Source organism: Streptosporangium sp. NPDC020145, from assembly GCF_040631275.1.
Taxonomy (GTDB): Bacteria; Actinomycetota; Actinomycetes; order Streptosporangiales; family Streptosporangiaceae; genus Streptosporangium.
The window spans coordinates 111,585-167,801 of sequence record NZ_JBEXZT010000010.1 but is presented as its reverse complement, the minus strand read 5'-3'; the positions used below and the strand labels follow the sequence as shown (position 1 = coordinate 167,801).

56 protein-coding genes and 1 tRNA gene (2 of these 57 running past the window's edge) are annotated in these 56,217 nt (G+C 70.6%); 21 read left to right on the top strand and 36 right to left on the bottom strand.

The features are described 5' to 3' along the window. Positions 1-263: the beginning of an ABC transporter ATP-binding protein gene (locus ABZ463_RS20575; protein ID WP_352010974.1), read on the bottom strand. Its footprint begins 532 nt before the window's first position; only the first 263 of its 795 coding nucleotides appear in the window; it begins with the start codon at positions 261-263; the stop codon falls past the left edge of the window. A 66-nt stretch (positions 264-329) separates the two neighbouring features. On the opposite strand from ABZ463_RS20575, the gene ABZ463_RS20570 reads away from it, so the two are divergent. After that, positions 330-1,049, top strand: coding sequence for a hypothetical protein (locus tag ABZ463_RS20570; protein ID WP_352010975.1), 720 nt, complete (start codon positions 330-332; stop codon positions 1,047-1,049). 20 nt (positions 1,050-1,069) lie between these two features. On the opposite strand, the gene ABZ463_RS20565 is transcribed toward ABZ463_RS20570, so the two are convergent. Next, the gene (locus tag ABZ463_RS20565; RefSeq protein ID WP_352010976.1) at positions 1,070-1,708 is read right to left on the bottom strand and encodes a response regulator transcription factor; all 639 of its coding nucleotides are present in this window, start codon (positions 1,706-1,708) and stop codon (positions 1,070-1,072) included. Continuing rightward, positions 1,705-2,835: a GAF domain-containing sensor histidine kinase gene (locus tag ABZ463_RS20560; protein WP_352010977.1), complete on the bottom strand. Its 1,131-nt coding sequence runs from the start codon at positions 2,833-2,835 to the stop codon at positions 1,705-1,707. The genes ABZ463_RS20565 and ABZ463_RS20560 overlap by 4 nt, the downstream gene beginning before the upstream one ends. A 112-nt stretch (positions 2,836-2,947) precedes the next feature. Here ABZ463_RS20560 and ABZ463_RS20555 point away from each other — a divergent pair, with 112 nt between their 5' ends. From ABZ463_RS20555 to ABZ463_RS20540, 4 genes are all read left to right on the top strand, one after another. Further along, positions 2,948-3,613: an SDR family oxidoreductase gene (locus ABZ463_RS20555; protein ID WP_362777979.1), complete on the top strand. Its 666-nt coding sequence runs from the start codon at positions 2,948-2,950 to the stop codon at positions 3,611-3,613. After that, complete coding sequence (locus tag ABZ463_RS20550) at positions 3,610-4,779, top strand: S-adenosylmethionine:tRNA ribosyltransferase-isomerase (protein WP_362777977.1); 1,170 nt, start codon at positions 3,610-3,612, stop codon at positions 4,777-4,779. The genes ABZ463_RS20555 and ABZ463_RS20550 overlap by 4 nt, the downstream gene beginning before the upstream one ends. A 91-nt stretch (positions 4,780-4,870) precedes the next feature. Beyond that, the gene (locus ABZ463_RS20545; RefSeq protein WP_352010980.1) at positions 4,871-5,425 is read left to right on the top strand and encodes a hypothetical protein; all 555 of its coding nucleotides are present in this window, start codon (positions 4,871-4,873) and stop codon (positions 5,423-5,425) included. 406 nt (positions 5,426-5,831) lie between these two features. Next, positions 5,832-6,512 carry a response regulator transcription factor gene (locus tag ABZ463_RS20540; RefSeq protein WP_352010981.1) on the top strand — a complete coding sequence of 227 codons (681 nt, stop codon included), beginning with the start codon at positions 5,832-5,834 and terminating at the stop codon, positions 6,510-6,512. Between the two features lie 85 nt (positions 6,513-6,597). Here ABZ463_RS20540 and ABZ463_RS20535 read toward each other — a convergent pair whose 3' ends face one another. The 3 genes from ABZ463_RS20535 to ABZ463_RS20525 form a co-directional block, all read right to left on the bottom strand. Continuing rightward, on the bottom strand, positions 6,598-7,224 hold the full coding sequence (locus tag ABZ463_RS20535; RefSeq protein ID WP_362777973.1) for a TetR/AcrR family transcriptional regulator C-terminal domain-containing protein: 627 nt from the start codon (positions 7,222-7,224) through the stop codon (positions 6,598-6,600). Next, complete coding sequence (locus ABZ463_RS20530) at positions 7,221-7,652, bottom strand: hypothetical protein (protein ID WP_352010983.1); 432 nt, start codon at positions 7,650-7,652, stop codon at positions 7,221-7,223. The genes ABZ463_RS20535 and ABZ463_RS20530 overlap by 4 nt, the downstream gene beginning before the upstream one ends. An 86-nt stretch (positions 7,653-7,738) precedes the next feature. Then, a complete protein-coding gene (locus ABZ463_RS20525; RefSeq protein ID WP_362777970.1) occupies positions 7,739-8,278 on the bottom strand; it encodes a hypothetical protein in 540 nt (179 codons plus the stop codon). 386 nt (positions 8,279-8,664) lie between these two features. Here ABZ463_RS20525 and ABZ463_RS20520 point away from each other — a divergent pair, with 386 nt between their 5' ends. Further along, on the top strand, positions 8,665-8,976 hold the full coding sequence (locus tag ABZ463_RS20520; RefSeq protein ID WP_362777968.1) for a PASTA domain-containing protein: 312 nt from the start codon (positions 8,665-8,667) through the stop codon (positions 8,974-8,976). On the opposite strand, the gene ABZ463_RS20515 is transcribed toward ABZ463_RS20520, so the two are convergent. Then, positions 8,952-9,815 carry a lysophospholipid acyltransferase family protein gene (locus ABZ463_RS20515; protein ID WP_362777966.1) on the bottom strand — a complete coding sequence of 288 codons (864 nt, stop codon included), beginning with the start codon at positions 9,813-9,815 and terminating at the stop codon, positions 8,952-8,954. The genes ABZ463_RS20520 and ABZ463_RS20515 overlap by 25 nt on opposite strands. After that, on the bottom strand, positions 9,812-10,552 hold the full coding sequence (locus ABZ463_RS20510) for a GNAT family N-acyltransferase (protein ID WP_362777964.1): 741 nt from the start codon (positions 10,550-10,552) through the stop codon (positions 9,812-9,814). The genes ABZ463_RS20515 and ABZ463_RS20510 overlap by 4 nt, the downstream gene beginning before the upstream one ends. A gap of 115 nt (positions 10,553-10,667) precedes the next feature. Here ABZ463_RS20510 and serB point away from each other — a divergent pair, with 115 nt between their 5' ends. Beyond that, a complete protein-coding gene (gene serB, locus ABZ463_RS20505) occupies positions 10,668-11,885 on the top strand; it encodes a phosphoserine phosphatase SerB (protein WP_352010988.1) in 1,218 nt (405 codons plus the stop codon). A 9-nt stretch (positions 11,886-11,894) separates the two neighbouring features. Here the strand turns inward: serB and ABZ463_RS20500 are convergent, their stop codons facing one another. The 5 genes from ABZ463_RS20500 to ABZ463_RS20480 all read right to left on the bottom strand — a co-directional run bounded on the left by ABZ463_RS20500 (position 11,895) and on the right by ABZ463_RS20480 (position 18,347). Then, a complete protein-coding gene (locus tag ABZ463_RS20500) occupies positions 11,895-13,982 on the bottom strand; it encodes an FUSC family protein (protein ID WP_362777961.1) in 2,088 nt (695 codons plus the stop codon). Positions 13,983-13,998: 16 nt separating this feature from the next. Further along, positions 13,999-14,493, bottom strand: coding sequence for a histidine phosphatase family protein (locus ABZ463_RS20495; protein WP_362777959.1), 495 nt, complete (start codon positions 14,491-14,493; stop codon positions 13,999-14,001). A gap of 206 nt (positions 14,494-14,699) precedes the next feature. After that, positions 14,700-17,033 (bottom strand): sodium-translocating pyrophosphatase, encoded by a 2,334-nt coding sequence (locus tag ABZ463_RS20490; RefSeq protein WP_362777956.1) that lies wholly within the window; start codon positions 17,031-17,033, stop codon positions 14,700-14,702. A 514-nt stretch (positions 17,034-17,547) separates the two neighbouring features. Beyond that, entirely contained in the window at positions 17,548-17,994 is a 447-nt protein-coding gene (locus tag ABZ463_RS20485) for an ATP-binding protein (protein WP_352010992.1), read from the bottom strand. Between the two features lie 2 nt (positions 17,995-17,996). Beyond that, positions 17,997-18,347, bottom strand: coding sequence for an STAS domain-containing protein (locus tag ABZ463_RS20480; RefSeq protein WP_184711921.1), 351 nt, complete (start codon positions 18,345-18,347; stop codon positions 17,997-17,999). Positions 18,348-18,501: 154 nt separating this feature from the next. Between ABZ463_RS20480 and ABZ463_RS20475 the strand changes: the two genes are divergently transcribed. Next, positions 18,502-20,844: a DEAD/DEAH box helicase gene (locus ABZ463_RS20475; protein ID WP_362777952.1), complete on the top strand. Its 2,343-nt coding sequence runs from the start codon at positions 18,502-18,504 to the stop codon at positions 20,842-20,844. 894 nt (positions 20,845-21,738) lie between these two features. On the opposite strand, the gene ABZ463_RS20470 is transcribed toward ABZ463_RS20475, so the two are convergent. From ABZ463_RS20470 to ABZ463_RS20430, 9 genes are all read right to left on the bottom strand, one after another. Beyond that, a complete protein-coding gene (locus ABZ463_RS20470) occupies positions 21,739-22,395 on the bottom strand; it encodes a 3'-5' exonuclease (RefSeq protein ID WP_362777949.1) in 657 nt (218 codons plus the stop codon). A gap of 703 nt (positions 22,396-23,098) precedes the next feature. Then, positions 23,099-23,674, bottom strand: a complete 576-nt coding sequence (locus ABZ463_RS20465) for an Rv3654c family TadE-like protein (protein WP_362777947.1) — start codon at positions 23,672-23,674, stop codon at positions 23,099-23,101. A gap of 126 nt (positions 23,675-23,800) precedes the next feature. Then, positions 23,801-24,151, bottom strand: a complete 351-nt coding sequence (locus tag ABZ463_RS20460) for a TadE family type IV pilus minor pilin (protein WP_352010996.1) — start codon at positions 24,149-24,151, stop codon at positions 23,801-23,803. Between the two features lie 44 nt (positions 24,152-24,195). Further along, positions 24,196-24,444 (bottom strand): DUF4244 domain-containing protein, encoded by a 249-nt coding sequence (locus tag ABZ463_RS20455; RefSeq protein ID WP_352010997.1) that lies wholly within the window; start codon positions 24,442-24,444, stop codon positions 24,196-24,198. Between the two features lie 158 nt (positions 24,445-24,602). Further along, entirely contained in the window at positions 24,603-25,187 is a 585-nt protein-coding gene (locus tag ABZ463_RS20450; protein WP_362777944.1) for a type II secretion system F family protein, read from the bottom strand. Positions 25,188-25,555: 368 nt separating this feature from the next. Continuing rightward, positions 25,556-26,275 carry a type II secretion system F family protein gene (locus ABZ463_RS20445; RefSeq protein WP_362777941.1) on the bottom strand — a complete coding sequence of 240 codons (720 nt, stop codon included), beginning with the start codon at positions 26,273-26,275 and terminating at the stop codon, positions 25,556-25,558. Then, entirely contained in the window at positions 26,272-27,600 is a 1,329-nt protein-coding gene (locus tag ABZ463_RS20440; RefSeq protein ID WP_362777938.1) for a TadA family conjugal transfer-associated ATPase, read from the bottom strand. Before ABZ463_RS20440 ends, ABZ463_RS20445 begins: the two co-directional genes overlap by 4 nt. Beyond that, complete coding sequence (ssd, locus tag ABZ463_RS20435; RefSeq protein WP_352011001.1) at positions 27,597-28,643, bottom strand: septum site-determining protein Ssd; 1,047 nt, start codon at positions 28,641-28,643, stop codon at positions 27,597-27,599. Before ssd ends, ABZ463_RS20440 begins: the two co-directional genes overlap by 4 nt. A gap of 1,013 nt (positions 28,644-29,656) precedes the next feature. Further along, complete coding sequence (locus ABZ463_RS20430; protein ID WP_352011002.1) at positions 29,657-30,430, bottom strand: oxidoreductase; 774 nt, start codon at positions 30,428-30,430, stop codon at positions 29,657-29,659. Between the two features lie 324 nt (positions 30,431-30,754). Between ABZ463_RS20430 and acs the strand changes: the two genes are divergently transcribed. The 5 genes from acs to ABZ463_RS20405 all read left to right on the top strand — a co-directional run bounded on the left by acs (position 30,755) and on the right by ABZ463_RS20405 (position 36,131). Further along, on the top strand, positions 30,755-32,740 hold the full coding sequence (gene acs, locus ABZ463_RS20425) for an acetate--CoA ligase (protein WP_352011003.1): 1,986 nt from the start codon (positions 30,755-30,757) through the stop codon (positions 32,738-32,740). Between the two features lie 274 nt (positions 32,741-33,014). Further along, complete coding sequence (gene nhaA, locus ABZ463_RS20420) at positions 33,015-34,271, top strand: Na+/H+ antiporter NhaA (protein ID WP_362777933.1); 1,257 nt, start codon at positions 33,015-33,017, stop codon at positions 34,269-34,271. Then, the gene (locus ABZ463_RS20415; protein WP_362777930.1) at positions 34,268-34,756 is read left to right on the top strand and encodes a phage holin family protein; all 489 of its coding nucleotides are present in this window, start codon (positions 34,268-34,270) and stop codon (positions 34,754-34,756) included. Before nhaA ends, ABZ463_RS20415 begins: the two co-directional genes overlap by 4 nt. After that, on the top strand, positions 34,753-35,676 hold the full coding sequence (locus ABZ463_RS20410) for an alpha/beta hydrolase (RefSeq protein ID WP_362777928.1): 924 nt from the start codon (positions 34,753-34,755) through the stop codon (positions 35,674-35,676). Before ABZ463_RS20415 ends, ABZ463_RS20410 begins: the two co-directional genes overlap by 4 nt. Beyond that, on the top strand, positions 35,673-36,131 hold the full coding sequence (locus ABZ463_RS20405; RefSeq protein ID WP_362777925.1) for a DUF309 domain-containing protein: 459 nt from the start codon (positions 35,673-35,675) through the stop codon (positions 36,129-36,131). Before ABZ463_RS20410 ends, ABZ463_RS20405 begins: the two co-directional genes overlap by 4 nt. 331 nt (positions 36,132-36,462) lie before the next feature. Here the strand turns inward: ABZ463_RS20405 and ABZ463_RS20400 are convergent, their stop codons facing one another. Beyond that, positions 36,463-37,662, bottom strand: coding sequence for a MarP family serine protease (locus ABZ463_RS20400; RefSeq protein WP_352011008.1), 1,200 nt, complete (start codon positions 37,660-37,662; stop codon positions 36,463-36,465). Positions 37,663-37,735: 73 nt separating this feature from the next. Between ABZ463_RS20400 and ABZ463_RS20395 the strand changes: the two genes are divergently transcribed. Beyond that, positions 37,736-38,326 (top strand): HEAT repeat domain-containing protein, encoded by a 591-nt coding sequence (locus ABZ463_RS20395; RefSeq protein WP_362777922.1) that lies wholly within the window; start codon positions 37,736-37,738, stop codon positions 38,324-38,326. Here the strand turns inward: ABZ463_RS20395 and ABZ463_RS20390 are convergent. The 6 genes from ABZ463_RS20390 to ABZ463_RS20365 all read right to left on the bottom strand — a co-directional run bounded on the left by ABZ463_RS20390 (position 38,276) and on the right by ABZ463_RS20365 (position 43,239). After that, positions 38,276-38,917 (bottom strand): CoA pyrophosphatase, encoded by a 642-nt coding sequence (locus ABZ463_RS20390; protein WP_352011010.1) that lies wholly within the window; start codon positions 38,915-38,917, stop codon positions 38,276-38,278. The two genes, ABZ463_RS20395 and ABZ463_RS20390, sit on opposite strands and share 51 nt — an antisense overlap. Before the next feature lie 73 nt (positions 38,918-38,990). Beyond that, the gene (gene nth / locus ABZ463_RS20385) at positions 38,991-39,755 is read right to left on the bottom strand and encodes an endonuclease III (protein WP_352011011.1); all 765 of its coding nucleotides are present in this window, start codon (positions 39,753-39,755) and stop codon (positions 38,991-38,993) included. A 48-nt stretch (positions 39,756-39,803) separates the two neighbouring features. Continuing rightward, on the bottom strand, positions 39,804-40,544 hold the full coding sequence (locus ABZ463_RS20380; protein ID WP_352011012.1) for an rRNA methyltransferase: 741 nt from the start codon (positions 40,542-40,544) through the stop codon (positions 39,804-39,806). A 51-nt stretch (positions 40,545-40,595) separates the two neighbouring features. Further along, positions 40,596-41,498, bottom strand: coding sequence for a TrmH family RNA methyltransferase (locus tag ABZ463_RS20375; protein ID WP_362777918.1), 903 nt, complete (start codon positions 41,496-41,498; stop codon positions 40,596-40,598). Between the two features lie 20 nt (positions 41,499-41,518). Next, positions 41,519-42,616 carry a P1 family peptidase gene (locus tag ABZ463_RS20370; protein WP_352011014.1) on the bottom strand — a complete coding sequence of 366 codons (1,098 nt, stop codon included), beginning with the start codon at positions 42,614-42,616 and terminating at the stop codon, positions 41,519-41,521. Next, positions 42,613-43,239, bottom strand: coding sequence for a TetR family transcriptional regulator C-terminal domain-containing protein (locus ABZ463_RS20365; protein ID WP_352011015.1), 627 nt, complete (start codon positions 43,237-43,239; stop codon positions 42,613-42,615). Before ABZ463_RS20365 ends, ABZ463_RS20370 begins: the two co-directional genes overlap by 4 nt. A 136-nt stretch (positions 43,240-43,375) precedes the next feature. On the opposite strand from ABZ463_RS20365, the gene ABZ463_RS20360 reads away from it, so the two are divergent. Further along, positions 43,376-44,800, top strand: a complete 1,425-nt coding sequence (locus tag ABZ463_RS20360) for an APC family permease (RefSeq protein WP_352011016.1) — start codon at positions 43,376-43,378, stop codon at positions 44,798-44,800. 276 nt (positions 44,801-45,076) lie between these two features. Further along, complete coding sequence (locus tag ABZ463_RS20355) at positions 45,077-45,757, top strand: Crp/Fnr family transcriptional regulator (RefSeq protein ID WP_086567499.1); 681 nt, start codon at positions 45,077-45,079, stop codon at positions 45,755-45,757. Positions 45,758-45,760: 3 nt separating this feature from the next. Here ABZ463_RS20355 and ABZ463_RS20350 read toward each other — a convergent pair whose 3' ends face one another. Genes ABZ463_RS20350 through ABZ463_RS20335 form a run of 4 tightly spaced genes read right to left on the bottom strand, consistent with a single transcriptional unit; the run spans position 45,761 to position 48,061 of the window. Then, entirely contained in the window at positions 45,761-46,558 is a 798-nt protein-coding gene (locus ABZ463_RS20350) for an MBL fold metallo-hydrolase (RefSeq protein ID WP_352011017.1), read from the bottom strand. Further along, positions 46,555-47,394, bottom strand: a complete 840-nt coding sequence (locus ABZ463_RS20345) for an NUDIX hydrolase (protein ID WP_362777912.1) — start codon at positions 47,392-47,394, stop codon at positions 46,555-46,557. The genes ABZ463_RS20350 and ABZ463_RS20345 overlap by 4 nt, the downstream gene beginning before the upstream one ends. A 56-nt stretch (positions 47,395-47,450) precedes the next feature. Beyond that, entirely contained in the window at positions 47,451-47,909 is a 459-nt protein-coding gene (locus tag ABZ463_RS20340) for a RidA family protein (protein ID WP_362777909.1), read from the bottom strand. Continuing rightward, complete coding sequence (locus ABZ463_RS20335; protein ID WP_221460272.1) at positions 47,906-48,061, bottom strand: DUF4177 domain-containing protein; 156 nt, start codon at positions 48,059-48,061, stop codon at positions 47,906-47,908. Before ABZ463_RS20335 ends, ABZ463_RS20340 begins: the two co-directional genes overlap by 4 nt. A gap of 158 nt (positions 48,062-48,219) precedes the next feature. Between ABZ463_RS20335 and ABZ463_RS20330 the strand changes: the two genes are divergently transcribed. After that, positions 48,220-49,224: an ArsA-related P-loop ATPase gene (locus ABZ463_RS20330; protein WP_362777905.1), complete on the top strand. Its 1,005-nt coding sequence runs from the start codon at positions 48,220-48,222 to the stop codon at positions 49,222-49,224. After that, positions 49,221-50,369, top strand: coding sequence for an ArsA family ATPase (locus tag ABZ463_RS20325; RefSeq protein WP_352011021.1), 1,149 nt, complete (start codon positions 49,221-49,223; stop codon positions 50,367-50,369). Before ABZ463_RS20330 ends, ABZ463_RS20325 begins: the two co-directional genes overlap by 4 nt. 158 nt (positions 50,370-50,527) lie before the next feature. Here ABZ463_RS20325 and ABZ463_RS20320 read toward each other — a convergent pair whose 3' ends face one another. Continuing rightward, positions 50,528-50,824, bottom strand: a complete 297-nt coding sequence (locus ABZ463_RS20320; RefSeq protein WP_012887233.1) for a WhiB family transcriptional regulator — start codon at positions 50,822-50,824, stop codon at positions 50,528-50,530. Between the two features lie 308 nt (positions 50,825-51,132). Here ABZ463_RS20320 and ABZ463_RS20315 point away from each other — a divergent pair, with 308 nt between their 5' ends. Then, positions 51,133-53,358 (top strand): transglycosylase domain-containing protein, encoded by a 2,226-nt coding sequence (locus ABZ463_RS20315; RefSeq protein WP_362777903.1) that lies wholly within the window; start codon positions 51,133-51,135, stop codon positions 53,356-53,358. A 263-nt stretch (positions 53,359-53,621) separates the two neighbouring features. Here the strand turns inward: ABZ463_RS20315 and ABZ463_RS20310 are convergent, their stop codons facing one another. Further along, a complete protein-coding gene (locus ABZ463_RS20310; RefSeq protein WP_352011023.1) occupies positions 53,622-54,077 on the bottom strand; it encodes a GatB/YqeY domain-containing protein in 456 nt (151 codons plus the stop codon). Positions 54,078-54,157: 80 nt separating this feature from the next. On the opposite strand from ABZ463_RS20310, the gene ABZ463_RS20305 reads away from it, so the two are divergent. Then, positions 54,158-55,081: a metallophosphoesterase gene (locus ABZ463_RS20305; RefSeq protein WP_362777900.1), complete on the top strand. Its 924-nt coding sequence runs from the start codon at positions 54,158-54,160 to the stop codon at positions 55,079-55,081. 32 nt (positions 55,082-55,113) lie between these two features. Then, positions 55,114-55,187: transfer RNA gene (locus tag ABZ463_RS20300), tRNA-Pro, on the top strand. 614 nt (positions 55,188-55,801) lie between these two features. Here the strand turns inward: ABZ463_RS20300 and ABZ463_RS20295 are convergent. Continuing rightward, a protein-coding gene (locus ABZ463_RS20295; RefSeq protein WP_362777898.1) for an SDR family NAD(P)-dependent oxidoreductase crosses the window boundary here: on the bottom strand, positions 55,802-56,217 show its 3' portion. 409 nt of this gene lie beyond the right edge of the window; only the last 416 of its 825 coding nucleotides appear in the window; the start codon falls outside the window, past its right edge — the gene reads right to left on this strand; its stop codon occupies positions 55,802-55,804.

The window sequence follows — 56,217 nt, the reverse complement described above, 5'->3', positions numbered from 1 at the left end:
AGCGCCGCGCTCGCCAGGCCGATCCGGGGCCGCAGGTCGAACACGTCCGTCTGGCCGAGCCGTTCTCCAAGGATCTCGACGACGCCCTCGGCCGGGAACAGCATCGTCCCGGCGACCTGCAACAGCGTCGTCTTCCCGGCGCCGTTGGGACCGATGACGACCCACCGCTCGTCCTCGTGAACGGTCCAGTCGATGTCCCGCAGCAGGGCCGCCCCGTCCCTGCGGACGGTGACGTCCTGTAGCCGAAGCACCTGACCGCCCATCCCTCACGCCTCCTTGAGTATCGCTCGAACAAAACCTATTGCAGGGCAAGCGCATATCGTGGATCGGTGCACCCTGATTCACAGATCTCGGCCACCTTGGTCTGCTGGGGCAACGCCTGGCTCACCGGACAGGTCGGCCTCGACGAGGCCGCCGACCGGGTGGAGCGACAGGCCGGCCCCCAACTCGTCGCCGGGGAGACGGGCGACGTCTCCCTGCGCGGATTCCTCGCCGACCTGCGGGTCGAGGGCATGCGTTCGCTGCGCCTGGCGCTTCCCGTCGCGGGCGACCCGCTCGGTCTCACCGGACCGCCCTCCTTCAACTCCGCGGCGATCGAGGCCGGGCAGGCGGCGACAGCCGTTTTCCCCGGTAGATGCCTGGGCCTGGTCCCCGCAAGGGACCGCCGCGGCTCATCGTACGCCGGGGTGCGCTGGAGCGTGCTTGAGGCCAGCATTAACATTCCGGACATTCCCTCCCTGGCGGAGGCCGAGCACGCCCTGACCATGGCGATGCGCGAGGCCACGGACGCCCTGACGGGGGTCGGCGGGCCCGCCCAGGGGCACCGGAACACCCAGCCCCTCGACGACGGCCTGGCGCCGGGCTACCCCGCCCGTGCCCACCGCGTCGCCGCCCTGGCCGCCCGGCTCACCGCGGTGCTCAGGATCGCCGACGAGCGGGGCCTCACCTCCGGCCAGGTCGCGGTCAGGGCCCAGGCGCTGCGCGCCCTCGACCGTGCCGTACGGCGGGCCCGCGTGGCCGCCCACCACGCCATCTCCGAACTGGTCTGATCCCCCGGCCCCAGGGCCTCTCAGGCCAGGCCGTGCCGTACCGCGTAGAGGGCGGCCTGGGTGCGGTCCTGGACGCCGAGCTTCATCAGCACGTTGGAGACGTGGGTCTTGACGGTCTTCTCGGCCACGGTCAGCTCACGGGCGATCTCGCGGTTGGAGCGGCCCGAGGCGATCAGCGCCAAGACCTCACGCTCACGTTCGGTGAGCGAGGGCGTCGGGGCCGGGACCGTGCGCGGGGGCACGGCACCGGGGGTCGTCAGCATCGCCTCGGCCGCCTCGGCCGCCAGCAGCACCTGCCCGCCGCTGACCGCGCGGATGGCCTGGACGAGCGCGGCGGGATCGACGTCCTTGTAGAGGAACCCGGTCGCGCCCGCCCTGATGGCCGGGGCGACGTCCTGGCGGTCGCCGACCGAGGTCAGCACCAGCACCCGGGGGGACAGGCCAAGCTCCCTGAGCCGCAGCAGCGTGCCGTGGCCGTCCAGGACCGGCATCTTCAGGTCGAGCAGCAGCACGTCCGGGTTGAGCGACTCCGTCAACGCGACGGCCTCGGCGCCGTCCGCGGCCTCCCCCACCACGTCGAGGTCGTCCTGCAGCGCGAGGAAGGTCCGCAGACCCTGCCTGACCACGGGGTGGTCGTCCGCGATGAGCACCCGGATCACACCGGCACCTCCATTCGCACCAGCGTCCCCTCTCCCGGGGCCGACCTGACGAGCACGTCCCCGCCCAGGGCGTGCGCCCTGTCCTCCATCGAGGCGATGCCCAGGCCGCGGCCCGTCGCGGCGGCCACGTCGAAGCCCGTCCCGTCGTCGCGCACCTCAAGGACCACCCTGCCCGCCTCACAGCCGAGCCGTACGGCGACGGCGACGGCCCCGGCGTGCCGGGAGGCGTTGTGCAGGGCCTCCTGGGCCACCCGCAGCACGGCGGCCTCGGTCGCCGGGTCCAGCTCGCACACCGGCCTCTCCTCGAACGTGAACGACGCCGGGTGCAGCCGGTCGAGCAGGCGGACGTGCTTGCGGAGCGTCTCGGCCAGGCCGTGCCGGTCGAGTTCGGCGGGACGCAGCTCGACGATCACCGCGCGCAGCTCGGCGAGCGCCTCCCCGGCGAGCCGTTCGACCCGCTCCAGCTCGCCGAGTGCCCGGTCGGGGTCGCGGCGCACCAGCGAGGAGGCCGCCTGGGCGGTGAGCCTGAGGGAGAAGAGCTTCTGGGTCACGGCGTCGTGCAGTTCCCTGGCCATCCGGGTGCGCTCCTCGACCAGCGCGAGCTCCCTGCCGCGTTCGTAGAGGCGCGCGTTGGTGAGGGCGATCGCGGCGTGCGCGGCGAACATGGTGAGCAGGTCCTGGTCCGCCTCGGTGAAGCCGCCCGGCGAACGTTTGTTGGACAGGAAGATGATGCCCAGCACCGCCTCGCCGTCGCGGATCGGCACCCCGAGGAAGTCCTTGAGCACCGGATGCGCCCTCGGCCAGTACTCGAAGCGGTGGTCCCTGCGGATGTCGGCCAGCCTGACCGGCGCGCCCTCGCGCAACATCGCGCCGAGCATGCCGTGCTGACGGGGCATCGGCCCGATCGCGTCCCACTCCTCGTCCGAGATGCCCTCGGCGACGAACTCGGCGAAGGCGCCCTCGTCGTCGGGTACGCCGAGCGCGGCGTAACGGGCGTCCAGCAGCCGCCTCGCCGAACGCACGATGACCTGGAGCACCTCCCTGACGGACAGGTGCCTGGTCACCGCAAGGACGGCGGAACTGACCGCGTGCAGCACCGCGTCCCGGTCGTCTCCCACACTCTCCACGGTGAAACTCTAGGTGCTCACCGGGCGGAGCCTCTGGGCCGCAGGTCCTAGGACCTTCAGCCCGGTCCCTCGGCCGATGCGGACGGCGCCTTCCGGTTCCTACCGTCGAGGCATGACGAAGACGGCACTCATCACCGGCGCCTCCCGTGGTCTCGGCCTGGAGCTGGCCCGTTCGCTGGCCGCCGACGGCTGGCGGCTCGTCCTCACCGCGCGGGGCGCGGACGCGCTCGAATCCGCCGCCGCCGAACTCGGCGAGGGCGCCCTCGCCGTCGCCGGGGACGTCGCCGACCCGGCCCACCGGGAACGGCTGGCGCTGGCCGTACGGGACGGACTCGACCTGTTGGTCAACAGCGCCTCGGGGCTCGGGGCGCTCCCGCTGCCCTCGCTGGCCGACTACCCCCTCGACGAGCTCAGGGAGCTGTTCCTGGTCAACACGCTGGCGCCGCTCGCGCTGATCCAGGCGACGCTGCCCTCGTTGAGGCGCAGCGGCGGCGCGGTCGTCAACATCTCCTCCGACGCCGCGGTCGAGGCGTACGCGGGCTGGGGCGGTTACGGGGCGACGAAGGCCGCGCTCGAACAGCTGTCCAACGTGCTGGCCGTGGAGGAGCCGGACGTCACGGTCTGGTGGGTCGATCCGGGGGAGATGAACACGGCCATGCTCGCGGCGGCGGTCGGCGCCGAGGAGGCGGGGACGGCCCCCGGGCCGGACAGGAGCGCGGCGGCCCTGCGGCGGCTGATCGAGGAGCGCCCGGCGAGCGGACGGATCGGGGTCCGGTGAACGCCCTGGCCGCGGACTTCACGCTTCCTCCCGAACTTGAGGCGCACGAGCCACCGGAGGCACGGGGGCTGGCTCGTGACGAGGTGCGGCTGCTGGTCTCGCGGGGCCGTACGGGGGAGATCGGCCACCACAGGTTCACCGACCTGCCCGGTCTGCTGCGCCCCGGGGACCTGCTGGTGGTCAACGACTCGGCCACGCTGCCCGCCGCGGTACGGCTCGACCGGCTCGCGGTGCACTTCTCGACGGAGCACGAGGACGGGACGTGGCTGGTCGAACTACGCCGCCGTGGCGTGCCCCGCGACCCGAAGATCCCAGGGGTCCTGGGGACTTCGGGGGGCTCGGGGGCTGGGGGCTCGGGGGCTGGGGGCTCGGGGGCTTCGGGGGACGAGCCCGCGGGCGAGCCGTACCGGGGTGGGGCCGCCGGGGAGTGGCTGCCGCTGCCGGGGGGCGCGACGCTGCGGCTGCTGGAACGGCACACGCCCCGGCTGTGGCGCGCCGTGCTGGACCGTGACGTCCCCGCCTACCTGCACCGGTACGGCGTGCCGATCCGCTACTCCTACGTGGGCAGGGACTGGCCGCTGTCGCACTACCAGACCGTCTTCGGGGTACGGCCAGGCAGCGCGGAGATGCCCAGCGCGGGACGGCCGTTCACCACCGAACTGGTGACCCGCCTGGTGACGCACGGGATCGGGGTGGCGCCGATCACCCTGCACACCGGTGTGGCCTCCCCGGAACGGGACGAACCGCCCTATCCCGAGCGCTTCGAGGTGCCGGAGGCCACGGCACGCCAGGTGGAGTTCACCAGGGCCTCGGGCAGACGGGTGATCGCGGTCGGCACCACCGTGGTCAGGGCGCTGGAGACGGCGGGCCTGGCGGACGGCCCCATGGAAGGCGCCGGGGAGGGCCCTCTAGAGGGCTCTCTAGAGGGCCCTGTAAAGGGCGGGGTGCGGGCGGCACGCGGCTGGACCTCGCACCTGGTCACCCCCTCCTCGGGGACGCGGGTGGTGAACGGGCTGATCACCGGCCTGCACGAACCGCGCTCCAGCCATCTGCTGATGCTGTCGGCGATCGCCGGGGAGGATTTGCTCGTACGGTCGTACGCGGAGGCGCTCAAAGAGGGTTATCTCTGGCACGAGTTCGGCGACATTCACCTCATTCTCGGGTGAGTCAGTCATCCGCAAGAGGTTCTCAAGTGGGACACCGCATGCTTGCTCCAGCGAACAAAACGGGAAACCAAATTTCCGACTGGAGTATGAAATGCGCCGGCACCTTATCGCCTTCGCCGCCACAGCCATGGCCGGGGGCCTGCTGTTCGTCCCGCAGAGCGCGAACGCCGCCGTGACGCCACCCACCGTGGCCTCCGTGGGAGCCTCCGCGGGAGCCCTCGCCTCTCCCCCGCTCTCCCCGCTGAAGCTGACCGCCTACTACCCGCGCAGGGCGTGGGCGGGTGACACGATCGTCTACACGCTCAAGACCAGGAACGTGGGCAGCTGGCCGACCGACATCGCCTACGTCGGGGGCTACGTCCCCAAGCAGGCGCGTCGCGTCCAGATCACCGGCCCCTCCGGTTCCTACTGCGAGGCCGACGGGCGCGAGGTCGGCTGCCTGCTCGACAGACTGCGGCCCGGCAGGACCGCGACCATCAAGGTGAAGGTGTGGCTCAGGGGAAGCGCCCGGGGCACCGCGACGGCCGAGTTCGCCACGGCCTCCATCGACGTCCCCGCGGGCGGCATCGACACCCTGAACATCCACGGCATCGACGCCGGCGTCGACCTGAAGTACGTCAAGGTCAGGACCCGCATCCTGCGCTAGCCGCGATCAGGCACTCCCGGACCCCCGTCCACCGGACGGGGGTCCGTCGCGTTCCGGGCCCCCGTCCACACGGCTGTGTGGACATCCCCATGTACGACGTGCCCGCCCACCAGGCAGGATCTCCTTTTGACCTCCTCCCCTCCCTGAAGGGAGGGATTCCCACGGTCGCCCGCAGGGTTTCCTGTTTCACCGCCGGTCGCCCGCCCGAAAAGGATCTTTCGTTGGGGTCTTACACCAGCTCCGCAGGCGTTTCACCTCTCCACCGGCCCGGCGGCGAGGATGGAGCCGATCGTGCAGGTAGCGGCTTGGTTATCGCCGCCACCGAACACATCATCGAGCCCTGCGGCGCCGCGCCGCGTTTCCTCCCGACCCTGAAGGACCGGGTTTCCACGCTTAAGGAGTTTCGATGACCGAGCTGAGGGTCGTCCTGGCCGAGGACCACTACCTGGTGCGCGAGGGCACCCGCAGACTGCTTGAGGCCTCGGGTGAGATCGGCGTGGTCGCGGCCGTGGGCACCGCCGACGACCTGCTGGACGCCGCCAGGCGGCTGCGCCCCGACGTGGTGGTGACCGACATCCGGATGCCCGGCTCCCCCGACCTCGTACGGCCCGGCATGGAGGGCATCGACGCCGCCCACCGGATCAGGGCGGCCTCGCGGGACATCGGGGTCGTGGTGCTCTCCCAGTTCTCCGACGCGCTGTTCGCGCTCGACCTGTTCAGGGACGGCACCGAGGGCCGCGCCTACCTGCTCAAGGACCGGGTCGGCGACATCGACGAGCTGCTCGGCGCGATCCGCTCGGTGGCCGCGGGCGGTTCGGTGATCGACCCCAAGGTGGTCGAGGGCCTGCTGGCCAAACGCGGCGTCAGGGACAGCCCGCCACCCGCCGAGCTGACCCCCCGCGAGCTGGACGTGCTCAGGGAGATGGCGCACGGCCTGTCGAACGGCGGCATCGCCCGCGCCCTGCACCTGTCGGTCTCCGCCATCGAGAAGCACGTGAACTCGATCTTCATGAAGCTGGCCCTGGAGAACAGCCCCGACACCCACCGCAGGGTCGCGGCCGTCATCGCCTATCTCGGACCCCGGTAGCCGGAACACGTCCACACGGATCTGCGCGGACCGCTCTCCTGCCGCCGCGCCGTGCCTTCCGCACCCCAGAGCCGGGCCGGTCGTCTCACCGGTCTCCGGCGAACCGCCTCTCGAACCCGGAGACCATGGCCGCCAGCCCCGCCTCGAACCACCGGTCGTAGAACACGGCCGCGGCGGGGTCGGTGGCTGTGGTCGAGGCCGTACCGGACGGGGTGCCGACCTGGGCCAGGGCGTGACCCAGGACGTAGACCGCGACGGACTGCACGGCGGTCAGGGCGTCCTGCTCGCCGATCCCCGAGTCCTCGAAGCGCCCCAGCAGCCCGGCCAGCAGCACCAGCCCCCTGTCGGTGTCGACGGGGTGGGTGGCCAGCAGGGGTACGGCGTGCGGGTGGGCCAGCAGCGTCCCGCGATAGGCCACGGCCAAACGGGTCAGCGCCTCGTGCCAGGGCTCCTCGGGGCCGAGTTCGATCACGGCCTCGGAGAACAGGTGGGTGACGACCTCGGCGAGCAGGGCGTCGCGGTTGGGGACGTGGCGGTACAGGGACATCGCGGCCACGCCCAGGTGCGCGCCGAGACGGCGCATGGTCAGGGCCTCAAGACCCTCGGCGTCCAGGATCTCGACCGCCGCGGCGACGACGCGCTCGGGAGTGAGCGTGGCGGGCCTGCCTCCACGGCCGCCTCCCTGGCTTCGGCGACGGGCTGTCTGGGTCACCCGGTCAGGGTAGCGGTGAGCGTGGTGGCCAGCATCACCACGGAGAGCGCGCCGACCACCATGTGCTGGACGTCGATGACGACGTCACGCCCCTCGGTCGGCAGGACCTTCAGGGTGCGGGCGTAGTCGGTCCGGTAGAGCTCCCGCTGGGCGGCGGAGCTGACGCCGAAGTAGGGCAGCCACCAGCTCTGGACGTGGCCGACGATGATCAGGCAGCACAGGACGGTGGCCGCGACCAGTGACCAGGTCCGGTGCAGGGCGACTCCCCCGGCGATCAGCAGGGGGATCGGGTAGTTCACCGACGCCGCGATCAGCCGGTTCCTGAGATTGCCCGGGGCCAGGTCGTTGAGCGGGAACATCGGCACCCACTCGGTCAGGATCAGCCAGGCGAGCCAGACGAACGGAACGACGATCGCGGCGGCGGTCATGGTGCGGCACTCCTCGGTTCACACGCACAGGTTTGCGTACGTCGTAAGCTTACGGTGTACGCAAACCTGTGCGCAACGCGGGAACCTCAGGAACAGCCGTCCTCCCGCACCGGAGCCCGGCGCTCGACCTTCAGCTGCCGGTTGCGCAGCTCGAACCTGGCCTCCGCCGAACTCCTGGCCAGGACCCTTACTCCGAGGTCACGGAGAGACTCCTGGTAGGGGACACAGACGGTACGGCTGAGCACGCGCTTCCCCCACCCGCTCTTCCGCCAGACGGTGTCGGGCGCGCCCTTCACGGTGCGCGGACGGGTTCGCTGCCCGCCGACCTCGATCGCGACCTCACAGGCCCCCGCACCGGAGGACGCGACACAACGGCCCTCCGCCGCGAAGGTGACCAGGACCACCGAGGGGCCGCCCGAGACGAGGTCGGGGACGACCCCACTCGGCGGAACGGCCCACTCGGTCGAGTCGGTCGCCCAGGGCGAGGAGGAGAACTGCGAACTGGTCCGGGAACCGACGTAGGAGACCGGAGGGTCGGCGCAGGCGGCGGGAGCCAGCGCGGCCACGGCGGGCAGCGCGATGGGCAGCGCGGCGGCCAGGGCGCCGATCCGGCGTATGGATCGCACGGATGCATCACCTTTCCCGGCCGGCGACCGATCGGACCGCCTCCCAGCCGCCGGAAACGGCACCGGTCACACCGGCCGAACATTAACGGAGTGTAACGAGTCACTTCCTATGCGTGACGGAACGAGTGTCCCCTGAGCCACCTCAGCCCCACACCTCCCAATCAGCCAGGGTGCTCTTACCTTTCGGATACCCCACGCTCGCCGCCTCCGCATGGATCACCGGCCCCGGAAAACCTCGAAGTCATGAATCTCCGGAAGTCCGCCGGGCATGCCCGCCCTTCGCCACCGCGAAAACCCCGGGTTACGGCCGTAGGCCGGCCGGCCGAAACCCTGTGGGGGCTGCGCATCCGATTTCCTCGGCGTACTCTCGGCACGGGTGAGAAGACTTGGCTGACTTCGTGGTGGTTCCTGACTTCTGCGGAAGTCAGGCGTTGAACGCCTGGCTGGCCGGGCACGACGCCGGGGTGCTTCTGCAGGGGCCGGACCCCGACAGCCCTCAACCGGTCATGGACGGCGTCGTGGTGGCCCAGAAGCCCCCGCCAGGCAGCCGGATCGAGCGCTGGGGCGCGGTGACCGTGTGGACGCGCCACGATCCCGGTGAGGGCGGGGTCCGTGAACCACGGCGCCCGTCCGCGCCCCTGGGCACGCCGGCGGCCGAACCTCCCGGGGAGGATCAGGCGGCCACCCGGGCTCCGTGAGCGGTCGGCGCGATCACCACCGAGGCGATCGACGACTCCGCGGCCCACGCCAGCGACCTGCGGTCGCGGGCCTGGACCGGCGGCAGCAACGTCACCTCGACGGTCAGCCCGCGCAGCCCGGCGACCCGCAGGACCGAGGCGGCGAGCGAGTCGTCGCCCAGGTAGGCGGCCTCCACGGCCGGGGTCCCGCCGGGTCCCAGATACCTCATCGCGACCGGCCTGACCGGCGCCCCCGCGTCCAGTGCCGCCTGGAACACCGCGCGCCTGAACACCCCCATCTCCCTGCCGCACCACCTGGTCCCCTCGGGGAAGGCCGCGACCGGGTCCCCCTCCCCCAGTGCCCTGGCCACCCCGGCGACCGCCTCGGGCAGCCTGGACGGCCTCTCCCCGTCCATGAGCACCGCCCCCGCGCCGACGGCCATCTCCCCGACCAGCGGCCAGCCACGGACCTCCCGTCTGGCGAGCACACGGCACGGCACGACGGCCATCATGACGAGCGGGTCGAGCCACGACACGTGGTTGGACACGATCAGCGGCGCGACCCCGGAGACGGGCAGGGCGCGCGGCCCTGCCGCGGAACCCGCGAGGAAGGCGAAGCCCGGCCTGGCCGCGACCCGGACGCCGAGGGCCCACAGCGCGAGCCTGGACCACACGCTCGCCAGCCGGGCGCGGCCCGCCGTACCGAGGAGCCTGACCGGCAGGGCGAGCAGCGCGCCCGTGAGGACGACCAGCGAGACCGCGACCAGGCGCAGCGCCCGCAGTGGCGGACCGACCTTCGGGCCCTGGGGCGTCAGGCAGGTGCCCGACCGGCACGGCGCCTCGGGGGACCACACGATCATGCCGGGGCTCCCAGGAAGTGCCGCCGGTAACGCGGGTTCAGGTTCGCCATCGACAGCAGCACGAAGAAGTCCGCGGTGCCGAGGTCGGGGTTGTGCGCGGGCGGCCCGCAGACCCAGGCACCCAGCCTCGCGTAGCCCCTGAGCGGAGCGGGGACCGTCGCCGTCCCCGTGCCCCGCCTCCTGGTGCCGCGCCAGGGCAGGCGCGGGGTGACGCGGTACTCGGGAGGGCACAGCGGAAGCCTCCGCATGACCTCGGCGACCCCGGTGACCCCGGAGACCGGGACCGAGCAGCACCCCGCGACCCACCGGTGGCCCCCGGCTACCACGTAACGCGCGATGGCCGCCCACATCAGCCCGATCACGGCCCCGCAGCGGTGGTCGGGCCGCACGCAGGCCCTGGCGGCCTCGACCATGTCCGGCCTGACCCCGGCCAGCGGGCGCAGGTCGAAGGTCGAGTCCGCGTACAGCCGGTCGGCCCTGCGCGGGGACAGCAGCCGGTGGGTCCCCACGACCTCGCCGCCCTCGCCGTGCCGTACGAGGAGGTGGTCGCCGTAGGCGTCGAGGGGGTCGACGTCGAGACCGGTTATGGGGGTGTCCAGCCGAGCGCCCATCTCCTCGGCGAACACCTGGTGACGCAGGCGTTGCGCCTCCCGCATGTCGGCGGCGGTCTCGGCCAGCCCGACGGTGTATCCGACGGCGTAACGGGTGGCCCGCTGCCGGGCGGGGATGGTCGTCATGACCATATGAAGGCAGGGCCAGATGACGTGTGACGGGAGGTCGCCGAGAACGTCAGGCGTCCGGATGATGAACCGCATTCACGATCGTTTTGGGGGCCAAGTAGCGTAGATACCGATGAACCAGCGCACGCTTCTGATCACGTTGTCCGGACCGGACCGCCCAGGGGTAACCTCGCGGCTCTTCTCCGTCCTGTCCGGCTTTCCCATAGTCGTCGCCGACGTCGAACAGGTCGTCATCCGCGGCAGGCTCACCCTCGGCGTCCTCGTCGCCTACTCGGGCGACACCCCCACCGGGACCGGCGGAACGCTCGGTGCCCTGTGGACCGCCGTCGAGCGGACCGCCGGGGACCTGGGCCTTGAGGTCGAGCTGTCCACCGGCTCGGACCTGCAGGAGAAGCGCAGGCGCGGACGGTTGCACGTGACCGTTCTCGGCTCACCCCTGCAGCCGGCCGCGATGGCGGGCATCTCAGGCCGGATCGCGGCCGCGGGCGCCAACATCGACCGGATCGAGCGGTTGTCGAACTACCCGGTGACCTGCTTCGAGCTGGCCGTCTCCGGGGCCGACCCCGACACCCTCCGCGCCGAACTGGCCGTCGAGGCCGCCGCCCAGCAGGTCGACGTGGCCGTACAGCGCAGCGGCCTGCACCGCAGGGCCAAGCGGCTGATCGTGATGGACGTCGACTCCACGCTCATCCAGGCCGAGGTGATCGAGCTGCTGGCCGCGCACGCGGGCTGCCTTGAGGAGGTCGCCAGGGTCACCGAGGAGGCGATGCGCGGGGAGCTCGACTTCGCCGAGTCGCTGCGCCGCCGGGTCGCCCTGCTGGCCGGTCTGCGCGAGGAGACCTTCGAGAAGGTCCGCAAGGAGCTCGTGCTGACCCCCGGCGCCCGCACGCTGGTGCGTACGCTCAAGCGGCTCGACTACCGCTTCGCGATCGTCAGCGGCGGCTTCACCCAGCTCACCGACGCCCTCGTCGAGGACCTCGGCATCGACTACTCGGCGGCCAACACCCTTGAGGTCGTGGACGGCGTGCTGACCGGCCGGGTCGTCGGCGAGATCGTCGACCGTCCCGGCAAGGCGCGGGCTCTCGAACGCTTCGCGCGTGAGGCGGGCATCCCGATCAGTCAGACCGTGGCCATCGGCGACGGCGCCAACGACCTGGACATGATCGCGGCCGCCGGACTCGGCATCGCGTTCAACGCCAAGCCGGTGGTCCGCCAGGCCGCCGACACCGCGGTCAACGTGCCCTACCTCGACGCGATCCTCTACCTGCTGGGCATCCCCCGCGCCGAGGTCGAGGCCGCCGACGCCGAGGACGGCGTCGTGACCGCCTGAGCCGGCCGTTCAGGTGCGCGGGGCGGTGAACGAGGCCAGTCCGAGCGCCTCGGCGCCGAGCCCCCTCAGGGCGGGCCGCGCGGCGACGGCGTGCATGACGCCTCGCCGCACACCGGTCATCCGGTCCGCCGCCCCCTCGTCCACCTCGCCGAGACGGCGCTCGGTCAGCCGGTCGACCTGGGCGCCCAGCTCGTCGAGCACCCGGTCGAGATCGTCCGCCCTGGTCAGCGGCCGACCCGTCCTGACCGCCTCCGCGACGTCCTCAAGCCGGTCGGCGACCATGTCCAGGAGGGTGACCGTCGGCCCCGACTCCTCGACCGGCGCCGGTACGGCCAGCAGCGCCAGCGCGTTGTCCCGCAGCCGTCTGGCGGCCGTCACGGCGTCCCTGAGCCGTTGCGGGGCGCTTCCGCCCGGCTCCTTGTCCAGCCGGTCGAGGGAGTCGCCGAGCAGCCGGGCAGCCTCCGAGGCGTCGGAGATCCGCTCCAGAACCGCCTTCGGGTCCCGGTCGACCAGCGAGCGCACCAGCGTCGCGTGCCGTTCGAGGGTGTCCACGATCCTGCCGGTCAGGCTGGCCCGGTGCCCCCTCGGCCACAGCAGCCGCGCGACGACCAGTGCCAGCGCCCCGCCCGCGACCGTGAGCGTCACCCTGGCCGCCGCCGCTCCCCAGTCCAGCGGCAGCGTGAAGTCCGACAGCATCAGCGACAGGGGTGTGGCGAACATCGTCCAGTAGCCGTAGCTGACCCCCCTGAACGCGAACCCCAGCAGGGCGCACACCCCGATGAACACGATCAGGTACGTGTGGCCCGGCGCGACCGCGAGCACGACGGCCGCCCCGGCCGCCCCGACCGCGGTGCCGACCACCCGCAGCGTCACCCGGTCGACCGTGTCCCGGTAGGCGGGACGGAGGCTGACCAGCACGGTCACCACGAACCACTTGGCGTAGTGCTCGTGGGCCAGCAGCATCAACGCCATCGCCAGGGTCACCGCCAGGCCGAGCCGTACGGGGTGGTGACCGGTCGACAGGACGGGCAGGCGGGGCCGGGTGAACCTGGGCAGGCGCGGGCCGACCTCGACCGCCTCCTCCGCCTGCTGGGAGATCGACCGCACCGCCGTACCGACGCGGTCAAGGCAGCGGCGGATCTGCCCGAGCAGCACGGCCGCGGGCAGCGGTGTCCTCCTGGCGTGGGCGGCCCTGCGGACCTCCTCGTTCAGGTCGGCGAAGCGCCCGACCGCGTCCATGGCCTCCGGGGCCGCGGCCTGGCCACCGAGGGTGACCGCCTCCCGCAGCGCGTGGGCCAGCGCCTCGGTCGTCTCGTCCAGCTCCTCGGCCCACCGGCCGTCCGGATCCTCCTGTACGGCGGCCGCCCGCAGCACCCGCAGCGCGATGGTCTCGCGGAAGATCCGGTCCAGGGTCGTCAGCAGCCGTTCGAGGGCCCGGTCGTCCTCCTGCGACACCCGGTAGAGGGAGAAGGCCCTGGCCGCGGCGTCGTGGGTCGTGACGGCCCGCCGCCGCAGCGACTCCCAGCTCTCGTCGGACAGGGGGGCGCGTCCCGCCGCGACCAGAAGGTCGGCCAGCGCCGTACCGGCCTCCTCGAAGGCCGTGCGGAGCGGTTGGAGACGGCGCACCGGCCACAGCACCAGGACCAGCGCCGTGATCAGCAGACCGCCCGCCGCGGTGATCGCCATACGGGCAGGCAGACCGGCCCCGGAGGGCGCGAAGTAGGTCAGGGCCACCGCCAGCACGGCCGGGACGCTGATCACCGGCCAGACCGCCCCCGCCGCGGCGACCAGGCCGATCACGACGGCCGCGAGCCACGGCCACGGCTGGATCAGCTGCCCGAGTCCCACCCCGAGCGTGGCCATGAACGCGGTCCGCAACAGCTTGCGCGCCCTCTCCCCGTACGGCAGGCCGGGGGCGTCGCCGAAGACGGTGAGATAACCGCCCAGGGCAGCCGTCGCGCCCTCGCGGACGTGGCCGGTCAGAACCCCGGCGACCAGCGGCAGGCAGATGGCCACGGCGCACAGCAGGCCGTACCCCCACGCGGGACGCGCGGCGACCGCGAAGTCACCGCGTAGCGCCCCGGCGATCCTGCGCATGCCACCCCGTGTTCCCCTACTGCTCCTTGGGGCTCCAGCGCGCGACGGCACGCCCGGCGTCGAGGCCGGACCACTCGTCGTCGGTCTCGATGACCGCGAACGCGCCGGGCGGGAAGCCCTCGTCGTCTCTTGTGGTGAGCAGCTGGACCAGCTCGTGGACACCGGGGTTGTGACCGACCAGGACCAGCGTGCGGACCTCGGGGTCGCCACGCCTCAGGAGGGCGAGCAGCTCGTCGGCGTAGGCCTCGTAGATCTCGGACTCGTAGACGACGTCCGTGCCCGGCAGCGCCAGCTCGGCGGTCTGCCTGGTACGCACGGACGGCGAGCAGAGCACCAGGTCGGGCTGGACACCCAGGTCGGCGAGCACCCGCGCCACCCGGTCCGCGTCGCGGCGCCCGCGCTCGGTGAGAGGCCGCTCCCTGTCGGCCAGCCCGGGGATGTGCGCCGCCTTCGCGTGCCTGAGGACGACCAGCGTCCGTGCCCCGTTCGCCCCGTTCGTCCCGGCGCTCATCTCGACGCCCACATCGCCGTGCCCGCGATCGCCGCGAAGACCACGACCATCGCCAACAGGATGAACACGAGCGCTCTGCCTCCTCCGGAGGGCTGCTGTTCCATACGGATCAGTCTTCCACCGTGGGGTCCCGCACACACCGATGGGCTCATGTACGGGAAAAGGGGTGCACGAGGACCGTGCACCCCTTCACACCGGTTCGCCCGTCAGCTGGTGACCGGCTCCCGCGTACGGTCCACGTGGTTGTCCTCGGTCGGGGAGATGCTCGCCGACCGGCGCTTGGAGACCACGACGGCGCCGACGACGATGGCCACCGCGACCAGGGCGATCCCGGTCCGCAGCGCGACGTTGTCGGCGTAGATCACCACGGCCGGGGCGATCAGCAGCGCCACCAGGTTCATCACCTTGAGCAGCGGGTTGATCGCCGGTCCCGCGGTGTCCTTGAACGGGTCTCCGACGGTGTCGCCGATGACGGTCGCCTCGTGGGCGGAGGAGCCCTTGCCTCCGTAGTGACCGTCCTCGACCAGCTTCTTCGCGTTGTCCCAGGCGCCGCCCGAGTTGGCCAGGAACACCGCCATCAGCGTGCCACAGGCGATGGCACCGGCGAGGAAGGCGCCCAGCGAGGGGTAGCCGAGGGCGAAACCGACGGCGATCGGGGTGAGTACGGCCAGCAGACCCGGCGTGGCCAGCTCCCGCAGCGAGTCACGGGTGCAGATGTCCACGACCCTGCCGTAGTCGGGCAGCTCGGTGCCCGCCATGATGCCCGGCTTGGTGCGGAACTGCTCGCGGACCTCGAAGACCACCCGTCCGGCGGCCCTGCCGACCGCCATGATCGCCAGACCGGAGAACATGAACACCACCGCCGCGCCGACGACCAGGCCGACGAGCACGTTCGGCGAGTCGACACTCAGGTTGAACACGCTGAACGAGCCGAGCGCGTCCTTCACCGCCTGACTCGCCGAGCTGAGCTGGGTCTCGACCGCTGTCCTGAACGCGCCGAACAGGGCCGTCGCGGCGAGTACGGCGGTCGCGATCGCGATGCCCTTGGTGATGGCCTTGGTGGTGTTGCCGACCGCGTCGAGCGAGGTGAGCACCCTGGCGCCCTCCCCCTCGACGTCGCCGGACATCTCGGCGATGCCCTGGGCGTTGTCGGAGACCGGGCCGAAGGTGTCCATCGACACGATCACGCCGACCGTGGTCAGCAGGCCGGTTCCGGCGAGCGCGACGGCGAACAGGGCGACGGTGACGTTGCCGAAGCCGAGCAGGAACGCCCCGTAGACGGCGGCGCCGATGACCAGCGCCGAGTAGACCGCCGACTCAAGGCCGACGCTGATGCCGGACAGGATGACGGTCGCGGGACCGGTGCGGGCGCTCTCCCCGATGTCCTTGACCGGACGCCGGTTGGTCTCGGTGAAGTAGCCGGTGAGGATCTGGATGGCGCTGGCCAGCACCAGACCGATGAGCACCGCGCCGATGGCGATCAGACGGGGGTCGGTGGTGATCGCGGCGATCTGCGGGTCGACCCCGCTCAGCGCGGAGAAGCTGCTGGGCAGGTACAGGTAGGCCGCGACGGCGACCAGGACGGCGGAGATGGCCGCGGAGATGAAGAAGCCCCGGTTGATCGCCGCCATCCCGTTGCGGTCACCCTTGCGGGGGGCGGTGGTGAAGATGCCGATGATGGCGGTGAGCACACCGATCATGGGCACGACCAGCGGGAAGACCAGGCCCTCCGTGCCGAAGGCCACCTTGCCGAGGATGAGGCTGGCCACCAGCATGACCGCGTACGACTCGAACAGGTCGGCCGCCATGCCCGCGCAGTCACCGACGTTGTCGCCCACGTTGTCGGCGATGGTCGCGGCGTTGCGCGGGTCGTCCTCCGGGATGCCCTGCTCGACCTTGCCGACCAGGTCGGCGCCGACGTCGGCCGCCTTGGTGAAGATGCCGCCGCCGACCCTCATGAACATGGCCAGCAGCGCGGCGCCGAAGCCGAAGCCCTCAAGAACCGCCGGGGCCTCGCCGCCGTAGACGATCACGACGATGGCGGCGCCGAGCAGGCCGAGGCCGACGGTGATCATGCCGGCCACGCCGCCGGTGCGGAAGGCGATCCGCATGGCGACCTTCTCGCCGGACTCACGGGCGGCCGCGGCGACCCGGACGTTCCCCCGGACCGCGAGCCACATGCCGACGAAGCCGGTCAGCGCGGAGAAGACCGCGCCGACCACGAAGAAAACGGAACGGCCGACGGCCACTCCGGTCGAGTCCGCGGGAAGCAGGTAGAGCAGGAAGGGAATGAGGACCACGAACAACGCCAGGGTCCTGAACTGCCGCGTCAAATACGCGGAAGCCCCTTCCTGTACGGCGCGCGCGATGTTCCGCATGCGCTCGGTGCCTTGGCTGGCAGCGAGCACCTCCCGGACCAGCACGGCCGCCACGGCGAGTGCTATCAGGGCCACGACGGCCACAGCGATCACGATGTTGAAGTGAGAACCGCTCAGGGAAACCGCTGGCTCTGCAGCAGCGGCGAGATCGAGCACAGGCATCCGACTCTCCTTGGCAAGACGGGAACACGTCCTGCCCGGACTGCGCCGCGATAGATGATCGGCAGTGGGAGCGGCGCGCATCCGGGGTGGTTGGCAATGCCGCTTCCGGTTGCGTCCGCAGACCTCCCACGGAACTCAGCCCTCCTACGAGCCGTTTCCGAAGGACAAACCTTGGCCGGTGCCGGGAGTCTACGCAGCGAGGACGCCGATATGAAGCCTCCGCGCGTGGCCATTTGATGACAGGGTCAGTAATCCTTCCCGACTCCCATGGTTAACAGGAGACTCAAATCGGGGCAGGAGGTTCTTCGCCAGCCTTCACGCCTGTTTCGGTCTGCACGTATCAAAGTTATGTTTGCCCCGCTTCGACCCCCCCAAACAGACAGCCGGACGCGCCCTGGAGGACGCGCCCGGCTGCCGGGGTGTTCACGCTGTCAGATCACGCTGGGGAGCCGCTCGCCGGTCCCGTGTCCGGATCATGTCCGGACCGGGAGCGGGTCGTGGGGGGTGCGGACGGTCAGACCGCGGACAGGCCGTTGGCCGTGGCGGGCCAGCTCATGCGGATGCACATGCCCTTCTGGCTCGGATAGACCTGGACGTCGTCGGCCAGCCCCACGATGACCGCGATGCCGAAACCGGACATCAGGGTGTCGGGAAGTTGCACGAGCGGGTCCTCGAAACCTAACGAGACCTGCTCCTGCTCCAGCTCGTCGCTCGGGGCCGCATCCGTGACGGTGACCTCGAACCGCCCGAGATCATCACGTAGCTCGATGCGGATCGGCTCTCCCGGACAATGGAGACGATGTGCCTCGACAGCCCGGGAACACGCCTCACCGACTGCGAGCCGTACCTCGTCCAGCAGCGACTCCTCCACCCCGGTGCGCCTGGCGATCGCCGTGGCGACCAGGCGTGCCGTACGCACATGGGCCGGAAGGGCGCTGAACGTCAGCTCGACGGTAGCCATGATTACTTGTCTGAGCCGTGAGCTTCCTTGGCCTCCTCAACCGAGGCGTAGATCCCGAAGACCTTGGTCAGTCCGGTGATCCGGAAGATCTTCAGGATGCGCTCCTGGGTGCAGACCAACTCCAGTGAGCCGTCGTGCGCCCGAACGCGCTTGAGCCCGCCGACCAGGACACCAAGGCCCGTCGAGTCGAGGAAGTCGACCTTCTCCATGTTCACGAGAAGGTGGAAGTTTCCCTTGTTGACCAGGTCGATCAGGAGCTCACGCAATCTGGGCGCGGTGTAGACATCGATCTCACCCTCGACCTCAACGATGGTGAGACGGTCCTCGGAATGGTGGTCCAACTTCAGATCCACAGATCCTCCAGCGCCTTGCCTGCGAAAGTACCGATTCAGGCGTGACTCCCGGGACCGGGTGGCCCCCAGACGACAAGCCCCGACGCGCGGCATTCAACCATGCGTACGCTCAGTGTCTATACGAAATCACGATTCCCGGCGACTCTGCCCACAGATGCCAGACTGGAAACCAGTGACTCCGACCTCATCCTCCTCCCTCGGAGCGGGTTCCGCGCTCGACGCCCTGCTCCGTGTTCCCGCACGTCACGATCGCGTGACCCACGTCGAACACGTTCCCGCACGTCAGAGCGGCCAGGTCGGCTGGCCGGACTGGGTTGAGGAACGACTGGTTACGCGCTGGGCGAACCGTGGGATACCGGGCCTGTGGCCGCATCAGGTCGAGGCCGCCGAGCTGGTACGTCGCGGCCAAAACGTGATCATCGCCACCGGCACCGCGTCGGGCAAGTCCCTGGCCTATCTCGTCCCCGCCCTGTCCTCCGTACTGGACGGGGGCACGGTCCTGTATCTGACGCCGACGAAGGCACTGGCCGCCGACCAGCTTCGTGCGTTGAACGAGCTGGACCTCCCCGAGCTGCGCGCGGCCACCTACGACGGCGACACCCCCTACGAGGAACGGCTGTGGGTCCGCAAGCACGCCAACTACGTCCTGACCAACCCCGACATGCTCCACCGCTCGCTGCTGCCCCGCCACGCCCAGTGGGCGGCCTTCTGGCGGCGGCTGAGGATGGTCGTGATCGACGAGTGCCACGGCTACCGGGGTGTGTTCGGCTCGCACGTCGCGCAGATCCTGCGGCGCCTGCGCCGGGTCTGCGCGCGCCACGGCGCCCGGCCCGTGTTCCTGCTCTCCTCCGCGACCGCCAGTGAGCCCGGAGCCTTCGCCGAGCGCCTGACGGGCCTCCAGACGGCCGAGGTGACCGTGGACGCCTCTCCCCGGGGCGCGACCACCTTCGCCCTCTGGGAGCCGCCCCTGACCGACCTGCGGGGCGAGAGGGGCGCCCCGCTGCGGCGCCCGGCCACGTTGGAGAGCGCCGACCTCCTGGCGGACCTGGTCGCCGCCGAGGTTCGCACACTCGCCTTCGTCCGCTCGCGCAGGGCCGCGGAGTCGGTCGCCCTGACCGCCAGGGCCAGGCTCCAGGATCTCGTGTTCGGCACCGGGGCACCGGAGGACCTGCCCGACAGGGTGGCCGCCTACCGGGCCGGATATCTCGCCGACGACCGTCGCTCGCTGGAGAAGGCGTTCCGTTCGGGAACGCTCGCCGGGCTCGCGACGACCAACGCGCTGGAACTCGGCGTCGACGTGTCCGGACTGGACGCCGTGCTCATCGCGGGCTGGCCCGGGACGAGGGCCTCGCTGTGGCAGCAGGCCGGCCGGGCGGGCCGTGCCGGGCGGGACGCGCTGGCCGTGCTGATCGCCAGGGACGACCCGCTGGACACCTATCTCGTCCACCACCCCGAGGCCCTCTTCGGCCGCCCGGTCGAGGCGATCGTGCTCGACCCCGGCAACCCCTACGTGCTCGGGCCCCACCTGTGCGCCGCCGCCGCCGAGATCCCGCTGGCCCAGGACGACCTGGAGATCTTCGGGGAGGGCACGAAGGAGGTGCTGGCCGACCTCGTCACGGACGGCCTGCTCAGGGAGCGGCCGACGGGCTGGTTCTGGACCAGAAGGGAACGGGCGACCGACCTCGCCGACATCAGGGGGTCGGGCGGGCCCCCCGTACAGGTCGTCGAGGCGTCGACGGGGCGGCTGCTCGGCACCGTCGACGAGGCCTCCGCGCACACCTCCGTGCACACCGGCGCGGTCTACGTCCACCAGGGGGAGACATTCCTGGTGGAGGAGCTGGACCTCGACGCCGGGGTCGCCCTCGTGGAGGAGGGCAGCCCCGACTACACGACCTTCGCCAGGGACGTCACCGACATCTCCGTCCTGGAGTCGCTCCGCTCCCACCCGCTCGGCCCGGGGGAACTCCACTTCGGCTCGGTCGAGGTGACCCGCCAGGTCGTCTCCTACGTCAAACGCCGCGCCCAGAGCGGCGAACTGCTCGGCGACGAACCTCTTGAGCTTCCCGCGCGCACCCTGCGCACCCGGGCCGTCTGGTGGACCCTGCCCGCCTCCGCGACCGCCTCCCTGGCCCAGGAGGGCCTGGACCTGGGTGGGGCGGCGCACGCGGCCGAACACGCCTCCATCGGCCTGCTGCCGCTCTTCGCGACCTGTGACCGCTGGGACATCGGCGGCGTCTCGACCGAACTGCACCCCGACACCGGCCTGCTCACCGTCTTCGTCTACGACGGCCACGAGGGGGGCGCGGGCTTCGCCGAACGTGGCTACGCCCGTGCCGTCGACTGGCTCACGGCCACTCGGGAGGCCATCCTGGCGTGCGAGTGCGAGCGGGGCTGCCCGTCGTGCATCCAGTCTCCCAAGTGCGGCAACGGCAACGACCCTCTCGACAAGGCGGGAGCTCTGCGCATGCTCGCCGTTCTGCTCTCGGTCGGCTCCTGATTCCGTTTCCCGGCCGTCAACCGAGGGCCTGCCGGAAGGCCTGTTCCGTATATCCCTCCACTGTCGCTCCACATGAAATCGCGTACGAGATCTCGGCATGGGGATCGGTAACGGGGTCTGGTACGGGGGCCTGATGTCAGGAATCGACATGAGGGCTCAACCACGTGAGAGAACGGCTCATGGGGTGCGGGATTTTTCTTCGGGCAATGGAACTACGGAGAGCCGACTTCGCGTACTCCGGGGAACACGTTCCATCTCCATGGTGGCCAATCATCCAACCGGCGCTTCCCTACTGCTTCGCGAACCTCCGCTACCGGCGCTCTCGTCATCTGGTGTCCTCCTGTCTTCTCCGAGGGCTTTCCGTCCGTCGTTCTGGGCGTCGTTCTGGCCCTCGTTCCGGCCCGGCAGACGGTTCCGGGGTGTACACGATGATCGACGAGGAGCACCCGCTGAGGTGGGGGTGAGACCTGAACCCCGCAAGGCCTGATGAAGCTCTGCAAAGCCTCATGAAGCTCCGCGAAGCCTGACGAAGTCCCGCTAAGCCCGGCGAGATGGAGATCCCCCGCGAGTCCCGGTGGAGGGCAGGGGAAGTTCGGGAAGGCCGAGGCGAGAAGGTCAATGCGTTCCTGACAAAAACCCCCTTCATAAAATCAAACTTCCGACATAACCGTTTTTATGTGAATTACTTCCCGGGAAGTTTCGCCTCTCCCGTTCCCGCGCCGCGTGAGGTTCTCCGCCCGCCGGAGAAGGCCGCCACGGGCCGTACGGCCGACGGTCCATGCGTGCCGGGTCGAGAACGGCCAGGAGGCCGACGCCCGAGGCAGGTCACCCGTCGATACCTCATGGGACCATCGCCAGAGCGTGTCGGGACGCTCCCCGGAACAAGAACGCTCCCTAGAACAACTGTGACCGGTCGTCCTCATGCGACCTGCTCTCCTCGGCACCGGTCGCGTCGGGCAAACCTGCCGCCGTGTTCAGTTGGGCGAAGGTGTAGTCGACGCCTCCCGGGATGTCTCGCAGCAGACTTCCCAGCAACAGGGCGGCTCCCACCGCGTCCCACAGCGCCCGGTGCGGCACACTGCCGGTCAGCCCGTTCACCTCCTCGGTGAGCCCATAGTGATCCAACAGCGCCGTCAGCCCCAGCCGCCGGTTGTGGGGGTGGACAAACCGGGCGAGCTTGAGCGTGTCGATCAATCCGGCCAGGCGGATGCCGGGGCAGCACAACTCCAACAGCCGCGCGTCGACACGTACGTTGTGGCCGACGACGACGGCACCGCCCAAACGGGTCACCAGCTCCGGGCGGATGTGCTCCAGCGGTGGGGCGAGCCCGAGCAGGTCGTTGGTCAGTCCGGGCGAGATCCACCGGTGGGGCGGGATGTAGCGGCCGGGGTTCACCACGGAGTGGTAGGCGCCCGAAAGGTCAGGGCACCCGTCGTCCAGCGGGACGACGGCCACTTCCAGGACCGCTTCCCGCTCCCTGTCCTGGCCACCGGTCCCCTCCAGATCGAAGGCCACCAGACGGGGCACAGCGGTCCACGGCTGATCATGCATGGTGTTCTCTCCCCGGTTCGGGTCAGTCGTCGTGGCGAACCGTGGTGTGGGGAGCGCCCTGTCGGCAGCTCTTCACTCCGGCCGCGATATGAGGTTGGTGTTCAGCGACAGCTCCCGAGAGGAGACAGGCGATCCGCGCAGTCGTTTCGCCTTCTGCCGGGTGAATCGGAGAGGAGGGGCCGGAGGGGAGGTTCCGCTGTTTTTTGGTGTAACCGATGCCCTGCCCGTCTGGCCAGGGCATCCGGCGTCACACATCAGGATCAAACCGCCATGGCATTCGCAATCATTCGACACCACATGGGTCTTCTCCTTACTGACCGGCTGTTCACCGCGGTCACCCTGGGTCACCCCAGGTTCGCTTCACGGATCTTCGCGCCCATCGTGGTCGGCCAGACGCCGACCGCCATGCCGGTTCACCCACGGTGACGTTCCGCCGGTTCCGCGCCTGCCGTGAACGCCGGGAAGGCCCTTACCGCCCACAGCACCGTTACGGACTCCTTCCCTCGCGACACGCACGACCGGCCGGTCCTCACCACGGCGAAGATCCAAGGAACAGACCCTAGCGTGAAGAGCGGGCACGTCTTGGCAGGTCACCGGGAAATTCACGTCGTCGGCCGACGGTGACCACCCCCCTGGGATCTCCGCCACCGGCACGTAGCCGACGACCGCGGCACCTGGCCGGCGCGTGCAGCCACCTGGTCGGTCAGGACCCGGAATCCATCGCCGGAACGGGCGCAGCCGATCTTCGCGAAGGGGAGGGTCTTTCCGGGGGTGGGCCTCTCACCGCTTCGTCGGCCTCTCCTGTGGGGACGGTGAGCTGGACGGGTCCGGCACGGGCGACGGCTGTGACCGTTTGGGGGCCCAACGTGGGCAGGCGGAGCCGTACTGTCACCTGGACGTCGGCGACCCCGTGACCGTTGACAGAGCACCGGGTGAGCCGCACCCCGTTGCCCTCGGCCAGTGAGGCCGCCTGGGCGCACGCGCGTCGTGGATCGGCGAAGGCCAGGCGTGCGGCGGCGAGGGCACTCAGATCCGCGGCGCTCATGGCGCGGTGCCGGGCGACCCTGACCGTTCCGGCGAGCATGATCACGGCCATCGCCATGAGGACCAACGTCATGAACCCGGCCATCCAGATCGTCGCCCCTCCCCGGTCAGCTCCCCGCCATCTTCCTGCTGTTCTGCTTGTTGTGCCTATCGAGCCGCCTGTCAGGCTCGCTGCTGTTTCAGCGTTTCTTGTCGCTTTTCTCGTCTGTCGCCCGTCTGGCCCACGTCGTCTCATGCCTGTCCCCCGTCCTTCCTTCGTGCTTCCTCCGTGGCTTGGTCGCCTTCTTCCACGATTTCTTCACCGTGTGGCCGTCTCGTCCGTGCGACCTGCCCCGGCTTCGCCTCGCGGGGCTCGGCCCCCTCACTCCGGCGTTCCACCTGGCTGTTCCACACCCGGCTCGGTGATGGAGACGGCGGTCGCGTGAACGGTGACGCCGGGCAGCGACGCGCCCCAGCCGGGAACGACGTTCACGGACACCTCCACCCGGGTGGTCTCCGCTCCTCGGGTCACCGTCACCCGCGCCCCCGCCGGAGCCGCGGCCAGGACGACGCTTCGCACCCGCTCCAGGGGCTCGCCTCGCGACGCGGCCCTGGCACCCGCCCGAGCCGCGTCCACGCACTCAAGCCGCGCCCCCACCGTCGTCACCGCCCACAGCGCGACCGCCAGGACAATGACCAGGGCGGGAAGCGCGACCGCGGTCTCCGCGGTCACCGACCCCCTCGATCGGCGGAGGGACGCAGCGGATCTCACGGGGGTCATCCGGCCACGTTGAGCGCTCGCTTGATCAGATTGCTGATCATCTGCCGGACCTCGGGGCTGGTCACCACCTTGAAAAGGAGCATCGCGAAGGCGCAGGCGGCGATCGTGCCGACGGCGTACTCGGCGGTGGACATGCCTCTGTCGCGGCCGGTGAGCATGGTCAGCCGGGCCCAACGGTCGTGAAGCCACCGCCTCAGCCTGGGGCGGCCACAGCCGGTGGACGGTGGGGACACCATCGGGGACATCGTTTCCTCCTGGGAGGGTCGTCGGGGTTGTCGCCGGGCGGGCACCCGGCGCCGGTCAAGGTCAGCTTTCTCGATGAGGACCGGGCTCCGGGGCCGCGAACAGCGTTCTGTGGATAACTCGGGGACGCGAGCGCGCCCTGTGGAAAACATCGGGGGATTCAGGGAAACAGCACGTCACCGGCGAGGCCCGCCACGACGGGAACGATGCCCAGGCAGACGAAGGCGGGCAGGAAGCAGAGCCCCAGCGGGGCGACGACCTGAACACCGACCCTCCTGGCAGCGGCCGAGGCGGCGGAACGGGCCTCCTCGCGGGCGTCGTCGGCCAGCCTGGTGAGAACGTCGGCCACGGGCGCGCCGCTGAGCGTGGCGCGGCTCATCGTCCGCGCCAGCGCGGCCAGCGGTCCCTCGGCCGACAGCGCCCGCCAGGCCTCCTCAGGAGCGGCTCCCAGCCTCAGTTGCCCGCCCACCCACGCCAACCGGTCACCGAGCGGCCCACCGAGCGCTCCGGCCGTCATGTCGACGGCACCGGCGATCGGCTGTCCGGCGCGCAGGCAGGCGACCATGAGGTCGACCGCGAGGGGCAGGTCGGTCATCACGCGGTCGCGCTCCTGACGGAGCCAGGACGGCTGCCGCCTTCGCGCGGCCTCCAGCGCGATCGCGGAACCGGTCACGCCGGCGACGAGCCCGGTGGCGCCCCCGAGCGCGAGGAACGCCGTCAGGCCGACGATCGCGCAGAGCACCACCTCTCTACGCTCCGGCCGTCGCCGTCCTCCTGAGGCGGGGGCCGAGGACGGTGTCCAGACCCGCTCCGTGACGGGTGAGCCCCGTACGGCGGGCCGTGAAGAGAAAGGCGGCGGAGAGGACGGACTCGAAGGGGCTCGCAGGGCCCGGTGGACCCGATCCGCGGGACCCTCGGGCGACGTCCACAGCCATCCGGCGGTCCCGGCGAGGACGACGGCCAGCACAAGGATCACCCCGGCCGCCGTGGTCGTCCGGCGAAGGCGGAAGAGACAGGGAACAAAGGACACCTCCAAAACGCGGCAGGGATCAGGAACGCCGGACACAGGCGACGAACCGGCACCGAGGCCGAGGCCCTGCGACAGCCTCGGGATCAGAAACGCTGGGCACGGGCGACGAGGCGGTTCGTCCACCACAGGCCGCAACCGTCGAGGGCCAGACCGGCCAGGAGGCACCCCGCACCGGCGGGACCTCCGAACAGGAAGCCCAGAGGATCCATGCCGAGCCCGGTCGCCATCAGCAACCCGAGCGCGGGCAGGAAGGCCAGCAGGCGGGCGGTGGCCCGGGCACCGGCGAGTTGGGCGGCGAGATCCTGACGGTGGGACCGTGCCTCCCCGAGCGAGGCGGCCACGCGGTCGACCAGGACGGACAGGGCCGCCCCGGTCGTCGTGCTCACCCGCCAGCAGGCCGCCAGGTCGTGGAATGCCTCTCCGCCCTGTTCGGGAGCGACGGCCAGCAGGGTGGAGGGAACGTCGCCGCCGTCTCTCGCGACCGAGGCCAGAGGACGCGCCACCGCGGGATCGGGAAGATCGGTGGCCGACACGGCGCGGGCCAGCGCCTCTCCGGCGGTCCGCCCCGCCGCCAGTTCGGCGGCGAGGCCACGACACAGTTCGATCGACGCGATCCGCCAGGCCCTCGCGCGTCTCGACGGCAGAGAGCCCAAGAGAAGACCGAGCGGCGAACCCGGTCGGCGCGAACGCCCGGCCGGACGACGCCGATCGCTCCCCGCCCGGAGCAGGCGGGCGGTCGCCTGATCTGCGCCGGTCCACAGCCACCCCGACAGAGCGGCCAGCAGCACGGCCACCACCGTCATGGCGGCACCCCATGCGCACGGGCTCTTCCACCGATCCCTACGGCGGATGGAGGACCGGCTCGGCCGCCCACGGCCTCGGGAGGCTCTTCGCGCGACCGGCGGCCCGCCTCCGGCGGCCGGGTCTCTCCCCGCGTCAGAGCCAGGACGGGCGAGTGGGGCACACCGGGAGCACGGGCCGTGAGGACGGGCAGCCCCGGCCCCGTGGTCGTCCGGCCGTCGGAAGAGAAGGTGAGGGCGGGCTCGACCTCGACCAGCCCGGAGGGACGCCGGACCATCACGCATATCTCGGCCACCCGGCGGCGCCCGTCGGTGTGGTCTCGGACGAGGTGGACGACGACGTCCAGCGCGGCGGCGAGCTGACTGTGGACGGCCTCCCTGCTGAGGCCGGCGGCACAGGCCAGGGCTTCGAGGCGGGGCGGGACGTCGGCCGCCGTGTTGGCGTGCAGTGTGCCGCATCCGCCTTCGTGGCCGGTGTTGAGGGCGCTGAGGAGGTCGACCACCTCGGCACCGCGGACCTCGCCGACGACCAGACGGTCGGGACGCATGCGCAGGGCCTGACGCACGAGATCGCGCAGGCACACGCCACCGGCCCCTTCGAGGTTGGCGGGGCGGCTCTCCAGCCGCACGACGTGCGGGTGGAGGGGACGCAGCTCGGCCGAGTCCTCGACCAGCATCAGCCGGTCTCCCGGATCGGCCAGGGACAGCAACGCCGACAGCAGCGTGGTCTTTCCCGTGCCCGTCCCACCCGTGACGAGGAAGGCGAGTCTCGATCGGACCACGGCACTGAGCACGGGCACGGCTTCGGCCCTGACGGTGCCCGCCCTGACCAGGTCGGGCAGGGTGAACGTACGGCGTGGCGGAAGCCGTAGGGACAGGCAGGTGCCTCCCGCGGCGACGGGCGGCAGGACCGCGTGCAGCCGCACGCCCCCGGCGAGACGGGCGTCGGCGTAGGGGCAGGCGTCGTCGAGACGCCTGCCCGCGGCCGCCGCCAGCCGCTGGGCGAGCCGCCGGAGCGTCTCCTCGTCGGGGAAGACGACGGATGTACGGCGCAGGCCCCTGCCGTCGTCGACCCACACCTCCTCCGGGCCGTTCACCAGCACGTCGGTCACGTCGGGCTCGGCCAGCAGCGGTTCGAGGGGCCCGGCGCCGATCAGGTCGGCGCACAGGGCACGGGTCACCGCCAGGATCTCCGCGTCGCCGAGCACCGCGCGCTCGGCCCTGAGGGCGGCCGCGACGTGGGCGGCGCTCGGCTCGGTCCCGGCGCGGGCCAGGCGTATCCGGACGGCCTCGACCACCTCGGGTGAGACCATGACCTCCCGGATCATCGTTCGGCCTCGGGCAGCGAGTTCAGGAACGACGCGCAGAAACGCCCCAGTGGGGTCCGCCCGCCGAGCGGAGGTGGATCGCCCCGGTTGAGGGCGGCGGTGAGCCTGGGCTGGTCGGGAAGGCCTCCGGCGCACGGCAGGCGGAGGGAGGAGGTGACGACGTCGTCGTCCAGGACGCCGCTCCGCACGACGGCCCGTATCTCGGTGGTGTGCTCACGCAACCGGGCCAGCGCCTGCGCCGCGGCCAGCACACCGCGCACGTCGGCGGTGACGACCAGCAGGGTCGCCGCCGCCCTGGCGAGCGCCTGCGCGGCGGCGTGGTCGCAGTGGCGCGGCAGATCGACCACGACCAGGTCGAAACCGCGCATTCCCGCCTCAAGGACCGAGCGCATCGCCTCCGCGGGGATGGTTTCGACCTCTCCCCTGCCGAAGGAGAGCAGGGTGAGCTCCGCGAACGTGGGAAGGGCGGCCTGGAGCGCTGCGGCGTTGATCCTGCCCTCGCGGGCGACCAGGTCCGGCCAGCGGGCGCCCTTCGCCTCCTCCTGACCGAGGAGCAGGTCGAGTCCGCCACCGAGTGGGTCGGCGTCGACGAGCAGGGTGCGCAGGCGCCGCCGGGAGGCGGTCAGCGCCAGGGAGGCCGCCAGGACGCTGGCCCCGGCTCCGCCGCGCCCGCCCGCCACGCAGACCACGGGCCCCGCCCTGGAAACCGGCTCGACGGCGTCGGCGAACTCCTCGACCAGCCGCCGCTCGGCCGAGGGCAGTTCCAGGACCGTCTGGGCACCGACGGCGACGCACCTGCGCCACGCGTCGGGATCGCCGGGAGCGCGGGTGACCAGCAGAACGCGGTCTCTGGGCGGTGGCCCGGTCGCCGCCAGCGTGTCGGCCATGTCACCGCCGACCACGACGAGCGGGGCCCGGTTCCAGTACGGCCTGGCGTGCGTGGGCGCGTGGGCGACGTCGAGCTCGGCGCCCGCCGCGGCGGCGACCCGGAGAAGGTCGTCGAGCAGATCGTGGTCCTCGGTGATGACCAACGGACGGTCCAATGGTGCCTCCCTGGGATGCGGGAAGCCCACTTTCCGCCAAACGCCCTCCCCTCGACGGCGCCGAACGCCGTTCTGTGGAAAACCGGGGAGGGACGGTCCCGCCTGTGGACAACCGGCCGACAGGGCGCGACCAGACGGTGAGACACGGCAGGGAACAAGGACGGGACAGGAGCAGGCGGTGAGACACAGCCGGAAGGCAGGACACGACCAGACCGGAAGGCGGGGCGCGGTCAGGTCGCGAGACGAGAAGAGCCCAGGGACCCGGCCCTCGTCGATCCGGTCGGAGCCTCACGAAGGAACGTCCCGGCCGTCCTCCGCGTACCGCCGTACGCGGGGTGGGGAGAAAAAGTGGCGACCCCCGCCGGGGGGGGGGAGAGCGGGGGCCGCCAACCGGTCCGGCTCTGGGGGGGTAGAGCCGGTCCCGTTTCAGAAGAAAGCCTCAACGGTTGACCAGGGCATGGCAAGGACATTGCATGCCCAAGCGTGCGTGGTCTCTCCACTTTGTGGAGATACCACCTCATGCTGCCCGATCAAGTTGAGTTTCGTCGAGGAGCAATCTGCAGTTTCCGCTAGTTTTTTTCAATGTAACGATCTCGCATAGGCATAGCGGCCAATCGGGCGCGTCCCTAATAGGCCCGTTTTCGATCACACAGCGTGACCGGCCGCCAGGGGTCGCGAAGATCGCCCAGCACACCAGGCGCCCTACATGGGCGATTTGTCCATAAATGTCCCATGTTCGGTAAAGGACCCGCCCCAAGGGGTTCCCAACAGCCCGAATCCGTCATACAAAGGGTGCACGGACCACTTGTCCGAGTTGTCCGAGCACGAACCGCCGGGTACCCACGTGCCGCCGAGCCGCGGGAGGCACGTCGAGTACGGGTCTCGACCCGTTCCGACGATAGACAGGTGCACGCTTGGTAACCCGGTGGCGTCGTGTTAGCGACGGCGCCCCATGACCAGGGGCGCCGTCTGCTGTGTCCGAAAGGCGCGTCGGCGAAAGGCCGCAGGACACCTCAGCCGCGCTGCATGGCCTCACAGATCGCCGTGGCCTCACGCACCCCGAGGACGACCGCGTCCGCGCAGTGCCGTACCCACGTCGCCATCCCGTCCGGCGTCCCGCTCAGGTAGGCCCGCAGGCCCCGCGGGTAGGCGGCTCCGAGTTCGAGGTGACCGACCTCCACGACCGCCAGCGACTTGGGGTCGAGGCCGTACTCGACCAGCGTCAGACGCTCCGCCGCCCTGGCGATCACCCCGTCGGCCGATCCGAACGGCCGCAGCACCGCCAGCTCCGCGTGGACGACGGCGGCCAGCACCAGGGCGGGTGCCGAGGTCGGGCCGGTCAGGAGGCCGACCAGGCCGTCCACCCGGGCCACTGTCTCCTCGGGCCCGGGAGCGGCGCCCAGGCCGAGCGGGTCGGGCGCCGTCGTGGAGGACCGGGGGCGGCCCAGGTCGTCGCCCTGTCCCGACGCGGCGAGGGTGTGCAGCCTCGCCAGCACCTGGCGGGGTGCCGTACGCCAGGTCGCGCCGAGTCGTCCCAGCTCGGCCGAGACGCGTAGCGCGCCCTGGACGACCGGGTCGGCGGTCTCGGGGACGGCTTCCAGCGGGACGTCGGCGCCGTCGAGGGCGGCGGACGCGCGGGCGCCGCGCAGCGCCGACCTGGCGGAGACCTCGGGACTCTTGCGCCGCAGCACACGGTGGCCGTAGAGCCGGTCGACGGCCTTGCGCGCCTCGGCGACGGCCTCGGGTACGCCCGGCATCTCCGCGATGACAGCCAATGGGTCGCTCACGCTCCCCGACCATAGCGGCCGGGTGCCGGGAGGCGGACACGCCCCGTCCTTACGGACAGCCCGTAAGTACGGGACCTCCGGGGGCGGGAGGCGCTCAGTACGGCCCCCCGCTAAAGGCTGCCGAATAGCGTCATCTACATTCTTACGATGACAAAAGAGCAACGTTTCCGCTGCGGTTGTTATCCGGTGTTAAGGCGCCTGTGAACCGTACGGACCGCTATCACCGATTGGTACAGACCAGTCTAGACCTCTTGTGGCGGGCACCTCTGGCCTGGTGAAGTGGAACACGAACAGTAGACGAGCAGTACGTATAAGGAGTGTGCAGTGGCCCCGGAGACCCCTGGTTCCGAGTCGCGTGAGACCCAGGAGACGCTGTCAAACCTGCTGAACGAGACCCGGCGGTTCGCCCCTCCTGCCGAGCTGGCCGCGTCCGCGAACGTGACCGCAGAGGCTTACGAGGAGGCCGCGCGTGACCGTCTGGCGTTCTGGGACAAGCAGGCCGACCGGCTGACCTGGTCCAAGCGCTGGGACAACACCCTTGAGTGGAACGCGCCCTTCGCCAAGTGGTTCGTCGGCGGGGAGCTGAACGTCGCCTACAACTGTGTGGACCGGCACGTCGAGGCGGGCAACGGCGACAAGATCGCCTACCACTGGGAGGGCGAGCCCGAGGGCGACAGCCGTACGATCACCTATGCCGACCTGCAGCGGGAGGTCGCCAAGACGGCCAACGCCCTGCAGGAGCTGGGGGTCGGCAAGGGTGACCGGGTGGCCGTCTACCTGCCGATGATCCCCGAGCTGCCGATCACGATGCTCGCCTGCGCCCGCATCGGCGCCATCCACTCCGTGGTGTTCGGCGGCTTCTCCGCCACCGCCCTCAGCGGCAGGATCAAGGACGCCGACGCCAAGGTCGTGGTCACCGCCGACGGCGGCTACCGCCGTGGCGCGCCCAGCGCCCTGAAGCCGACCGTCGACGAGGCCGTCAAGGAGTGCCCCGGCATCGAGCACGTCGTGGTCGTCCGCCGGACCGGCCAGGAGGTCGAGCAGACGGACAAGGACATCTGGTGGCACGACCTCGTCGAGCGCCAGTCCGAGACCCACGAGGCGCAGCCGCACGACGCCGAGCACCCGCTCTACATCCTCTACACCAGCGGCACCACCGGCAGGCCCAAGGGCATCCTGCACACCACGGGCGGCTACCTCACCCAGACGGCCTACACCCACTACTCCGTCTTCGACCTCAAGCCGGAGACCGACGTCTACTGGTGCACCGCCGACATCGGCTGGGTGACCGGCCACTCCTACATCGTGTACGGCCCGCTCGCCAACGGCGCCACCAGCGTCATCTACGAGGGCACCCCCGACACCCCGCACCGGGGCCGGTTCTGGGAGGTCGTGCAGAAGTACGGCGTCACGATCCTCTACACCGCGCCCACCGCGATCCGCACGTTCATGAAGTGGGGCGACGACATCCCCGCCAAGTTCGACATGTCGTCCCTGCGCGTCCTGGGCAGCGTCGGTGAGCCGATCAACCCCGAGGCCTACGTCTGGTACCGCGAGCACATCGGCGGCAACCGCACCCCGGTCGTGGACACCTGGTGGCAGACCGAGACCGGCGCGATCATGATCAGCCCGCTGCCCGGTGTGACCAGCGCCAAGCCGGGTGCGGCCATGCGCCCGCTGCCGGGCATCACCGCCGACGTGGTCGACGACCAGGGCAACAGCGTCGGCAACGGCGGAGGCGGCTACCTGGCCATCCGTGACCCGTGGCCCTCCATGCTCCGTACGATCTGGGGCGACGACCAGCGCTACATCGACACCTACTGGTCCCGCTTCGAGGGCATGTACTTCGCGGGCGACGGCGCCAAGAGGGACGCCGACGGCGACATCTGGCTCCTCGGCCGGGTCGACGACGTCATGCTCGTCTCCGGTCACAACATCTCGACCACCGAGGTCGAGTCGGCCCTGGTCTCGCACCCGAAGGTCGCCGAGGCCGCGGTCGTCGGCGCGACCGACCCGGTCACCGGCCAGGCGATCGTCTCGTTCGTGATCCTGCGCGGCAGCGTGGAGGAGAGCGCGGACATCGCGGCCGAACTGCGCAACCACGTGGCCAAGACGCTGGGCCCGATCGCCAAGCCGCGCCAGATCCTGGTCGTCCCCGAACTGCCGAAGACCCGTTCCGGCAAGATCATGCGGCGTCTGCTGCGTGACGTCGCGGAGAACCGCAGCATCGGTGACGTCACCACGCTGGCCGACAGCACGGTGATGAACCTCATCTCCGAGAAGCTGCCCAGCGCCAAGAGCGAGGACTGAGGACCATCTCGGGCGCCGTGGGCGGTCACCCCGCCACAGGCGCGGCGCGCGGATGAAGAGCGAGACAGATGATGGCTCCCGGTTCGCGCCCCTCGATGTCGCCGCCCACAAGGCGAGGGCGACCGAGGGCGCGACCGCCCATCATGAGTGATATGCGACACTGAGGTACTGCGAATCCCATTCGTCGGCCTTCTGTAGGCTGGCGATCAGGTGTGCCGGGAAGTCTGGTCGGCCAGGGAGGGAACCGGCCCTGCCTGTACTCCCCGGAGGTCGCATGCGTCGCGTTGCCGAAATCTGGCCGTTCAGGCCCACCATCCACCACTCCCGCACGCTCGCCGAGGCGCTGAGGACGGAGACGGTCGGCGGCGTCATCATGCTGGCCGCCACGGTCGTCGCGCTGATCTGGGCGAATGTGTCCACCGGCTCGTATGAGGCGCTGCGCGAGACGACGTTCGGCCCCGCCTCTCTCCACCTGGACCTCAACCTCCGCGAATGGGTCCAGAACGGCCTGCTCACGATCTTCTTCTTCGTGGCCGGCATCGAGGTCAAGGAGGAGTTCGTCCACGGCGAGCTGTCCAACCTCCGCAAGGCCGCGTTGCCCATCCTCGCGTCGATCGCCGGGATGGTCGTCCCCGTGCTGGTCTACCTGGCGGTGAGCTGGGGGGCTCCCGGGGCCGGACAGGGCTGGGCCGTACCCACCGCGACCGACATCGCCTTCGCGCTCGCGGTGCTCGCCGTGACGGCCAGCGCGATGCCCCCGGCGCTACGCGCCTTCCTGCTGACCTGCGCGGTGGTCGACGACCTCGGTGCCATCGCCGTGATCGCCGTCTTCTTCACCAACCACCTCAACCTCCTCGCCCTGGCCGCCGGAATCGCCGTCGTCGCCCTGTACGGCCTGCTCCAGGCCAAGCGGGTCCGCGGCCCGTGGATCTATCTCCCCCTCGCCCTGGCCGCCTGGTACCTCGTGGAGATCAGCGGTGTTCACGCGACCGTCGCCGGGGTAGCCCTCGGTCTGATGACCCGTGTGCGTAACGATCCCGGCGAGGAGAACTCCCCCGCCGAACTGGCCGCCCACCGCCTGCGCCCCCTGTCGGCCGGGTTCGTCGTGCCCGTGTTCGCGTTCATGTCCGCCGGGGTGACGCTCGCCCCGGAGGCGCTGGGCACGATGTTCACCGACCGCGTGGTGCTCGGCGTGATCGCGGGGCTGGTCGTCGGTAAGTTCCTCGGCGTCTTCGGCGGGGCGTGGCTGGCCGTACGGCTCGGCCTGGCGAGACTGTCCGAGGAGCTGCACTGGCGGGACATGGCGGCCGTCTCGACACTGGCCGGGATCGGCTTCACCGTGTCGCTGCTCATCGGCGGCCTGGCATACGGGGACGATCCGGGACGGGTGAACGCGGTGACCACAGGTGTGCTCGCGGCGAGCCTCATCTCGTCGGTCCTGGCGGCGATCCTGCTCCGGCTACGCGTGCGCAAGCGCGCCGGCGCACAGGATGATGATGGACACCGGCGCTCGATAGGAGATCCTTCATGACACACAACCCGGCCGCGGAACCACTGTCCGCAGAACCACAGGAGGAGTCGCTCGGCCTGCTCGTCGCCAACGCGACCGACCACATCTCCACCCTGGTCCGCGCCGAGATCGAACTGGCCAAGGCCGAGCTGAGGTTCGACGCCAAGCGGGTGGGCACGGCCGCCGGACTCTTCGGCGCCGCCGCGTTCATGGCCCACCTGTGCCTGATCCTGGCCTCCTTCGCCATCGCGTACGGCCTGGTCGCCCTGGGCGTGTGGGACTGGCTCGCCTTCACCATCGTCACGGTGTTCTACCTGGTCGTCGCGGCCCTGCTGGTCCTGTTCGGGGTGCGCAGGCTCAAGGGCCTGACCGGAATGCGCCGGACCATGCGCTCGCTCAAGAACCTCAAGGGAGGCGAGCCGGAGACCGGCCTCGCCTCCGCCCCCGCCCCGCAGGGCGCCGGGCAGGTCGGTTCCCACCGCGAACCGGTGAGTCCGGACCAGTGAACGAGCCGGACGAGTCCCTGGTCAGGATCGAGGGCCCGTGGACCCATCGCTCGGTCCACGCGGGGGGCACCCGCTTCCACGTGGTCGAGGCCGGTGAGGGCCCACTCGTCCTGCTGCTGCACGGTTTCCCGCAGTTCTGGTGGACCTGGCGCCACCAGCTCGTCTCACTGCCCGCCGCGGGCTACCGCGCCGTCGCCGTCGACCTGCGGGGGTACGGCGCCAGCGACAAGCCGCCGCGTGGCTACGACCTGCCGACCCTGGCCGGTGACGCGGCCGGGCTGATCAGGGCTCTCGGCGAGAGCGGCGCGACCGTCGTCGGTCACGACTGGGGCGGGCTGCTGGGCTGGACCATGGCCGTCCGGGACCCGAAGTCGGTCCTGCGGCTGGTCCCGGTCGCGGCGCCGCACCCGCTCAGGCTCCGCTCCGCCCTGCTGACCGGTTCCCTCCGCCAGATCAGGGCGAGCGCCTACGCGCTGGGCTTCCAGCTGCCCTTCCTGCCGGAGTGGCGGCTCACCGCGAAGGACGGCGCGATGGTCGGACGGATGCTCGACGAGTGGTCCGGGCCCGGCTGGCCGGAGACCGAGGTCGCACGGACCTACCGCGAGGCGTTCCGCATCCCGACCGTGGCGCACTGCGCGCTGGAGTACCACCGGTGGTTCGCCCGCTCCCAGCTCCGTCCCGACGGCCTGCGCTACGCCAGGATCATGCGCGGTGAGGTCCACGCGCCCACGCTCCAGGTCCACGGCGCGCTCGACCCGCACACCCTGCCGCGTACCGCCCAGGGATCGAGCCGCCACGTGACCGGGTCCTACCGGTGGCGGCTGATCGAGGGGGCCGGGCACTTCCCGCACGAGGAACGGCCAGAGGAGTTCGACGCCGAACTCCTGTCCTGGCTCGCGGACGCGGATCTCGACCGATGACGGACCATCCGATCCCCAGAGACCGCGACCCCGAGGGCAGGCCGCGCAACCGCCGCCCCAGGGACGCCTTCGGCCGTCCCCTGCCGCACGACGCGCAGGGTGTGGAGCGTGTCCCCGACGACTACGCGCCGGACGCCGCCGAGGCGCTCCACGAGGCACGCAGGCTGCTCGGCGAGGGCAGGCCCTTCCACGCGCACGAGGTGCTCGAAGGCCGTTGGAAGACCTCCCCTCAGGAGGAACGCGAGCTGTGGCAGGGCCTGGCGCAGATCTGCGTCGGGCTCACCCACCTCCAGCGAGGCAACCCCCGCGGCGCCGCCGCCCTGTTCACCCGCGGAGCCACCAGAATCTCCCCGTACGGCCCGCCATACGAAAAACTAGCCCAAGCAGCCCAATCCCTAGCAGAAACCCCAAAAACCCCAGAAGAGGCCATAAGCACCATCAAGCACCTTCTCTGATCCGACTTAGGAAACTCTCGGTGCCAGGAGTGAAGGGTTCGGGGTACCGGCGCTAAGTGTGAGGGGTTTCGGTTCGGGCGCGCCGACGCTTGGACTGAGGAGTGAGGGAGCGAAGCGGACGAACGACGAGGGAAAGCGTTGGCCTGAGGCGCCCGAACCCGCGACGCCGCCAGGCGGAGCAAAGAGACACGGCTTGGGCGCGTCGGTGTCTGGACTGAGGAACGCAGGAGCGAAGCGACGCAGAGACGAGGGAAGACACCGACCCGAAGCGCCCAAGCCCGCGACGCCGCCAGGCGGCGCAAAGAGACCCAGCCAGGCGGAGCAAAGAGACTCAGCCGTTACGGTCGCACTCCTGGGTGCTTACCTGGTTGAACAGCTTGGAGCCGTCCTCGGCGTCCGGGGAGACCTCGGCCGCCGTCAGTGCGAAGCCGGTCTCCTGCTGGTCGAGGGCCGCCGCGAAGACGACCCCGTACACCCGGCCGTCGGGGGTGAGCAGCGGGCCGCCCGAGTTGCCCTGGATGACCGAGCCGCGGATGGAGTAGATGTCGCGGACGACGGTCTTGCGCTCGTAGATGTCGGGGCCCTTCGCACGCTGTTTCACCCGGATGCGGGCCTCGGCGAGGGTGAAGCCCTGGCCGTGGGGGAAGCCCGCGATGATGGCGTCGTCGCCCATCGTCGCGGTGCCGTCGAAGCGCAGCACCGGCATGTTGAGGCCGGGGACGTACAGGACGGCGATGTCCCGGTCGGGGTTGTAGAGCACGACCCTGGCCGGATGGTTGTTGTTGAGGTAGTCGGTGACCTCCAGCTCCTGGTCGACCCCGGCGACCACGTGGGCGTTGGTCATCACCCTGTTCTGCGAGAAGACGAACCCGGTGCCCTCGATGTGCCTGCGGCAGCTGGTGGCCACGCCCTGGACCTTGACGATGCCCCGGCGGGCCCGCTTGAGCTGGACTCCCTTGGCCACGCTCTGGTCCGGGGGCGGGACCTCGACGAGCTGGTTGCCGCCGATGGCGCCGAACACCTTCGGGAAGCCCGAGGTGTCGATGAAGCGCTTGAACGGCTTCTGGAAGTCCTTGGCCGCGGGAGGCAACGCCTGGTCGACCGTACTGATCAGCAGAGAGCCGTTGATCTGCTCGCTGAGCAGCGTGAACGGCGAGGAGGCGATCAGTGAGCCGATCAGCCAGGCGATGACCAGCACGGAGAAGGCGCTGGCGAAGGTGCCGCCGACCGCGTCGACCACCTTGGCCGGTTCCCAGGTGACGTGGCTGCGGACCACCGCGCCAATCGTGGAGGAGGCGAACTGCCCGATCGTCGCGGCGAGGAAGACGATGACGATGGCGAGCAGCGCCCGCTCGGTGTCGCCGTCGACTATGGCCCCGGCGATGGGAGGGGCGATGAACATGCCCAGCAGGGCACCGCCGACGAATCCGATGAAGCTGAGGGACCCGATGATGAACCCCTGACGGTACCCCGACACCGCGAAGGCCACCATAAGGGCGATCAGGATAAGGTCGAGGAGATCACCACGCACCCCTTAACGGTATCCAGCCCTTGGCCCGCGCGTGCACCCCTTGCCGGAGGTCCCGGCCGTTATCGTGGGCCGTATGGCAACGATCGGGGGGTCGCCGGCTGTGGAAACGCTCATCGAGACCGCGCTGCGGGACAGGGACCAGGACGGCACGATCCGCTGGAAAGCCATCGCCATGCTGCACGAACGGGGCGATCTGGAGACCTTCACCGCGGCCAGACGACTGTGCGCGGGCAACACGGCCACCGAGCGGATGCTCGGGGTGGACATCCTCGGCAGATTGCCGTTCGTCGACCGAAGTCTGCCGGTTCTGCGCTTCCTGGCCGCCGCCGAGGACGACTGCATGGTGCTCTACTCGGTGCTGATCGCCTTCGGTCACCTACGGGACGGCCGCGCGCTGCCCTCGGTGGTCACGCTGAGCGAGCACGAGGACTCCAGGGTCAGGTACGGCGTCGCCCACGCACTCCCGAAGATCATCGGTGCTCCGCCGGACCCGGCGGGCCTGGCCGTACTCGAACGGTTGACCGGGGACCCCTGCGAGGACGTGGCCGAGTGGGCGCGTCTCGGGCTGGCCCTGTCCACCGGGCGTGAGATCGAGGGGGGCGGCTGGGAGGGGTCAGCGGGCGGCGAGGTTGACGACGTCGGGAGGCATGTCCTCGACCCGTGACCTGTCCCAGGGGCGTTCGAAGGCGGAGCCGGCGAGCACCCCGTCGAGCACCCCGGCGGTGAAGCCCCACACCAGCAGCCCGCGGACCCGGAAGGCCGGGCCGGCGAAGCCGCTCGGGTGACGCAGGGTGACGCGGTTGGCCGGGTCGGTCAGTTCGGACAGCGGGACCCGTTCCACCGACTCGACCTCGTTCGGCGAGGCCGCGTGCACCACGGAGGGGGTGTGCCACCAGCCGACGACGGGGGTGACCCGGTTGTCGCTGCGCCAGATGTACAGCTCGGGCATGGTGCCGACGACGTGGACGCCCGCCGGGTCGAGCCCGGTCTCCTCGCGGGCCTCACGCAGCGCCGCGGCGACCGGACCGCCGTCGTCCGGGTCGATCCCGCCGCCGGGGAAGGCGGGCTGTCCCGCGTGTCTGCGCCCGCGTGAGCTGCGCTGGATCAGGAGCACGTCGGGGCCGAGCGGTCCCTCGCCGAACAGCATGAGCACCGCGGCGTGACGGCCGCCGGTCTCCGGCGGGCGCATGGCCAGGGGAACCGGTTTCCTCGCGACCCGTTCGGCGAGCGTCTCCAACCAGCCGGGCACTTCCACGGGCACACCTCCGGTCTGTTCCGGTCTCTGCAACACGCCGTACGGCCTCGTGCTTCCCGACGATCCGGTCATGTCAGGGAAGAGGGCCGGAACGGACCAGTTTCGCGGCCTCGACGGGGTCGGTCGGGCCGGTGCCGTACGAGGGGCAGAGGGCGACCAGGGGGCAGGCGCCGCAGGCGGGTTTGCGGGCGTGGCAGACGCGGCGGCCGTGCCAGATCAGGCGATGGGAGGCCATCGTCCACTCCCGCTTCGGGATGAGCTCGCCGACGATGTGCTCGATCTTGACGGGGTCGGTCTCCTCGGTCCATCCGAAGCGCCGCACGAGCCGCTGGAAGTGGGTGTCCACGGTCAGGCCCGTCACCCCGAACGGTTCTCCCGTCTTGGGGTCACGCGCGTTCCCGAGGACCACGTTGGCCGTTTTGCGGCCCACACCGGGCAGGGTGACCATCTGTTCGAGGGTCCTGGGCACCTCGCCGCCGAATTCGTCGCGCAGCGCGATCGACAGTCCGATGATCGACTTCGTCTTGGCCCGGAAGAACCCGGTGGACTTGATGATCTCCTCGACGTCCTCCGGGTCGGCCGCCGCGAGGTCCTCGGGGGTCGGATACTTCGCGAAGAGTGTGGGCGTCACCATGTTCACGCGGACGTCGGTCGTCTGCGCCGACATGACCGTGGCGATCAGGAGCTCGAACGGGCTGTTGAAGTCGAGCTCACAGTGGGCGTCGGGGTAGGTCTCCATGAGCACCCGGTCCATCCGCCGGGCCCTGCGCACCAGGCCGAGCCGGGTCTCGTTCTTGAATCGTCTCGTCCTCTGCCCAGGGGTCAACTGCGTCGCCATGGCCTCAAGCGTAGGTGGTGTCCGGCCCTGCGGCCTCGGAGATTCCCGTTAACCGGCGGAGAGGTCGGCCGCCTTCAGGAGCACGGTTGAGCGGTTGCCGACACGGAAGGAGACCCGTGGGCGCGCGACGTCCCCGACCGGGACCCGGCGCCCCTTGGCCGTGACCGCGATGACCGATCCGCCGCCGAGGACGGAGGCCAGGGAGCCCAGCATCTCCGGCACCCCGGTGCCGCCGATCCAGCTGGTCTGCTCCTCGTAGGGGACGTCGGTGATCACGATGTCGGGCGCGGCCGTGGAGACGACGGCAGCGAGCTCGGCCGGCCGGAACACGTCCGCCCGGCTGACCGTGGTGGGCAGCGCCCCGCCCTCCCTGGTGAGCCGTCCGCCCAGGCGGCGCGCGCTCGCCGCCGCGTCCAGGTAGCCGGGCTTGCCGAAGCGTCCGGCTCGCTCCTCAAGCACCCTCGCCCGGCGTTCCATGGCCTCAGGATCGACCAGGGCCAGGTTCTCCCGGGCGAGCACCAGCGCGTTCTCCGCGACGTCCGAGGCGACCAGCGAGGAGACCTCACGCCGGTGCAGCAGCCCGAGAACGGTGAGCAGATAGCCGCTCCCGCAGCAGGGGTCCCAGATCACCGCCGGGGCGTCACCGCCGCGCAGCTCCAGGGCGCGCAGGAAGATCTCCGAGACCAACCTGACGGGAAAGGCCGGGAATCCCGGGGCCGAGCGCAGGACGGTGCCGCTCGCGAGATCCGTGTAGTCGTCCTTGGCGACCACATGACGGTAGCCCGTCACTCCCGCCCCCTTCTCCGACGCCTTTCCACTGAGAGCCCAGGCGGTCCCACGTCAGTCCCTGGCCGTGGGGAACCCGCGCTGCCGGGCGGCCTCGTAGAGCATCAGGGTCCCCGCGGAGGCCGCGTTGAGTGAGCTGGCGGCACCCCCGATCGGAATCCTGACGATCTCGTCGCAGGCCTCGCGCCAGCGGGCGCTCATCCCGACGGTCTCGTTGCCCACCACCAGCAGGACCGGGCCCGTCAGGTCACAGTCCTGTACGGAGGTCCCGCCGGTCTCGTCGGTCCCGACGATCTTGACCGGGGTGCCCCGCCCGCGCAGGGACTCCACCCATTCGAGCACCTCGTTGACGCCGGGAGCCCTGACCACCGGCAGCCTGAAGATCGATCCCGTGCTGGCGCGCACGGTCTTCGGGTCGTAGACGTCCGCGGCGTGGCCGGTGATGATCATCCCCGAGGCGCCGAACGCGTCCGCTGAACGGGTCAGCGTCCCGATGTTGCCCGGGCTCGTCGGACGGTCGAAGGCAACTCCCAGCAGGTCGTGCCCCTGGGGCAGGCGCCCCAGGTCGTCCGGCCGCAGCGCGCCGACGGCCACGAGCTCCGGCGCCGCCGACTCTCGTTCTCCGAGTTCGAGCAGCAGTTCCGGGGCCACCGGCACCGAACGGACCCCGCTGTCACGGATGAGGCCCTCCGCCCACGCCGACAGGTGCTGACCGTGTGGGTAGAGCAGACAGCGCAGCGGCCAGCCGTGCTCGACCGCGAGCGAGATCGGGCGGACCCCGTGGATGAGGAACTCGCCGAGCTTCTGCCGCTTGTTCCGGTTGGTCAGCAACGCCTGCCACGTCTGGAACCGGTCGCCGCGGCTGTGCACCCCCACGGCGCCGCTCGCCGGACGCGTGCCCCGGCCCGCGCGGGCACCGTGGTTGCGCGATCCGTCACGTTGTCTGTCACCCGGCATGGGCAGGAGCCTACCGGCCCTCACTCCACGCGGTTCGCGGACGACACCTGGGTGCCGAGCAGGTCGAGAAGCTGGGCGACGGGGATGGCGGGTGAGCGGCGACCCTCACGGCCGATCATGGTCTCGGCGCCCAGGAGGGCGTTGAGCACGGCCTCCTCGACGGCCTCGACGACGGCCTCGTAGAAGACGTCGAGCCGGCTCCACGGGATGAACCGCATGCTCTCGTAGACCGGTTCCTCCCCGGGGAAGCCCGAGGTCAGCGCGCCGGGGTTGCCGGTCGAGAAGGCCAGGAAGATGTCTCCGGAGAAGTGCGAGCCGGTGGTCCCGGTACGGGCGAGGCCCAGCGGGACCCTGCGGGCCAGCGCGGTGCACTGCAGCGGCAGCAGCGGCGCGTCCGTGGCGACGACGACGATGACGGAGCCCGCCCCCGCCGGGGAGTCGTGCCCGTCCATGGGGTCGTCGTCCGTGAGCGACCTGCCGACGGGCACGCCGCAGACGGTCAGCTCCTTGCGGGCGCCGAAGTTGGCCTGGAGGAACGCCCCGACCGTGTAGGTGTCGGCCCCGTAGTCGACCAGCCGGGAGGAGGTGCCGTTGCCGCCCTTGAAGCCGTAGCAGTTCATCCCGGTGCCGCCGCCGACCGAGCCCTCGGCGACCGGTCCCGGGCGGGCCGCGTCGATGGCGGCCACGGCGTGCTCGGGCCGTACGTGGGGGCCGTTGATGTCGTTGAGGTAGCCGTCCCAGGTCTCGGCGACCACGGGCAGCAGCCACTCGGCGGCGACCTCGGGCTTCTCACGGGCCACCCAGTCGATGACCCCGCGGTGGCAGGTGCCGACGGCGTGGGTGTTGGTGATGAGCACGGGCAGCCGAAGGGAGCCGGTCTCGCTGAGCCAGGAGGTGCCCGTCATCTCGCCGTTGCCGTTGAGCGAGAACCACCCCGCCGCGCACGGCACCTCGAAGTCCGCGCGCCCGCGTGGCAGCAGCGCGGTCACGCCGGTGCGGACCGACTCCCCCTCGATCAGCGTGGTGTGGCCGACCTCGACCCCGGGAACGTCGGTGATCGCGTTGTCCGGCCCCGTACGGCCCGGCAGCGGCAGGCCGAGTTCGCGCGCCCGTGTCATCGTTCTTCAGGTCCTTCCAGGTTCTCCAGGTCGCAGCCGGTGACGTCGGCGGCGTAGGTCAGCAGCAGGCGCTCGGCCTGCCCGGCGTCGAGGGTGGGTACGGCCTGCGTGACGTGCAGGCCGAGGCCGTCCTCAAGCATGACGAGGTTGCGGGCGAGGGTGACGGCGTCACGGGTCAGCGTGAAGACCCCCGTCGCGGCCCCGGCCTCCAGGATGGAGGCGTACAGGGTGACCTGCCGTTCGCACAGGCGGATGTGCTGGGCGGAGTAGGCGGGGTCCCTGCGGGCGTAGGTGCCCAGCTCGTACAGCAGGACGCACAGTTCGTCGTCGCTGCCGGCCGGCAGGCCCGCGCGGATCATGCCGAGCAGCCTGCGTCTGGGGTCGGGTTCCTCGGAGGCCGCCCGTTCCCGCTCGACGCAGAAACGCTCGACCGCCTCGTGCTGCACCTCCTTCAGCAGGTCGGTCAGCGCCGGGAAGTAGTACAGGACCGATCCCGCCGACATGTCCGCCTGCTCGGCGACGTCCCGCAGACGCAGGTCGACGACGCCGTGCCGCAGCACCGCCCGGCGGGCGGCGGCGACGAGCTCGGCGCGCTTCTCGTGTGCTCGGCTGGGTCGTGCCATGCCGGTGATTCTCTAGACATCGGTCAAAGAACGCAACCGGGGAAGGTGACACGGAGCTTTTACACGGAGGTGTATTGACGTACATCTCACAGAGTTCTTTGATGCATGTTCAAAGAACCACGCCTGAGGAGGCGCCGTGACCCCCCACGACACGAGCCCGTCCACCCCCACACCGCCACCCGCCCCGACCGGCTCCCACCCCCACCTGCACCGGGGCCTGAAACTGCTGGGCACCCTGTTCATCACCCTGTCGGCGATCTCGCCGGCGTCCTCGGTGTTCATCATCGCCCCGGGTGTCATCGGCCAGGCGGGCTCGGGAGCCTTCACGGCCTTCCTGGTCGCGGGTGTCGTGGGGATCTTCATGGCCTTCGTCTACGCCGAACTCGGCTCGGCCTACCCGCTCAGCGGCGGCGAGTACGCGATCGTGGCCCGTACCTTCGGGCGGCTGCCCGGTTTCGTGGTGCTCGGCCTGTTCATGGTCACCCAGTTGCTGATCATCGCGGTGATCGCGCTCGGCGTCGGCACCTACCTGGCGGTCATCTTCCCCGGCCTGCACGCCCCGACCGTCGCGGCCGTGACCACGGTCGTCGCCACCGTGCTCGCCGTGTTCGACATCAAGCTCAACGCCTGGGTGACCGGTGTCTTCCTGGCCATCGAGATGCTCGCCCTGGTCGTGGTGAGCGCGCTGGGCTTCCTCAACCCCGAGCGCTCCCTGGCCGACCTGGTGCTGCACCCGGTGGCCGCGGGCCAGGACGGCACGGTCGTCGCGGCCTCGGCCGGGGTGATCGGCGCCGCCACCGCCGTGGCCCTGTTCGCCTACAACGGCTACGGCGCCGCCGTCTATCTGGGCGAGGAGACCCAGGACGCCCACCGGGGCATCGCCAAAACCGTCCTGTGGGCCCTGGGCATCACCGTCGCCGCCGAGCTGATCCCGGTGACCGCGGTGCTCATGGGCGCGCCCTCGCTCCCCGGTCTCTTCGGCGCGGACAACATGATGGAGTACTTCATCACCGCACGCGCCGGGACGACGCTGAACAACGTCCTCAGCCTCGCCGTCGCCCTGGCCATCTTCAACGCGGTCCTGGCGATCATCCTCGTCACCGCCCGCATGATCTTCAGCACCGGCCGCGACACCACCTGGCCGTCCCCGGTCAGCAGGGCGCTGGCCTCGATCCACCCCCGCTTCGGCAGCCCGTGGATCGCCACCATCGGGGCCGGGCTCATCGGCGCCGGGTTCTGCTACGCCGACGAACGGTTCCTGCTGGTCGTGACCGCGACCACGATCATCGCGATCTACGCGGCGCTGTGCGTCGCGACCCTCACCGGGCGCCGCAACGGCTCGACCTCGCACGCCGCCTACCGGATGCCGTGGTTCCCGGTGGCGCCGGTGCTCGCCCTGCTGGCCATCGGGTACGTCGCCTACCGCAACCTCCTCGACCCCGAGGTCGGGCGGCCGAGCCTCCTCATCACCGTCGGCATCGGGATCGTCTTCGCCGCCTACTACCTGCTGGTCCTGCGCAGACGCGGCGCGTGGGAGCTGCGCGGCGCGGCCGACGACTGACAACGCCTCTGCTGGGGACCCCGTGCCCGCGGGTGCGGGGTCTGAGAGACGGTCGGGGACGCGGGAGGAGGGACCGACGTCGGGTTCGCCCATCTATATGGGTAGATTTCCGGATGAGCGTGATCCAGCCGTCGAACACGGCGGACCACCGCGAGCCGGGTCCAACCCAGCGGAACCACCGCCGTGGAGTCCCGGCGGCCTTCACGCCGGGCCCCTTGAGAACGACTCGGTGTGATAGGTCACAATAACTGCGTGAGCCGTGAAACAGGAGGCACTGTGAACACCGACGACGTGCTGGCCAAGGCGCCTCTGTTCTCGGCGCTCGACCGTGAGGGCGCCGCCGCGCTGCGTACGAGTGTCTCGGAGGTCGAGCTGTCCAAGGGACAGACCCTCTTCAGCGAGAACGAGACCGGAGACCGCCTCTACGTGGTCCTCGAAGGCAAGATCAAGCTGTCCAGGACCGCCCCCGACGGGCGGGAGAACCTGCTCAGCGTGCTCGGCCCCGGTGAGATGTTCGGCGAGCTCTCGCTGTTCGACCCCCGTCCCCGTACGGCCTCGGCGACGGCGCTGACCGACGTCCGCCTCGCCGGTCTGGGCCACGACGACCTGCGCCCGTGGCTGACCGGCCGTCCCGAGGTCGCCCTGCACCTGCTGCGCGCCCTGGCCCAGCGGCTGCGCCGTACCAACGACGTGCTGGCCGACCTGGTCTTCACCGACGTCCCCGGCCGGGTCGCCAAGGCCCTGCTCGACCTGGCCGAGCGCTTCGGGCAGCGGATCGACGACGGTGTCCGGGTCCACCACGACCTCACCCAGGAGGAGCTGGCCCAGCTGGTCGGCGCCTCCCGCGAGACCGTGAACAAGGCACTGGCCGACTTCGCCCAGCGCGGCTGGCTGCGCATCGAGGCCAAGGCCGTGGTCATCATGGACCTGGAGCGCCTGCACAACCGCTCGCGCTGACCCTCACTCGCCGAGGCCGTCCAGATAGGAGAGCTGGGCGCGGACCGACATCTCCGCGGCCGGCCACAGCGACCTGTCGACCTCCGCGTAGACGACCTCGACGATCTCCCTCGCCGTCGTCGCCCCCTGCCGCCTGGCCCGCCTGATCTGGTCGAGCCGCCGCCTGCGGTGCGCGACGTAGCCGTCGAGCGCGCCGACCGGGTCGGGCAGCACCGGGCCGTGTCCCGGCAGCAGCGCCCGCGCCCCGACCTTCTCGACCGTCGCCCGCAGACGGTCGAGGGAGCGCAGATAGTCTCCGAGGTCCCCGTCCGGGGCGATCACGGTCGTCCCCCTGCCCAGCACGGTGTCCCCGGTGAGCACGGCCCCGTCCTGCGGCAACCAGAAGCACAGCGAGTCGAACGAGTGGCCCGGAGTGCCGACGACGTGCAGTTCGAGGTCGCCGACCGTGATCACGTCTCCGTCGCCGAGCCCCTCCGTGCCGAGACGGTGCCGGGGGTCGAGGGCCCTGACCGGGGCTCCGACCAGCTCGGCGAACCTCCTGGCACCGCCGCTGTGGTCGTCGTGACCGTGGGTCAGCAGGACCGCCCGCACCCGGCGCTCCCCGAGGTGGGCGGCGACCCGCCGCAGATGGGCCTCGTCCTCGGGGCCGGGATCGACGACGAGTGCCTCCTCCCCGACGCCGACCACCCAGGTGTTGGTGCCCTCCAGGGTCATCGCGGAGGGGTTGGGGGCCAGGATCGCGAACGCGTTGGCGGTTCCCGACCCGTCGGGGCCGTCCAGGGGGATCCGCAGCCCGCTCATCCCACACCGGGTCCGTAGTCGTCGTCGAGCACGATCCGCATCTCCCCGTCGACCTCGGCGATACCGGGCATGTAGCTCACGATCTCACGTTCGGCCGCCAGGACGCCGGCCACGGCCGGGTGCGCGGAGACCTCCCGCAGCGTGCGGTAGGTCGGGGGCATCAGCCTGATCAGCCCCCGCCGCGCCTGGTCCAGCGCGTCGGCCGGCCGTACCCAGATGACCTTGTCGGCCTCGCCGCCGACGTCGCGGGTGCGCTGGCCCGGCGGGAGCGCGGCGACGAAGAAGCGGGTGTCGAAGCGCCTCGGCTCGGCCACGGGGGTGATCCAGTGCCCCCAGGGGCGCAGCAGGTCGGCGCGCAGCACCAGGGACCGCTTGGCCAGGAAGTCGGTGAAGGACAGACTCCTGTCGATCAGGGCGAGCCGGTCGGCCTCCCAGTCGTCCCCGGTGGTGTCGGCCACCACCTCCCGCGCCGAGGGACCGGCGAGCAGCACGCCCGACTCCTCGAACGTCTCCCTGACCGCCGCGCACACCAGGCCGCGCGCGGTGCCCTCCGACGTGCGGAAGGCCCGCGCCCACTCGGCGGGCGGCGGACCGGCCCAGGCGAGCGCCTGGTCGGCGTCCCGGGGATCGACGGAACCGCCGGGGAAGACGCAGGCGCCCGCGGCGAAGGCCATGCTCGCCGTACGTCTCAGCAGGTAGACCTCGACCCCCTGGCGTGGGTCCTCACGCAGGAGGACCACGGTCGCGGCGTCCCGGGCCGGGACGGGCTCGGCCCGCCCGGCCAGGATGTCCCGTGCCCGCTCGCCCAGCTCACCGCGGAGCGGAATCCCGCCCATCAGATCCCTCCGGTTTCGGCCCTGTCATCCGGTACGGCTTCCGCCCCGTCACCCGGTCAGACGACCTCGGCGACCAGTTCGACCTCGACCGGGGCGTCCAGCGGCAGTACGGCGACGCCGACCGCGCTGCGGGCGTGCTTGCCCGCGTCCCCGAGGATCTCGGCGAGCAGCTCACTGGCGCCGTTGACCACCTGCGGCTGGCCGGAGAAGGCCGGGTCGCTGGCCACGAAGCCGACGACCTTGACGATCCTGACGATGTTCGACAGGTCGCCGACCACCGACCCGACAGCGGCCAGGGCGTTGAGCGCGCAGGTCCTGGCGAGCTGGTAGGCGTCCTCCGGGCTCACCTCGGCGCCGACCTTGCCGGTCGCCAGAAGCTTGCCGTCCACCACCGGGAGCTGGCCCGAGGTGTAGACGTGGTTTCCCGAGCGGACCGCGGGGACGTAGGCCGCCAGCGGCGCGACGACCTTGGGCAGCGTCAGGCCGAGCTCGCTCAGCCGCTCCTCCGGCGTCACTGCTTCGGCCGCTTCAGGTAGGCGACAAGCTGCTCGGGGTTGGGCCCCGGCACGACCTGGACGAGCTCCCAGCCGTCCTGGCCCCAGTTGTCGAGGATCTGCTTGGTCGCGTGCACCAGCAGCGGCACCGTCGAGTACTCCCATTGCGTCATGGGGGACACATTAGCGACAGCCGCCCCGGTGGACGGCCGTCCACCGGCTCCCACCACGTCCGTGTCCCTTTTCGGATGGATCGCCAGTGAGAATCGGCATATTCGTGGGTGGACGGTCCGGGCGAATCGGCAGGGGGCCGTTGGGTAGCCTTCGAAGCGTGAGAGCTCGTGACACCGACTGGGACGGCGTACGCCTCCATGTCGTCACCGGTAAGGGCGGGACCGGCAAGACCACCGTCGCCGCCGCCCTCGCCCTCGCGCTCGCCTCGGGCGGGCGCAGGGTCCTGCTGGTCGAGGTCGAGGGCCGTCAGGGAATCGCACAGGTCTTCGACCTGCCGCCGCTGCCGTACGAGGAGCGGAAGATCGCCGTCGCGCCGGGAGGCGGTGACGTGCACGCGCTGGCCATCGACCCCGAGGAGGCCATGCTCGACTACCTGGAGATGTTCTACGGGATGCGCAGGGCGGGCAAGGCTCTCACCAAGATGGGCGTCGTCGACTTCGCGACCACCATCGCCCCCGGTTTCCGCGACGTCCTGGTCACCGGCAAGACCACCGAGGCCGTACGGCGCAAGGGCAAGGACGGCAGGCGGATCTACGACGCCGTCGTGCTCGACGCCCCGCCGACGGGGCGGGTCGCCCGCTTCCTCAACGTCACCAGCGAGGTCGCCGGGCTCGCGAGGGTCGGTCCGATCAAGAACCACGCCGACCTGGTCAACGGCGTCGTCTCCTCGCCGGAGACCGCGGTGCACTTCGTCACACTTCTTGAGGAGATGCCGGTCCAGGAGACCCTGGACGGGCTCGACGAGCTGCGGGAGGCGGGCCTGCCGCCCGGAGGGATCTTCACGAACATGGTCAGGGAGTCGCTGCTGCCCGCCTCGGTCCTCGACGCCGCGGCCAAGGGCCGCTTCGACCCGGCCGAACTGGCGCTCGGGCTGAAGGCCGCCGGGCTCGCCGAGGGCGGCGCGGACGCCGCCGCGGTGGCCGACGCCCTGGCCGAGGAGATCGCCGAGCACGCCCACCGCACCAGGCTCGAACGCCGTGAACGGCGCTCGCTGGACACCTCGGGCAGGCCCCGCTACGAGCTGCCGCTGCTGTCCGACGGGGTCGACCTGGCGGGACTCTACGAACTGGCCGAGTCGATCCACGCGCAGGGAGCGGCATGAACGAGCGGTCCGGCAGGCTCAGGGCGGTCCCGGTCCTCGACCTCGACGCGATCATCGACGACCCGGGCACCAGGATCGTGGTCTGCTGCGGCTCCGGCGGCGTCGGCAAGACCACGACGGCCGCGGCGCTCGGGCTGCGCGCCGCCGAACGCGGCCGATCCGCCGTCGTGCTCACCGTCGACCCCGCCAGGCGGCTGGCCCAGTCCATGGGCCTGACCGAGCTCGACAACACCCCGCGGCCCGTCGCCGGGGTGAAGGGCGAGGGCAGGCTGCACGCCATGATGCTCGACATGAAGCGCACCTTCGACGAGATCATCGAGGCGCACGCCGACCCGGAACGGGCCCGGCAGATCCTGACGAACCCCTTCTACCAGTCTCTCTCGTCGAGTTTCTCCGGCACCCAGGAGTACATGGCGATGGAGAAGCTCGGGCAGCTCCGCCGCTCCGGCGACTGGGACCTGATCATCGTCGACACCCCGCCGTCGCGCTCGGCGCTCGACTTCCTCGACGCCCCGGAACGGCTCGGCCGTTTCCTCGACGGCAGGCTCATCAGGCTGCTCATGGCTCCCGCGAAGGCGGGCGGGCGCAGCGCGTTCAAGCTGCTCAACGCCGGGTTCGGCATCGTGGCGGGCGCCCTGACCAAGCTGCTTGGCGCGCAGGTGCTCAAGGACCTGCAGACGTTCGTCTCGGCCCTCGACGCCGTCTTCGGCGGCTTCAGGGCCAGGGCCGAGCAGACCTACAAGCTCCTGCAGGCCCCGGGGACGGCCTTCGTCGTGGTGGCCGCGCCGGAGCGCGACGCCATGCGGGAGGCCTCCTACTTCGTGGAACGGCTGGCCGAGGAGCGCATGCCGCTGGCCGGGCTGGTGGTGAACCGGGTGCACCGGGCGCCCGCCGCCGTGCTGTCGGCCGCGCGCAGCACCGCCGCGGCCGAGGATCTGGAGACGCGGGGCGAACACGACCTCACCGCCGCCGTCCTGCGCCTGCACGCGGGCCGGATGCAACTGGCCGCGCGTGAGGACCGTGAACAGGAGCACTTCCTGTCGGCGCATCCCACGGTGCCCGTGGCCCGGGTCCCGGCGATGTCGCAGGACGTGCACGACCTGGCGGGCCTGCGCAGGGTCGGTGAACTGCTGACGGCCCAGTAGCGAGGGTTCTCAGGCTCTCGGAGGCCTCTTTCGGGCCTCCGAGAGCCTGACACCCCGCGGTCTTCGGGAACCTGGCATCCCGTCTCCGGGAACCGACGTCCCGCGGACGCGCGGGTACGGCCGGCGCGGTGCGCCAGCCGTACGGGATCTGCGCGAACTCAGCCGGCGATCAGCTCGTTCGTCCGCTCGTACTCCTCCTTGGCCAACTCCAGCAGGTCACGCCAGGAGTCGACGTCCGGTCGCCGGCGTAGCAACGCCCGGCGTTCGCGCTCGGTCATCCCGCCCCACACCCCGAACTCGATGCGATTGTCCAGCGCATCGGCGAGGCACTCGGTCCGGACCGGGCATCCCCGGCAGATCAGCTTCGCCCGGTTCTGGGCAGCGCCCTGAACGAAAAGCGCGTCAGGATCCGCACCCTTACAGGCCGCACGGGAGGTCCAATCCGTGATCCACATTCGACCCCACTCCCCTTAGGTGGTCAGTCGTGACTTGGGGCCGACGGGCGCGGGCGTCGAGCCTCCGTATTCAGTTGCCGCAGAAGGAGAACGTACGCAATCAGACGTTCAGGCCGACAGACCCCGGCGGGACCAATTTCCCGCATGGTCATCGGCGGCCATCTGGCCGGTAATGACTAGTCACCTGCGTCCGATACGGGAGTGAGGCACAGCGAAGTGGTGTTCCGTTACCGTTTGGGCTATCCGTCCGACGTACCCTTGGTGTCGTGCAAGCTCAAGGCAAAGCTCACAGGTCAGTGCTCCGTGGCATGGGCAACGTGGTGCGGTTGCTCGCCGCGGCCACCGTCACTGGCGTGCTGGTCGCCGCCGTGGCGTTCCCCGCGGTCGGCGGGGCGGGGCTGACGGTCAAGTCGGCCACGGAGGAGTTGCACCTGCTCCCCGAGGAGCTGAAGGAACCTCCGCTCGCGGAGAAGACCACCCTGCTCGACGCGAACGGCAAGCAGTTCGCCCAGTTCTACTACGAGAACCGCGAGTCGGTGAAGCTCGACGAGGTCTCCGACATCATGAAGACCGCGATCGTCGCGATCGAGGACTTCCGGTTCTACGAGCACGGCGCGATCGACCCCGAGGGCACACTTCGCGCGGCCATGAAGAACTTCAGCGGGGGCAGCGTCCAGGGTGGTTCCTCGATCACCCAGCAGTACGTCAAGCTCGTGCTGCTCAACGCGGCCGAGACTCCCGAGGAGCAGAACGCCGCGATCGAGCAGACCCTCGAACGCAAGCTGAACGAGCTTCGCTACGCGCTGGCCATCGAGGAGAAGTACACCAAGTCGGAGATCCTTGAGCGCTACCTCAACATCGCCTACTTCGGTGCCGGAGCCCACGGCATCCAGGCCGCGGCCAAGCGCTTCTTCGGCAAGGACGCCTCCAAGCTGAACCTCGTCGAGGCGGCGACGCTGGCCGGAGCCGTGCAGAACCCCAACAGGACCGACCCGAACGTGGGCAAGGCGAGCCGTGAGCGGCTGCTCGAACGGCGCAACATCGTCCTGAACCGGATGGCCGAGCTCGGCAAGATCACGACGCAGGAGGCCGCGGAGGCCAAGGCCAAGAAGCTGGGTTTCAAGGACACCCCGGTCCCCGGCGGCTGCGACGTGAGCTCCTACCCCTACTTCTGCCTCTACGCCCAGAACGAGCTGCTCAACGACGAGTCCTTCGGCAAGACCCCCGAGGAGCGCAAGAGGCTGCTCCAGCGGGGCGGTCTGACGATCAAGACGACACTCGACCCGAAGATGCAGTCCGCGTCCGAGAAGGCCATCAGGAAGTTCGTCAAGGCCAGCGACAAGCCGGTCGCCGCGCAGGCGATGGTCGTGCCCGGCACCGGCGCCATCAAGGCGATGGCCGCCAGCCGCGACTTCGGGCGCAACAAGAAGAAGAACCAGATGAGCTACAACCTGGCGGGCGACAGCCAGCACGGTGGCGGCACCGGGTTCCAGGCGGGTTCGACGTTCAAGGTCTTCACCCTGCTCACGGCGCTGAACAAGGGCTTCAAGATCAACGACGGTTTCAGCACCGGCGCCGGTTACAGCGCCTCAAGCTATGGCTCCTTCCGCGACTGCAAGGGCAACCCGGTCGGCATCCCCAGCCACACCGTGCAGAACTCCAGCGAGGGCGAGGGCGGCTTCAACACGCTGCTCACCGGCACCCGGAACTCGGTCAACACCTTCTTCATGCGCCTTGAGGAGGAGGTCGGCCTCTGCGACGTGGTCAAGACCGCCAAGAGCCTCGGCATCAAGCGGGCCGACGGAGACAAGCTCAAGGAGGTCGAGACCTTCACCCTCGGCGTCAACGAGATGGACCCGGTGACGGTCGCCGCGGCCTACGCGGGCATCGCCGCGCGCGGCGCCTACTGCAAGCCGATGGCCATCACCGAGATCCGTGACCGCAACAACAAGGCCACGCAGTACAAGCCGAAGTGCCAGCAGGTCCTGGACGAGAAGGTCGCCGACGCCGCCGCGCACATCATGTCCGGGGTGTTCACCAAGGGCACGATGAGCCAGTACGGCGGCATCGGTCGTCCCGCGGCCGGCAAGACCGGCACCACCGACGGCTACACCGCCGCCTGGTTCGCCGGGTTCACCCCCGACCTCGCCTCCTCCGTCAGCCTCGGCGACCCGCGCGGCGCCTTCCAGCACGACCTGACCGGGGTGACCATCGGCGGCACCTACTACCCCTACGTGTACGGCGCCACGATCTCGGGACGGATCTGGAAGTACTCCATGATCGACGCGCTGAAGGGCGTCGACCCGACACCCTTCACCGCGGTGGACAAGGACCGCTTCGGCGGTTGCACCAGGTGCGCCCCCAAGCCGCCGCCGAAGCCGGACAAGCCCGGTGACGGCGGCCCCGACCGGGGCCGTGGCGGCGGCGACCGCCCCGACGACAACGGCACCATCGAGAACGACGGCAACGGCGGCTGGTTCGGCGGCCGGGGCAAGAACAAGAAGGGCGACTCCAACCGTCCCATCGGCCGCTGAGCGGCCCGCACATGGCCGGAGCCCCTCCCCGATCGGGGAGGGGCTCCGGCCATGTCGTGGACTTCCAAGCCCGCCGTACAGCTTCCGTACTGGCCGACGCCCCCAGGCCCGCCGACGGCTCTGTACGGGGTGGGCACCGCCCACCGGGACGGCTCCCGTACAGGGCCGACGCTCAGCGCGTGCTCTCAGTGCGCGTCCCAGCCCGTGCTCTCAGCCCGCGCTCCTCAGCCTGCGCTCCCAGCGCGTGCTCCCGGCCCGTGCTCTCAGCGCGCCAGACGGCTCCGTACGGCCTGCGCGACCCTGCCGCCCTCGGCCCGGCCCGCGACCTTGGGGGTCAGGACCTTCATGACCTGCCCCATGGCCTGCGGCCCCGAGGCCCCGCTCTCCGTGACGGCCTCCTCGACCAGCGCCGCGAGCTCCTCGTCGGACAGCTGGGCGGGGAGGTACTCCTCAAGGACGGCCTGCTCGTCCACCTCGGCCTGGGCCTGCTCGGTACGGCCGGCGCCGCTGAACGCCTCCGCCGCCTCACGGCGCTTCTTGGCCTCCTTGGTCAGCACCTTGACGATCTCCTCGTCGGAGAGCTCGCGGGCGGCCTTGCCCGAGACCTCCTCGACGTTCACGGCCGCCAGGGCCATGCGGATCGTACGGGTGCGGACCTCATCCCTGCTCTTCATGGAGGCCGTGAGGTCGGCCTTCAACTTGTCCTTCAATGCGCTCATGCGGTCCATCTTGCCGTCTTAACCGCCTCGTTGTATCGCAGGTTTCCTGCGGGGGGTCGTTCGTCGGGCATGATGAGAAGGTGAGGAAAGCAGCCGCGGTGCCCCTGTCCCTGATCGGTCTCGGCCTGACCGGCCTCGCCTACGCCTCGGTCGTCGAGCGCAACACCTTCCGCCTGCGGCGTTTCGACGTGCCCGTTCTCGAACCCGGCCAGCGGCCCGTGCGTGTCCTGCACCTGTCCGACCTGCACCTCACCCCTGGCAGGCGGATGCTCATCAACTGGGTCCGCTCGCTGGGCACCCTCAAGCCCGACCTGGTGGTCAACACCGGCGACTCCATCGCGCACCCCGACGCCGTCGGCCCTCTCATGCACGCCCTCGAACCACTGCTGTCACGCCCAGGCCTGTTCGTCTACGGCTCCAACGACATGTACGCGCCGATCTTCAAGAACCCCATGCGCTACCTGTGGCGTACCTCGAAGGGCGACCACGGCAGGAAGATCCCCTCCCTGCCCTGGGAGGAACTGGGCACCGCCATGTCCGACGAGGGCTGGCTGAACATGAACAACACCACCGCCCGCCTCAAGGTCGGTGACCTCGACGTGGCCGTCGGCGGCATCAACGACTCCCACATCAACCTCGACCGCTACGACGAGATCGCCGGACCCGCCCCGGCGGAGGCCGATCTCCGTCTGGGCGTGATGCACTCCCCCGAGCCCCGCAACATGTCCCGCTTCGCCGACGACGGCTACCAGCTGCTGCTCGCAGGCCACACCCACGGCGGCCAGGTCTGCGTGCCGTTCTACGGCGCCCTGGTCACCAACTGCGGCATCGACAGGGCCCGGGTCAAGGGGCTGAGCAGGCACGAGTCCGCCTTCCTCCACGTCTCGGCGGGACTGGGCACCAGCCCCTTCTCCCCCGTGCGTTTCTCCTGTTTCCCCGAGGCCAGCCTGCTGACCCTGGTGCCCCGCCCCAGAGGTGACGCAAGCACGCGCGAAGTCCGCTAGACTTTCCGAAGCACGAGCAAAACGGCGTGCACCGGGGTGTAGCGCAGCTTGGCAGCGCGCTTCGTTCGGGACGAAGAGGTCGTGGGTTCAAATCCCGCCACCCCGACAGTGTTTGGCCAGATCAAGGGCCTGGTTCGTTAAGCGGATCGGGTCCTTTTTCTGTTTCCGGGAGAAATACGGGAGGCGATCTTTGCTTCCTCCTGTCAGGCCGTGAGCTCACGGTCCGGGGACGGCGCCCGTGACGTCGGCCGACCTCAAACTCCTGGGAGGACGTCTCCCACGGCCCCTGCTCGGCCCCAGGAGGAAGACCCGTGTTTCCTCGGCGTGGACCCGTTCAGGTCCTCACGGTCTGTTCGATCCTTGGCGGCTCGTACACGGACCCGCCTGGCCGCCGAGGTTCGTGCCGTCCGGAGATCCACGGCCGAACAGCCGTAACCGGGCCGGTCCGGTGGCAGGGCCGCGTGACGGCACGAAGTGGTCAGGAGGAGCGGGGAGGCCGCAGGATCGGCCCGGCCGTGGAAGACCGCCATGAGACGCCGGTCACGGGAGGGGCCACCTCGTCGGCGTCGGGTTCGACGTCGCGGACGAGGCCTTCCACGGGGGGCGACCAACGTGGGCCGAGACAGTGGACCGCCTCCGGGACCGGCCTGGTCCCGGGACGAACCATGTGGTGCGGCGCGCGTGTCCGTCGCTCGACGCGTCGGCCCGACCGGCGTTCCGTCAGCGCGACAGCAGCTCGCGGGTCACCTCGTCGAGTCTCCTGGCATGCCGCGGCTCGAAGGACTCTCCCACAAGATCCATCCTCCGTCCTTCCACGAAGGCGCTCAGCGGTTCGGCCGGAGGATTGTCGATGGTCGCGATGATCGGCTTTATCCCCGCCTCGACCGGCTTCGCGCTTCTCTTCATCGCCTCGACGTGGAACCTCGTCATCTCGTCATATTCTCCGGAGAAACCGGTCGACACGCTGCCGGGGTTGAAAAGCACATATCTGATCGGCCCGGATCCGTATCTCTCCGCGAAGGAGACCCCCAGCAGGTCGTTCGCCTTTCCGCCCTGCATCTGCGCGGCCAGACCGTCATAGTTCCGCTCGAACCCGAGGTCGTCCCACTGGATCTCCCCCATCGGGGAGCCCGGTC

Bases quoted from the DNA above. Each gene is read 5' to 3' on its own strand.
- ABZ463_RS20530 (WP_352010983.1), bottom strand. From the start codon at position 7,652: ATGACCGCCGCCGCGATCGTCGTTCCGTTCGTCTGGCTCGCCTGGCTG.
- ABZ463_RS20500 (WP_362777961.1), bottom strand. From the start codon at position 13,982: ATGCGCAGGATCGCCGGGGCGCTACGCGGTGACTTCGCGGTCGCCGCG.
- ABZ463_RS20515 (WP_362777966.1), bottom strand. From the start codon at position 9,815: ATGATCGTGTGGTCCCCCGAGGCGCCGTGCCGGTCGGGCACCTGCCTG.
- ABZ463_RS20325 (WP_352011021.1), top strand. From the start codon at position 49,221: ATGAACGAGCGGTCCGGCAGGCTCAGGGCGGTCCCGGTCCTCGACCTC.
- ABZ463_RS20475 (WP_362777952.1), top strand. From the start codon at position 18,502: ATGCCAGACTGGAAACCAGTGACTCCGACCTCATCCTCCTCCCTCGGA.
- ABZ463_RS20415 (WP_362777930.1), top strand. From the start codon at position 34,268: ATGACACACAACCCGGCCGCGGAACCACTGTCCGCAGAACCACAGGAG.
- ABZ463_RS20490 (WP_362777956.1), bottom strand. From the start codon at position 17,033: ATGCCTGTGCTCGATCTCGCCGCTGCTGCAGAGCCAGCGGTTTCCCTG.
- ABZ463_RS20510 (WP_362777964.1), bottom strand. From the start codon at position 10,552: ATGACGACCATCCCCGCCCGGCAGCGGGCCACCCGTTACGCCGTCGGA.
- ABZ463_RS20370 (WP_352011014.1), bottom strand. From the start codon at position 42,616: ATGACACGGGCGCGCGAACTCGGCCTGCCGCTGCCGGGCCGTACGGGG.
- ABZ463_RS20345 (WP_362777912.1), bottom strand. From the start codon at position 47,394: ATGGGCGGGATTCCGCTCCGCGGTGAGCTGGGCGAGCGGGCACGGGAC.
- ABZ463_RS20440 (WP_362777938.1), bottom strand. From the start codon at position 27,600: ATGATCCGGGAGGTCATGGTCTCACCCGAGGTGGTCGAGGCCGTCCGG.
- ABZ463_RS20555 (WP_362777979.1), top strand. From the start codon at position 2,948: ATGACGAAGACGGCACTCATCACCGGCGCCTCCCGTGGTCTCGGCCTG.
- ABZ463_RS20540 (WP_352010981.1), top strand. From the start codon at position 5,832: ATGACCGAGCTGAGGGTCGTCCTGGCCGAGGACCACTACCTGGTGCGC.
- ABZ463_RS20465 (WP_362777947.1), bottom strand. From the start codon at position 23,674: ATGAGACGACGTGGGCCAGACGGGCGACAGACGAGAAAAGCGACAAGA.
- ABZ463_RS20455 (WP_352010997.1), bottom strand. From the start codon at position 24,444: ATGTCCCCGATGGTGTCCCCACCGTCCACCGGCTGTGGCCGCCCCAGG.
- ABZ463_RS20320 (WP_012887233.1), bottom strand. From the start codon at position 50,824: ATGTGGATCACGGATTGGACCTCCCGTGCGGCCTGTAAGGGTGCGGAT.
- ABZ463_RS20350 (WP_352011017.1), bottom strand. From the start codon at position 46,558: ATGAGCGGGCTGCGGATCCCCCTGGACGGCCCCGACGGGTCGGGAACC.
- nth (WP_352011011.1), bottom strand. From the start codon at position 39,755: ATGGCGACGCAGTTGACCCCTGGGCAGAGGACGAGACGATTCAAGAAC.
- ABZ463_RS20335 (WP_221460272.1), bottom strand. From the start codon at position 48,061: ATGACGCAATGGGAGTACTCGACGGTGCCGCTGCTGGTGCACGCGACC.
- nhaA (WP_362777933.1), top strand. From the start codon at position 33,015: ATGCGTCGCGTTGCCGAAATCTGGCCGTTCAGGCCCACCATCCACCAC.
- ABZ463_RS20495 (WP_362777959.1), bottom strand. From the start codon at position 14,493: ATGAGCGCCGGGACGAACGGGGCGAACGGGGCACGGACGCTGGTCGTC.
- ABZ463_RS20445 (WP_362777941.1), bottom strand. From the start codon at position 26,275: ATGACGGTGGTGGCCGTGCTGCTGGCCGCTCTGTCGGGGTGGCTGTGG.
- ABZ463_RS20485 (WP_352010992.1), bottom strand. From the start codon at position 17,994: ATGGCTACCGTCGAGCTGACGTTCAGCGCCCTTCCGGCCCATGTGCGT.
- ABZ463_RS20315 (WP_362777903.1), top strand. From the start codon at position 51,133: ATGGGCAACGTGGTGCGGTTGCTCGCCGCGGCCACCGTCACTGGCGTG.
- ABZ463_RS20545 (WP_352010980.1), top strand. From the start codon at position 4,871: ATGCGCCGGCACCTTATCGCCTTCGCCGCCACAGCCATGGCCGGGGGC.
- ABZ463_RS20375 (WP_362777918.1), bottom strand. From the start codon at position 41,498: ATGCCGGGTGACAGACAACGTGACGGATCGCGCAACCACGGTGCCCGC.
- serB (WP_352010988.1), top strand. From the start codon at position 10,668: ATGAACCAGCGCACGCTTCTGATCACGTTGTCCGGACCGGACCGCCCA.
- ABZ463_RS20395 (WP_362777922.1), top strand. From the start codon at position 37,736: ATGGCAACGATCGGGGGGTCGCCGGCTGTGGAAACGCTCATCGAGACC.
- ABZ463_RS20365 (WP_352011015.1), bottom strand. From the start codon at position 43,239: ATGGCACGACCCAGCCGAGCACACGAGAAGCGCGCCGAGCTCGTCGCC.
- ABZ463_RS20470 (WP_362777949.1), bottom strand. From the start codon at position 22,395: ATGCATGATCAGCCGTGGACCGCTGTGCCCCGTCTGGTGGCCTTCGAT.
- ABZ463_RS20405 (WP_362777925.1), top strand. From the start codon at position 35,673: ATGACGGACCATCCGATCCCCAGAGACCGCGACCCCGAGGGCAGGCCG.
- ABZ463_RS20310 (WP_352011023.1), bottom strand. From the start codon at position 54,077: ATGAGCGCATTGAAGGACAAGTTGAAGGCCGACCTCACGGCCTCCATG.